Raw genomic sequence first — 54,888 nt, forward strand, 5'->3', positions numbered from 1 at the left:
AGGCGCACGCGCTCGTCGAGACGCACCGGCTGCGGATCGCCGCGAAGCCGCTCGGCATCGTGAAGATCGACGCGAGCGAGGTCGCGATCGGGCTGCAGTTCGAGCCGAATCCGCCGATCGATCCGATGCGGATCATCGAGATGGTGCAGAAGCATCGGCACATCAAGCTCGCGGGCCAGGACAAGCTGCGCATCGAGACGCGCTCGCCCGATCTCGCGATCCGCGTGTCGACGATCAAGGAAACGCTGCGCGCACTCGGACCCAAGCAGGGAGCGGCTGCCGCGGTGCGCTGACGCGCTAGCGACAGGTGCGGCGTTGCTGCACCGCACTGCGCCCGGCGCGGGCGGGCCGACGCGTTTTTGAGTATGATTTTCCCATTCATCAGACGGAGTTTTGCCATGTCCACTCTCGACGCGACAGCGCCGTCCGCCGCACCCCAAGGCGAAGCGTCGCTCGTCAGCCTGCCCTGGATCAAGCAACTGGTGTCGATGGACACGACGAGCCGCGTGCCGAACCTCGGCCTGATCGAAACGGTGCGTGACGCGCTCGCCGCGAAAGGCATCGCATCGACGATCACGCACGATCCGCGTGAAGGCTGGGCGAACCTGTTCGCCACCGTGCCCGCGCACGACGGCTCGACGAACGGCGGCATCGTGCTGTCCGGGCATACCGACGTCGTGCCGGTCGACGGCCAGCAATGGGACAGCAACCCGTTCGCGCCGGAGATCCGCGACGGCCGCCTGTACGGCCGCGGCACCTGCGACATGAAGGGCTTCATCGGCGCCGCGCTCGCGCTGCTGCCCGAGATGCAGGCGACGAAGCTCGCGAAGCCGATCCATTTCGCGCTGTCCTATGACGAGGAAATCGGCTGCGCGGGCGCGCCGCTGATGATTGCGGATCTGGTCAAGCGCGGCGTGCAGCCGTCCGGCTGCATCGTCGGCGAGCCGACCAGCATGCGGCCGATCATCGCGCACAAGGGCATCAATGCCTACCGCTGCTGCGTGCGCGGCCACGCGGCGCATTCGTCGCTGACGCCGAAGGGGCTGAACGCGATCGAGTATGCGGCGCGCCTCATCTGCCACATCCGCGACATCGCCGACCGCTTTCGCGCCGAAGGCCCGTTCGACGAACTGTACGACGTGCCGTTCACGACCGCGCAGACGAGCACGATCCAGGGCGGCAACGCGATCAACACGGTGCCGGCCGAGTGCCGCTTCGACTTCGAGTTCCGCAACCTGCCGACGCTCGATCCCGAGCAGATCTTCACGCGCATCGAAGCGTATGCACGGGACACGCTGCTGCCGCAGATGCTGCGCGAGCATCCGAATGCCGCGATCGAATTCTCGAAGATCGCCGCGGCGCCCGGCCTCGACGCCACCGAACAGGCCGCGATCACGCAGCTCGTGCGCGCGCTGACGGCCGACCAGGACAAGCGCAAGGTCGCGTACGGCACCGAGGCCGGCTTGTTCGAACGCGCGGGCATCCCGAGCGTCGTGTGCGGGCCCGGCAACATCGAGCAAGCGCACAAGCCGAACGAATATGTCGAGCTCGCGCAGCTCGCCGGCTGCGAACAGTTCCTGCGCAAGTTCATCCGCAGCATGTCGGTCGACGCACACTGACTGCCTCCCGCCACGCCGGCTCGCGTGTGCGGGCCGGCCCACTCCGCCACCCGCCACGTCATGTCGACTGAACAACAGGGCGCCGCCCATACGACGATCGACGGCGAGCCGATCCCGACGCTCGACGAAATCGCCGCGCAGCATTTCGCGCTGTCGCCGTGGGTCGCGCGCACGCCCGTGTTCGAACGCGCCGACCTGCCATCGCTTGAAGGCACGCACGTCAACTTCAAGTTCGAGCTGCTGCAGGTCAGCGGCAGCTTCAAGGCGCGCGGCGCATTCACGCACCTGCTCGCGCTCGACGAGGCGCGCAGGAACGCCGGCGTCACCTGCGTATCGGCCGGCAATCACGCGCCGGCCGTCGCGTACGCGGCGATGCGGCTCGGCAGCAGCGCCAAGGTCGTGATGTTCCATACCGCAAGCCCGTCGCGCATCGCGCAGTGCAAGCAGTACCGCGCGGAAGTCGTGCTGGCCGGCAGCGCATCGCAGGCATTCGATCTGGTCCGGCGGATCGAGGCCGAGGAAGGCCGCTTCTTCATCCATCCGTTCAACGGCTATCACACGATCCTCGGCACCGCGACGCTCGGCTACGAATGGGCGACCCAGACGCCTGACCTCGACGCGGTGATCGTGCCGATCGGCGGCGGCGGGCTCGCGGCCGGCATGGCGACCGCGCTGCGGCTCGCGAATCCGCGTGTGCACGTGTACGGCGTCGAGCCGGAAGGCGCCGATGCGATGAGCCGCAGCTTCGCGGCGAATCACACGATCAAGATGAGCGCGATGCAGACGATCGCCGATTCGCTGATGGCGCCGCATACCGAGGAATACAGCTACCAGCTGTGCCGGCGCCACGTCTACCGCATCGTCACCGTGTCCGACGACGCGCTGCGGGCCGCGATGCTGTTCCTGTTCTCGCAGCTGAAACTGTCGGTCGAACCGGCTTGCGCGGCTGCGCTGGCCGCCCTGCTCGGCCCGCTGCGCGAAACGCTGCAGGGCAAGCGCGTCGGCGTGCTGCTGTCGGGCACCAGTACCGACCCGGCCACACTCGGCATGCATCTCGCGCACGCGACACTGCAGCACTGACCCCACATCGGGCACGCGCGGACGAACCTAGGGTTATCCCCAGATTATGTTGACAGCCCTGTTGATAACCCGCCGGACAAGCACGCAAGTGGTTGAGCGCGCAGCGTTTTGCACGCGCGGAGGTCGATCGTCACGAAATGGGCAGATGCGGCCGCTGGCCGCCTGCGCCATGGCGATCGCCCTGCTCGCCGGTTGCGCGGCACCGCCGTCGCCCGTCGTCGACGCCCCCCCGGCCTGCACGCAGCCCGGCGAAAACCGCATGCTGCAGGCCGACCTGCTGTTCGGGCGCGACATCACGGGGCGCGGCCCCGTCACCGATGCGGAGCGCGCGGCATTCCTCGCCGACACGGTCACACCACGGTTCCCCGACGGCCTCACCTACTGGGACACACACGGCCAGTGGCGCGACCAGACAAGCGGCGGGATCACGCGCGAAGACAGCTTCGTGATCCGTATCATCGCCGACGATACGCCCGATACGCGCACGCGGCTCGCCGCGATCCGGCAAGCGTATATGCAGCGCTTTCACCAGCAATCGGTCGGCATGACGGTCGTGCCGGCCTGCGCATCGTTCTGATTCCCCCTTCTCCGTCCGCCGGCCATTCGCGCAAAAAAAACGGGCGCCCGAAGGCGCCCGTCGCATGCCGGAACCGCGGCGTGCCGCTTACTTGCTCTCGAACATGTCCATGATCTGCTGCTTCTCCTGCGGCGTGACGGGCGGCGGCGCAAGCCCCGCCGCGCCAGCCGAGCCGAGCGCATCGTTCGCGCTGATCGAATTCTCGGCCGGGTTGATGTCGACGTTCGCGACGAAGCCATTGCCCGGCGTGCGATCGGCGTAGTACAGCTCGCCGTCGATCGACGTCAGGCCGTCCGGCATCGGCATCTGCTGCTCGGGCACGCCGTTCAGCGCGGTGCGCATGTAGTTCACCCAGATCGGCAATGCGAGCTGTGCGCCGAATTCGCGGCTGCCGAGGCTCTTCGGCTGGTCGAAGCCCATCCACGCGACCGCGACGAGCGACTGCTGGTAGCCGGCGAACCAGCCGTCCTTCGCGTCGTTCGTCGTACCCGTCTTGCCCTGCAGGTCGCTGCGGCCCAGTGCGTTGGTGCCCGCGCCCGTGCCGGCCGTCGCGACCGAATGCAGCAGGCTGTTCATCACGTACGCATTGCGGCCTTCGATCGTGCGCGGCGCCGTGCTGCCCGCGAGCACCGGCTGCGACTTCTGCAGCGCCTGGCCGCGTGCGTCGTCGACCTCGGCGATCAGGTACGGATCGACCTTGTAGCCGCCGTTCGCGAACACCGCATAGCCGGTCGCGAGCTGCAGCGGCGTCACGAGGCCCGCGCCGAGGGCCATCGGCAGGTAAGGCGGCGTCTTCGCGGGATCGAAGCCGAAGCGCTGCGTCACGTACTGCTGCGCGTACTGCGTACCGATCGACGCGAGGATCCGGATCGACACGAGGTTCTTCGAACGCTGCAGGCCGGTGCGCATCGTCATCGGGCCGTCCGGCTGGTCGTCGTCCTTCGGCTCCCAGGCGGTGCCGCCCGGCACGCTCGGCGGGAAGTACAGCGGCGCGTCGTTGATCATCGTCGCCGGCCCGAGCCCCTTGTCGAGCGACGCCGAGTAGATGAACGGCTTGAACGACGAGCCCGGCTGCCGCCAGGCCTGCGTCACGTGGTTGAACTTGCTCTTGTTGAAGTCGAAGCCGCCGACGAGCGAGCGGATCGCGCCATCCTGCGGCGCGATCGCGACGAGCGCGCCTTCGACCTGCGGCAGCTGCACGACCTGCCAGCCCGTCTTGCCGTCCTTCAGCACGCGCACGACCGAGCCCGGCTTGATGCGCAGCGTGTCGTTCGCGCGGGGGCTGAGCGCGCCCGCCACGAAGCGCAGCCCGGCCGGGCCGATCGTCGTGGTCGCGCCGCCGACGAACTGCACCTCGACCGCATTCGGCGATGCCGACAGCACGACCGCCGATTGCAGGTCGCCGTTGTCCGGGTGATCGGCGAGCGCGTCGTCGATCGCCTCGTCGCGGTCGTCGCCGGCCGCCGGCAGCTTGATCGACGCTTCCGGCCCGCGATAGCCGTGGCGGCGCTCGTAGTCGAGAATGCCGCGACGCACGGCCTGGTACGCGGCTTCCTGGTCGGACGAGTTGATCGTCGTCGTGACGGTCAGCCCGCGCGTATAGGTTTCGTCCTTGTACTGCTGGTACATCATCTGCCGCACCATCTCGGCGACGTACTCGCCGTGCACCGCGTACTGGTTGCCCGGCGTGCGCACGTGGATCTCCTCCTTCACGGCCTCGTCGTACTGCGGCTGCGTGATGTAGCCAACCTCGAGCATGCGCTTCAGGATGTATTCCTGGCGCACCTTCGCGCGCTTCGGATTGACGACCGGGTTATACGCGGACGGCGCCTTCGGCAGCCCCGCGAGCATCGCCGCTTCCGCGAGCGTGATGTCCTTCAGGTCCTTGCCGAAATACACGCGCGCGGCGGCCGCGAAGCCGTACGAGCGCTGGCCGAGATAGATCTGGTTCATGTACAGCTCGAGAATCTGGTCCTTCGTCAGGGCCTTCTCGATCTTGTACGCGAGCAGCATTTCGTAAATCTTGCGCGTGTAGGTCTTCTCGCTCGACAGGAAGAAGTTGCGCGCGACCTGCATCGTGATCGTGCTCGCGCCCTGGCGCGCGCCGCCGTGCATCAGGTCGGCGACACCCGCGCGCAGGATGCCGACGAAGTCGACGCCGCCGTGTTCGTAGAAGCGGTAGTCCTCGATCGCGAGCACCGCCTTCTTCATCACGTCCGGAATGTCCTGGAAGCGCACGAGGCTGCGGCGCTCTTCGCCGAATTCGCCGATCAGCACATGATCGGCCGTGAACACGCGCAGCGGCACCTTCGGCTGGTAGTTGGTCAGCGCGTCGAGCGACGGCAGTTGCGGCGCCATCACGACCAGCGCGTAGCCGACGATCAGCGCGCCGACGATCGCCAGCGTCGCGATGAGGCCGGCGAACCACAGCATGACGCGCGAGCCGAACGAGCGACCGCGCCCTCCGCCGCCGCTGCGCTGGGTGCGGCGGTCGTCGTCGCGATCGTCGTCATCGGGGTAATAGGCTCCGGACGGCGAACGGCGCAGCGTGTAGTGGGGTTCGTTCCTGTCGGAAGAAGAAGGCGGTCGTTTGATAATTGGCATGTCGGAATGGCGGGCGGTCGTGGCGCCCTCGGACGCATGCGGAAATGCAGGCGAATGAATCAGAGCGGATACAGCGTGATGCGGCTGTCACGTCGACAGACCCCGCCGCGCGGCGATCCGTTCCCGCGACGTGACAGCGCATTTTAATGAAATCGACCGGGTGCCTTCGCGATTTTTTGTAAAAATTCCCGCAATGCCGTGATTTAAGGAACGTATTGTCGGCATCCTCTGCCTATCATGGACACGCAATATCGCGCGCACGCGCCGGCTTTCTTTCAGTCGCGAAAGGTTCGACATCGTGATGCGCAAGCCGCTTGAACTCGCGCGTTTAAGCCGTATTTAAGTGAACCGGTGGTGTAATATCCGCCGGCTCATGCGGGTCGGAACCGGCTCGCAACGGGCACTGCCGCTCTCACGCGGCGCCTTTCAACCACGGAGGATTTCATGTCGCTTTTCGACTCTGTTTCGCGCACGATCAAAGGCCTGCTGAACGATGCGGCCGATTCGGTACAGGATCCGTCGCGCGACGCACGGCAGATCGTGCGGGAGCTCGACGACAGCATCGGCCGTGCCGAGAATTCGCTGATCGAGATCGAGGCACAGGTCGCGACCCAGCGCAGCAAGCGCGATGCGGCCGACGACAAGGTGAAGAAGTACGAGGACGGCGCGAAGCGCGCGCTGCAGTCCGGTGACGAAGCGCTCGCCCGCGAGGCCCTCGCCGCGCAGTCGAACGCGGAAGCCGAGCGTGACGCGCTCGCAGCCGAATTGACGACGCTCGAGCCGTCGGTCGACAAGCTGAAGGGGCAGATCGCCGACATGCGTCAGCGCCGCAACGACCTGAATGCACGCTCGAACATCCTGCAGGCCAAGCAGGAAATCGCGCAGGCGAAGGACGTCGCGGCCAGCGCCCTGGGCGGCATCGGCGGCAAGAACCTGTCCGAGGACTTCCAGAAGCTCGAGGACAAGGTCGCGCTGCAGAACGCCCGCTCGGACGCGCGCCTGAATTCGGCCGACACGTCGAGCGGCAAGGCGCTCGACGACAAGCTCGCCGCGCTGAACAAGGGCCCGTCGGTCGAGGATCGCCTCGCCGCGCTGAAGAAGCAGCTCGATACGCCCGCGCAGTAACGGCCACTGCGGGCAACCGCGCCGCCGCCCGCCCCGGGCGCGGCGCGAACCGATCGTCAGGAGACGGGCGCCTGCGCCCGGTTCGACCATGAAGAAATCTCTCGCCGCACTCGGCCTCTCGCTGATGGTGCTGTCGTCCGCCGCGTTTGCGGTCCCGTCGCTGCAGCAGGTCGAGCAATCGATCGCGCAACGCAACTGGCAGCAAGCCGACACGCAGCTGTCGCAAGTCATCGACGCCCATCCGAACAATGCGCATGCGCGCTACCTGTACGCACAGGTGCTGGACCGCGAGGGCCGCGCGTCCGACGCACTCGAGCAGCTGCAGCGCGCGAAGACGCTCGATCCGCAACTCAAGTTCACCGACGCATCGCGCTTCGCGCAGACCGAGTCGCGCATCCGCGCCGACGCCGCGCGCGTGAGCGGCAACGTGCCGTCGGCCACGCAGGCAGGGACGCTGCAGCCGGGGCTCGCGCCCGCTGTCGCGCCGGCCGAAAAACACGGCCCGTCGACCGGCATGTGGATCGGCTTCGGGTTGATTGCCGCGGTGATCGCGCTGGTGCTGCGCTGGACGCTGCGGCGCGCACGCACGGCCGACGACAGCCGCGCCGACGACGAACGCCGCACGCAGCTCAAGCGCGCCACCGACGTGCTGAACGACATCCGCCCGCTGAAGCTCGACGCGAAGCTGTCGACGGCGCCCGGCGCCGCGGCGCTCACGGGCGAACTCGAAGCGATAGAGACCGATGCGCGCACGCTCGTCGAAACGCTGTCGAACGGCAAGAACCCGGTGCCGCCGTATCGCGTCGATGAACTCGAACAGCGTCATGCAAGCGTGAAGGCACGCGTCGAAGGCCGTCCCGACCCGGCCGCGCAACCCGCGGCACCGGCGAACGGCAGCGGCTCCGTGTATGCGCAGGAAGCCGATCGCATGACGGGCGCGCAAGGCCAGCCGTATCCTCAGCAGCCCTACCCGCAACAGCAACCGCCGGTGGTGATCCAGCAAGGCGGCGGCGGGTTCGGCGGCGGCATGGGCGGGTTGCTGACCGGTGTGTTGCTCGGCGAGGCGATGTCCGGTGGCCGCGAGCGCGTGGTCGAACGCGACGTGATCGTCGACGGCGAGCGCCGCCGGCAGGAGAACGACCCGGGCTTCGACCTCGGCCGCGGCGACAGTTCGAACTGGAGCGACGGCAACGGCGGCGGCGGCGGCATGGATCTCGGCAGCAACGACGACGGCTGGACCGACGACAACACCTGACGCTACGCAGCGCGTCGACGCCCCCGCGACGCGCTGCATTGCACGCCACGCTCCCCTGCAGGGCCGGCCGCGCCGACGCGCGGATTTGTCAATCATTTCAAGATGGACTACCGGCAATGGGGAGCGTTCGCTATCATGCGGCCATCGGCGTGCCACCGACCCTCATTCGACGCTCTGCATCCCTGCGCGTCGCGGCACGCCTCCTCTCGCCCCAAACAGGAGAAAGCCGCTCATGAGCATCATCAAGGAATTCAAGGAGTTCGCCGTCAAGGGCAACGTCATGGATCTCGCCGTCGGCGTGATCATCGGCGGCGCGTTCTCGAAGATCGTCGACTCGGTCGTGAAAGACCTCATCATGCCGGTCATCGGCGTGCTGACCGGCGGCCTGGATTTCTCGAACAAGTTCGTTCTGCTCGGCACCATCCCCCCGACGTTCAAGGGTAATCCCGATTCGTTCAAGGACCTGCAGGCCGCGGGTGTCGCCGCATTCGGCTACGGCTCGTTCATCACGGTGGCAATCAATTTCGTCATCCTCGCGTTCATCATTTTCCTGATGGTGAAATTCATCAACAAGCTGCGCAAGCCGGAAGAAGCCGCACCGGCCGCGACGCCGGAAGACACGGTGCTGCTGCGCGAGATCCGCGATTCGCTGAAGCAGCGCTGATCGCCCAGCGCCCCGCCAGCCAGGCCCGCCTCGTGCGGGCCTTTTTATTGCGCGTGCGATGCACCGCCGCATGCGGCCTATCTCACTTTTTTGTGACGGGCGAATGCACGCGCGGGGAAAGCAGGTCTATGATGGAGACTAAACGACAGTACGGGCGCCAAGACGCTGGCTGTGTCGATCATGGCGAGCAGGTCGACGGGAGACATTGATCGTCGTACTGCACGAAGGCAGCATTTTCGTGTGCTATAAAGGATCGACATGCGGCGTACATAGCCGGGAGTGGGTCGCATGAAAGTGCCGCATTTCTTGCAATTGTTTTTGAGGCGAGTGTTTATGTCCTTCCCGAAAAAACGTCGGCGTGCCCAGCAGGATGGCCAGGAGTCATTCCTCGCGGTATTGCGCCACTCGAAACCGTTTGCCCAGCTCGACACCAAGATTGCCCGCGCCCGTGCGCAGGACGAACCCGTCCTGTACGCACATGTGCTGCCCGGTCTCGACGTGCTCCTGTGCAGCGTACGCGGCGCCCAGCCGCCTTATCCCGCCATCGCCGAGTTGCGCAAGCGCTGCATCGAATCGATCGCCAACGCGCTCGAGCAACCGCTGGACGGCCTCGAGAACGGCGGATACTGGTATGAAGCAAACGGCTTCGGCTTCCTCGTGTTTGCCAGCCGTGCGCGTGCGCGCATCCTGCCCGAGTTTGGTGCAGGCACGAAAGCGAGCCTGCGCGGCGGGCTCGGTCGCCAGAACGCCGGCGACACGACACCACGCTCCCTCGGCTGATCACCCTGCCGATCGATGGGCCGCCTCCGGGTGGCCCATCTGTCATTCACGCGCCTCGCTTACCCGTCACGACACCTGCTGACGCTCGTTGCCGGGTCGCACGATGTCGATGAATGCGGCGAAATCGGCACCGGCGAGCCCTTGCGCGGCGCCGAGCCGCAACACCTGCTGCACGGTGGCCGATACGGGCATCACGGCGCCCGTATCGCGCGCCGCGTCGGCGATCGCATCGACGTCCTTCTGGAACGTGCTGAGCGCGCCGATCGGAGCATGGCCGCCCGACGTCATGCGCGGCACGAACGTCTGCAGCAGCACCGAATCGGCCCAGCCGCCGGCCAGCGCTTCGGCGAGCCGCGCGGCATCGATGCCGCTCGCCTGCGCCAGACCGACAGCCTCGGCGATCGCGGTCACCGTCGCGGTGACGATCGCCTGGTTGCACAGCTTCGCCGTCTGCCCCGCCCCCGCGTCGCCCATGTGCGTGATCCGCGACGCATACGCGTCGATCAGCGGCCGCACCGCGTCGAGATCGGCCGCGCGGCCGCCGGCCATCACCGCGAGCGTGCCGGCCTGCGCGCCGGGCACGCCGCCCGACACCGGCGCATCGACCCAGCCGACGCCGAGCGCGGCTGCACGCGCCGCGTAATCGCGCGTGGCGGCGGGCGCAATGCTCGAATGATCGACGATGCGCTGCAGGCGACGCGCACGCGCATCGCCGGAGAGCAGGCCGTGCTCGCCGAACACGACATCGCCCACCGCGCGGCCGTCGAGCACGCACACGAATACCGTCTCGACGCGCTCCGCCAGTTCGCGCGGCGTGCCGAGCACCTGCGCGCCGTCCTTCACGAGCGCCTCGGCCTTGTCGCGCGAGCGATTCCACACGCTGACCCGATGCCCTGCCGCCAGCAAATGCCGAATCATCGGCGCGCCCATCAATCCCGGTCCGCAAAATCCGACTTCCACGATGCTCCTCGTCTCCGATATGGGTTGAACTTGCCGCCCATCATACCTATCACTCAAGAAGCCGGGCACGCGCGGCGCCGCTTCGGGACCACGGCTTGCGCCGGCCATCCATACCGACATCCCAGGGAGCGCATCATGAGCGACCACGTGTACAAGATGATCGAGCTGACCGGTTCGTCGAAGCAATCGAGCGACGACGCCATCCGCAACGCGATCTCGAAAGCCGGCAAGACGCTGCACAACCTGCACTGGTTCCAGGTGACCGAAACGCGCGGCCACATCGAAGGCGACCAGGTCGTGCACTGGCAGGTCACGCTGAAGGTCGGCATGCGCATCGACGACTGACGCGCCCCCCTGCATCACACGCCGCGCCGCTGACCGGATCCGTGCAACGCGCTTCCGCGCGGCGCCGCGCGCTTCACTTCGCCCCCGTTCAGGCCCCTTGTCGCGGCCCGGCCGGCGGGTACCTGCGGGTATCCATCTCTTGACGCTGATTTTCGTTCATATTAAAAACAATATACCCACCCCACCCCTCGATCAGCCCAGCCATATAAACCGGAGATAACATGAGTCAGCAACGCGAGGCGATCGACACGTACCTCTTGCGCGTCTTGCACACCTTGTTGATGGAGCGCAGCGTCACGCGCGCGGCCGTCAAACTGAACCAGTCGCAACCGGCGATCAGCGCCGCGCTGCGGCGCCTGCGCGACATCACCGGCGATCCGCTGCTGGTGCGCGGCAAATCCGGCATGGTGCCGACCGAATACGGGCTGCGCCTGCTCGAGCCCGTGCAGAACGCGCTGCGTGAAATCGAGCGCATCAAGTTCCAGCAGCACAATTTCGACCCGGCCACGTCGATCCGCTGCTACCGGATCGGCTGCCCCGACTACCTGAACGTGCTGTTCGTGCCGACCGTGGTCGAGCGCTTCCGCCAGGCCGCGCCGAACGCGACGCTCGAGTTCCATTCGCTCGGCCCCGCGTTCGACTACGAGCTCGCGCTGGAAGACGGCAAGCTCGACATCGTCGTCGGCAACTGGCCCGAGCCGCCCGAGCAGCTGCACCTGTCGAACCTGTTCGTCGATGAAATCGTCTGCCTGATGAGCAACACGCACCCGTTCGCGAAGCGCGGCGGGCTCACGCTCGATCAGTACCTGAACGCCCCGCATCTCGCGCCGACGCCGTACTCGGTCGGCCAGCGCGGCGCGATCGACGTGCATCTCGCGCGCGAACGGCTCAAGCGCCACGTGGTCGTCACGCTGCCGTACTTCAACCTCGCACCGTACGTGCTCGTGAAGTCCGACCTGATCTTCACGACGACGCGCCTGTTCGCCGATCACTACGCGAAGTTCCTGCCGCTGTCGGTCGTGCCGGCGCCGCTCGACTTCCCCCCGATGCAGTACTACCAGCTGTGGCACGAGCGTTGCCACTACTCCGATGAAGTGCGCTGGCTGCGCAGCCTCGTCGCCGAAGCCACCCGCACGCTGATCGAAGCGTAACGGCGCGGGCCGCACGCGCCGTTTCGGCGCGGCGTGGCGACAGCCGGCGGCCTGCCCGGCGGCAACGCGGCCGTCGGATGGCGCCAGCCTTCCTTCAGCGCGATGCCTCGACCAGTGCCTGCGCGAGCGCGTTGTGACGCGCGATGACAGGCGGCAGGTCGAGCGTCGCCAGACGTCCCTCCCTTACCACCACCTTCCCGTTCACGACCGTGTACGCCGTCTGCGACGGCGCGCAGAACACGAGCGCCGCGACCGGATCGTGCAGCGCGCCCGCGAACAGCGGCTGGCGCAGGTCGAATGCGGCGAAGTCCGCGGCCATGCCGGGCTTCAGCGCGCCGATGTCGTCGCGATTCAGCACCTTCGCACCGCCGAGCGTCGCGATCTCGAGCGCTTCGCGCGCGGTCATCGCATCGGGCCCGAAACCGACCCGCTGCAACAGCAGCGCCTGCCGCACTTCCGCGACCATCTGCGCGCCGTCGTTCGATGCGGAGCCGTCGACGCCGAGGCCGACCGGCACGCCCGCGAGACGCATCTTCTTCACCGGCGCGATACCCGACGCGAGCCGCATGTTGGAGCATGGACAGTGCGCGACGCCCGTGCCGGTGCGCGCGAACAGGCTGATACCCGCATCGTCGAGCTGCACGCAGTGCGCATGCCACACGTCGTGGCCGACCCAGCCGAGATCTTCCGCATATTCCGCCGGCGTCATCCCGAACTTCTCGCGGCTGTACGCGATGTCGTTGACGTTCTCCGCGAGGTGCGTGTGCAGCGACACCCCGTATTCGCGCGCGAGCACGGCCGCGTCGCGCATCAGGTCGCGGCTCACCGAGAACGGCGAGCACGGCGCGACGACCACGCGCAGCATCGCGTAACGGCCTTCGTCGTGATAGGTCTCGATCAGGCGCTGCGTGTCGCGCAGGATGTCGGGCTCGCGCTCGACGACCGAATCGGGCGGCAGCCCACCGTCGCGCTGGCCGACGCTCATCGCACCGCGGCTCGCGTGAAAACGCATGCCGATCCGCTGTGCGGCGCCGATGCTGTCGTCGAGGCGGCTGCCGTTCGGGTAGATGTACAGATGATCGCTCGACGTCGTGCAGCCCGACTGCAGCAGCTCGGCCATCGCGGTGAGCGTCGACACTTCGATCATCTCGGGCGTCAGGTGCGCCCAGATCCGGTACAGGTTCGTGAGCCAGCCGAACAGCTCGGCGTTCTGCGCCGCCGGCACCGCGCGCGTCAGGCTCTGGTACATGTGGTGGTGCGTGTTCACGAGCCCCGGGATCACGAGGTGGCCGCGCAGGTCGAGCACTTCGTCGGCCGTCTCGGGCAGCTCGGCGGTCGGACCAACCGCGACGATCCGGTTGTCTTCGATGTAGAGCCCCGCATCGCGCAGCTCGCGACGCGTGTCGTCCATGGTCACGAGCACGTCGGCGTGCTTGACCAGCAGGGTTGTCGGGCGGGATGAGGAGGGGTTCGGCGCGCGTGCGCCAGCGTGCTGCTCGAGGTTCATGCGTTCTCCGCGTCGGTCTGCCCCCAGGGGCGGATCCTGGGAGCGGTCACACAGCCGTTCGAACGCTGAATCGCGGCACGCTCCGGTGCCTGCGTCCGTTCGAACGCCCTGGCCCGGTTACCCGGCGTGCTCGCCGTCTTCGGGGTACGCGCGGGCCACGAGCCGACGCGCACGGCGGGAGGATCGCCCAAGCGCGCGCCGCACACAATGCGCGATCCGGAATACCGCGTTTCACGGTTTCGATATGGTACGCCGCGCAACGCCCCGCCGCCGACCCGAAATGCCCGCCGGAAGCCCACCGGAAACCGTCTCCGGCGTGCCGTCGACAGCCGCTCATGCGCGGCGCATTATCTTTGATATCGCGCCCGTATTTGCGCGGGGAACCTTTTTACAATGCCTGCACGGCGCTCGCTTCAATCTCGCCGACGGGTATGTAGCCACGTGACGTGGAGCCTCGATCCGCCGCACAGTCAATGGATCGAGTCGCCGCCGAACCTCGCATTCACACAAGGACACAACGAATGGGAAAGCTCACTACCCACGTACTCGATACGGCGCACGGCCGTCCCGGCGCTGCAATCAAGGTGGACCTCTACGCGCTGGACGGCGAATCGCGCCGCGCGATCAAGACCGTGCTGACCAATAGCGACGGCCGCTGCGACGAACCCCTGCTCGAAGGCGCCGCGCTCGCCGCCGGCGAATACGAACTCGTGTTCCATGCCGGCGACTACTTCGCGTCGCTCGGCGTGAAGGTGCCCGAACCCCGTTTCGTCGATCGCGTCGTGCTCCGCTTCGGCATCGCCGACACCGGCTCGCACTACCACGTGCCGCTGCTCGTGTCGCCGTGGTCGTACAGCACCTATCGCGGCAGCTGACATTCGAATCAGCGCCCGCATCAAACAAACGATTTGAGTCTGGAGGAGTTTCATGGAAGGCTTCATCACCGACTGGCTGAACCTCGCGCTGCGATGGCTGCACGTCATCGTCGCCATCGCGTGGATCGGCGAGTCGTTCTACTTCGTCGCGCTCGACAACAGCCTGAAACCGCCGACCGACCCGAACCAGCGCAAGCGCGGCGTGTTCGGCGAGCTGTGGCACGTCCACGGTGGCGGTTTCTACAACATGCAGAAGTACACGGTCGCCCCGCCGGAAATGCCGGATGACCTGCACTGGTCGAAGTGGCCGTCGTACACGACCTGGCTGTCGGGCTTCTCGCTGTTCTTCGTGCTGTACCTGCTCGCGCCGAACACGTACCTGATCGACAAGAGCGTGCTCGACATGGGCCCGGTGGTCGCCGTCGCATCCGCACTCGGCTTCCTCGCCGCCGGCTGGATCGTCTACGACTCGCTGTGCCGCATCCTCGGCACCAACGACCGCGTGCTCGGCATCTGCGTCGGCATCTACGTGGTCGCCGCCGCCTATCTCGCGTGCCACATCTTCGCGGGCCGTGCCGCGTACCTGATCGTCGGTGCGATGCTCGCGACGATCATGTCGGCGAACGTGTTCTTCGTGATCATTCCCGGCCAGCGCAAGATGGTCGACAAGATGCTCAAGGGCGAAGAGCCGAACCCGATCTACGGCAAGCGCGGCAAGCAGCGCTCGGTGCACAACACGTACTTCACGCTGCCGGTCGTGTTCGCGATGCTGTCGAACCACTATGCGATGACCTACACGAACAAGTTCAACTGGGTCGTGCTCGTGATGATCATGCTGGCCGGCGCGCTGATCCGCCAGTTCTTCGTGATGCGCCACCGCGGCAAGCAGCTGTGGTACCTGCCGATCGGCGGCGTCGCGCTGCTGGCCGGCGCACTGGTCTGGACGACGCCGAAGCCGGTCGCACCGGAAGCGCAGGCCGCGAACGCGCCGAAGGTCGTGATCAACGACATCATGCCGATCCTGCAGCAGCGCTGCGTCGAGTGCCACTCGGCGAAGCCGACGCTGATGGGCAGCGCGCCCGCGGGCGTGATGTTCGACACGCCGGACGAAGTGTCGAAGAACGCGCAGCGTATCTATGAACAGGCCGTGCGCCTGAAGGCGATGCCGATCGGCAACGTCACGCACATGACCGACGACGAGCGCACGAAGCTCGCCGCGTGGTTCGAGGGTGGCGCGAACAAGTAAGCCGCCGTGCGCCGGGGTCGTGTTCCGGCGCAATCCTTTCCGTTCGCGGGCCCGTTACGGGCCCGTTTTTTTGCGTGCTGCAGAGGCGTTGCCAGCGCTCACCGCTCACCGCGCATCGCGTCGCGCTGGAGCGCGACGAGCGCATCGAGCGCGCGCGGGCCGTCGTCGAACGGCACGAAGATGTGATCGTGGCAGGCAGCCGCCATCACGTTGCAACTGATGCCGGCCGCGCCGAGCGCGCGTGCGAACGCCGCCGTGAGGCCGACAGCCGCAAGGTCGGAATGCACGGTCAACGTGATCCAGGCCGCACGGAACAGCACGGACCAGCCATGACGCCCCGCCGTCTCCTCTTCGACCACGACGGTCAGCCCCTCCGCTTCGCGAAACGTTGCGATCACTTCGGATAACGATACGTCTGCGCCGGTCGGCAGCGATACGAAGGCGAACGCGCCCGGATGCAGTTCGGGCTGCATCGTGCTCAGCAGGATCGCCAGGTCGTTTTCAGGTTGGCTCATCGGAGGAACATGCCCGGAATCGGGCATCGCGCGGTGGAGATGCGGGCACGATAGCACGCGCCCCCGTCACCGCTACGCGTGCATCGTCGCGACTTCATCCGCGAGCCAGTCGCGCAATGCGACGATGCGCGGATCGTCCTGCGTGTGCTCCGGATACACGACGTGATAGGCGAGCCCCGGCGCCACGTCGACATTCACGTCGAACAGTTGCACGACGCGCCCTTCGGCGAGATCGCGCGCGATCATGTGCGGCTCCGCCAGCCCGACCGCCGTGCCATCCGTCACGGCCTGCACGACGTGGCTCGAATCCGGAAACGCGACGCACCGCCTGTCGTCGAAACCGTCGATGCCGGCAGCGGCCATCCATGCGGACCAGCGCGGCCAGGTCACGCCATCGACTTCGCAGTCCACGTGGCACAGCGTGTGGCGCAGCAGGTCGCGCGGCTTGCGCAACGGCGGCCCGGCCGACAACAGCGCGGGGCTGCAGATCGCAACGACCGACGTATCGAACAGGCGCTGCGCGCACGCATCGCGATAACGCCCGGTGCCGAAGCGGATCGCGGCATCGACGTCGTCGTCATCGAAATCGCGCAACCGGTCGGTGATATCGAACGACAGCTCGAACGCTGGATGTTCGACCCTGAAACGCGGCAGGCGCGGCAGCAGCCAGTGCGTCGCGAAGCGCGCGCCGACCGACACGCGCAACTCCGTCTGCTCTCGTGCGACGCGCCGTGCCCGGGCAGTCGCGCGCTGCAGGCCCGCCAGCGCATCAGCGGCCGCGGCAGCCAGCACGACACCGGCCGGCGTCAGCCGGATGCTGCGGCTCGTGCGGACGAACAGCACCATGTCGAGCTGCGCCTCGATTTCCTTGATCTGGTGACTGACGGCCGCCGGCGTCAGCCCGACCTCGTCGGCCGCTCGCGAGAAATTCAGGTGCCGCGCCGCTGCATCGAACGTCCTCAGCGCGCGCGTACCGGGCCACATGCGTTCCATCGATCTTCAAACCGGATTTGATGACCGTTCCAAAACTACTCGTTTTTCAAGACAGCATCAATCGGTAAACAATAGGCTTTCTTGAAGATGTCGCGCGCCGCCCCGTGCCCGCGGCCAACCTGGAGAGTCGCCGATGACCGCTGCATCATTCCCGTCCGTCGCCCAGATCAACGGCGTCGCCGCCACGCCCGACGCGCTCGCCGCGCTCGCGTTCGCGGGCCATGCGCATTTCACCGCCATGCAGGTACGCGACGGTCACGTGCGCGGCCTCGACCTGCATCTCGCGCGGCTGCGCGATGCGTCGAACACGCTGTTCGGCCAGGCCCTGCCCGACGACCGGATTCGCACGCTCCTGCGCGCCGCGCTCGAGCGCGCGCCGTCGGCGCTGTCGCTGACGGCGACCGTGCATGCGACGACGGGCGAATTCGTCGCGCCGCGCGACGACGAAACGCTCGACGTGCTGGTCCGCACCGCCGCGCCGTCGTCGGGGCCCACGGGCCCGCTCGATCTCGCGCTGTTCGAATACGAGCGCGTGCTGCCGGACATCAAGCACGTCGGCGAAGTCGCGAAGACGCACTTCCTGCGCCGCGCGATCGCGCAGGGTTTCGACGACGCGGCGTTCGTCGATCGCCACGGGCGCATCAGTGAAGGCTCGATCTGGAATCTCGCGTTCTGGACCGGCGACGCGGTCGTGTGGCCGGTGGCCGACATGCTCGGCGGCGTCACGATGCGCATCGTGCGCCGGCAACTGGCGCGCCTGGGGGTCGCGCAGCACGATCGCGAACTGACGCCGGCCGACCTGCCGTCGATGGCCGGCGCCGTCGTGATGAATTCGTGGACGCCCGGGATCGCCGTGCGCCGGTTGGGCGCGACGACACTGCCCGACGCATCGTCGTTCGTCGCGCTGCTGCATCGCGCATACGAACAGGAGCCGCCCGTCGCGCCGTGACGCGCGCCGCCACGCGCCGCGCGCCCTGCTCACCCGTCGACCGTCTCCGGCAGCCGCGCGATCGCCTTGATCTCGAACTGGAACCCATACAGCCAGGTCACGCCGACCGCGGTCAGCGTCGGATGCGGCGCGTCGCCCCAGTATTCGGGAACGATCTCCCAGATCCGCTCGAACGTCGCTTCAGGGTCGACGAGGAACACCGTCACGTCGACGACGTCGTCGAACGTGCAACCGGCCGCGCGCAACACCGCATTCAGGTTGTCGAACGCGCGGCGGACCTGCGCACCCAGTTCCGGCTCCGGCGAACCGTCCTCACGGCTGCCGACCTGCCCGGACACGAACAGGAAGCCGTTCGAGCGCACTGCCGGCGAATAGCGGTTGCGGTCGTACAGTGCCCGGCGACCGAGCGGGAAAACCACGCTACGCTTTACCATCCCCTACCTCCTTCGGTTGGTGGGGCGAAGCCGCCCCGGCATCAACGATGAAGGCACTTTAGGGATCGTTGCACGGCGAATAAACCGGCAACCCTGTCCAACACTGTTTGCACGCACCAAACAATTCCGACCGACGCGGAGCCCTGACCCGATGGATCGATTCGACGCAATGCAGGCGTTCGCCCGCGTGGTGGAAGCCGGCAGTTTCACGAAGGCGGCCGAGACGCTGCACATGAGCCGCACCACCGTCACGCAACTCGTGCAGCAGCTCGAAGCACGGCTGCGCGTGAAGCTGTTCAACCGCACGACGCGCAAGGTCGTCGTCACCGCGGACGGCGCCGCGTACTACGATCGCGTCGTGCGCTTGCTGGCCGACATGGACGATGCCGAAACGAGCCTGTCCGCGGCTTCCGCGTCGCCCCGCGGGCGGCTGCGCGTGGACGTGCCGAGCCCGTTCGCGCGTCTGATCCTGATCCCCGCACTGCCCACGTTCCATGCGCGCTATCCGGACATCCAGCTCGACATGGGCGTGAGCGACCGCGTGGTGGACGTGATCGGCGAGAACGTCGACTGCGTCGTGCGCGGCGGCGAACCGACCGACCGCTCGCTGGTCGCGCGGCGCGTCGGCGACCTGCGGCTCGGCGTGTATGCGTCGCCGGCTTACCTCGCACGCGCCGGCACGCCGACGCATCCGGACGAGCTGGAGGATACGCATCACCGAATCGTCGGTTTTCTGTGGGCGCGCACCGGCAAGGCGCTGCCGTTTTCGATGGCATGCGACGGCGAGCAGGTCACCGTGCGCGGACGCTACGTGCTCGCGGTCGACGACGGCAATGCGTACCTTGAGGCCGGCCTCGCCGGGTTGGGCATTCTGTGGCTGCCCGACTACATGGCCGGCGCGCATCGCGCCCGCGGCGAACTGGTGCCGCTGTTCGAGCAATGGCAACTCGAACCGATGCCGATGTACGTCGCGTTCCCGCCGAACCGGCACGTCAGCGCGAAGCTGCGTGTATTCATCGAGTGGGTCGCCGAACTGATGGCGCAGCATGCACCGGTTGCGAACCGGCGTCGCGGCGCCGGCCGCTCGCGCGACACGCGCAAAAACGCGGCGACCTGAATCTCGCCGAACTGGCCGCACATAAAAAAACCCGCGCATGATGCGCGGGTTTCGTCAGACGCCGGCAGAAACGCCGGCGACTCAGGCCGTCAGCGCGTGCAGCGCCTCGTCGGTGAGCCACAGCGATTCCTGCAGGTCCTGCTCGTTCAGGTTCAGGCCGTCGCCGCCGCGATCGACGACGATGAAGTCGCTGACGCCGCCGAGCGCGATCAGCGGGTGATGCCACACGCCCTTCGCATAGTTGACGCCCTGCCAGCCGCTCGTCACGAACGCGCGGATCTTCGCCGGATCGAGATCGCCCGCGGGCGCGACGACGACGAGATACGGCTGGTCGTTCAGCGGCACGAACGCCTGGCTGCCGATCGGGTGCCGCTCGAGCATCTTCACTTCGAACGGCAGCGTGCGCGGCTGGCCGCGGAACAGGTTGACGAGCGTGCGGCCGCCTTCATCGGTCACGTCGACTTTCGCGAGATCGTGAAAGCGGATCGTCGTGCCGAGGTTGATCGGGATCTGCTTCGCCCCTTCCGTTTCGATCACGTCGCCGAACGGCGCGAATGCTTCCTTGGTCAGCGGTTCGATGGCAAGCGTCTTCATTTGTCGAGCGTCCCCCACAGACGCAGGCGCGACACGCCGCCGTCCGGAATGATGTTCAGTCGCACGTGCGTGACGGGGCCGAGCGACGCGATGTCCTGTTCGAAGTAGTGCTGCTTGTCCATCTGCAGCTTCTGCTCGCCGAGCAGCACCGGCCAGAACATCGATTGCGTGATCAGCGAGCTGTCCGTGCCGCCCGACACGTACGCGGCCTGGATCGAGCAGCGGTCCGGGTAGTTGCCCTTGAAGAACGCGGTATCGACTTCGATCTTGCGGATCACACCCGGCTGCGCGAGCGCGATGATCGCCCAGTCGTTGCCGGGTTCGCGGCGGCGGCGGGTTTCCCAGCCGTCGCCCATGTTCACGCCGCGGCCCGGCAGCAGCAGGTTCGACGCGACGCCGAAGTGCTGGTTGTTCGCGGCCACCACGTACCCGCCGTTTTCCATCGCCGCGAGATCGAACTGCTCGGTCGCGCTCGCGCCGGCCCAGTCGAGCTGCGGCTGGCCGTACACGCGCAGGCGTGCAATGCCGCCATCCGGATAGATGTTCACGCGCAGGTGCGTGAAGGCGCGCGCATCGCTCGCTTCGACGTAGTGATGGCTGTTGCCCTGCAGCGTCGTCGACGGCACGATCTCGATCCACTCGGTCGCATGCGTCGGCGCGCCGTCGGCCACGAACGCGGCCTCGATCGACGCGGCCGGCGGGAAGTTGCCGGTGAAGTGGCTCGTGTCGATGTCGAAGCCCTTGATCACGCCCGGGCGCGCGAGCTTGACGATGCACCAGTCGTAGCCCGTCGTGCGCTTGCGGCGCGTTTCCCAGCCGTCCATCCACTTGCCGTGGTCGTCGTACTTGCCGGGGATGAACACGGCCGGCTCGGGGTTCAGCATCCGGTCCTTCGGCGCGAAGAAATCGTCGCTGGCTTCGAGCGCCTGCGCACCGAGACGCGGGTCGGCCAGGTTCACGTAGCGCCGCGTGAAGTCGGGTGCGTTGGGATCGAGAAGCGGAACAGCCATGATGTTTCCTTGTTTCAGTGAGACGATCAGGCCGCTGCGACGCAGCAGGCCGTATGCGATGTCAGGCGTCGATCAGGTCGTCGAGGCGGAAGCGCGCGATCCGGTAGATCTGGTCGAGGCTCGCCCGCAGTTCCTCGGTGCGCGAGTGATTCACGCGCGACTCGAAGTTCGCGATGATGCCGTGCCGGTCATAGCCGCGCACCGCGAGGATGAACGGGAAGCCGAATTTCTCGCGATACGTGCGGTTCAGCGTCAGCAGCTTGTCGAACTCTTCCTGCGTGCACTGGTCGAGGCCCGCGCCGCTCTGCTCGCGCGTCGACTCGGCGGTCAGCTCGCCGCGCACGGCAGCCTTGCCGGCCAGCTCCGGGTGAGCGTTGATCAGCGCGAGCTGGCGCACTTCGCCGCTCGTTTCCACCGCACCCGACATCGTCTTGTGCAGCGCGTCGATGCTCGCGAACGGCCGCTCGCCCGCGGCGACTTCGGCCACCCACGGCGAATGTTCGAAGATCCCCGACAGTGCCGCGACAAATGCGCTCGGCGCCATCGTATTCAGTTGTTCCAACGTGTAGCGCATCGCCTTCATGCTTTCCCTTCGTTTCGATGATTGGGCTGATACGGATGATGTTCACGCCAGTGACGCGCGATATCGACACGGCGCGTCACCCATACGCGATCGTGCTTCTCGATGTGATCGAGGAAACGCTGCAGCCCGCGGAACCGGCCCGGCCGGCCGAGCAACCGGCAGTGCATGCCGATCGACAGCATCTTCGGCGCTTCGTCGCCTTCCGCGTACAGCACGTCGAATGCATCGCGCAGGTAGTCGAAGAAGTGATCGCCGGTGTTGAAGCCCTGCGGCGTCGCGAAGCGCATGTCGTTCGTGTCGAGCGTGTACGGCACGATCAGCTGCGGCGATGTCTTGCCGCCCGACACTTCGACGTCCATCCAGAACGGCAGGTCGTCGCCATAGTTGTCGGAGTCGTACAGGAAGCCGCCGTATTCCGCGACCAGGCGGTGCGTATTGGGGCTGTCGCGGCCGGTGTACCAGCCGAGCGGGCGCTCGCCCGTCACGCGCTCGATCGCTTCCATCCCGAGGCGCATGTGTTCGGCCTCGAGTTCCGGCGTCATGCTCTGGTAGTGGATCCAGCGCCAGCCGTGGCACGCGATTTCATGGCCCAGCTCGACGAAGGCGCGCGCGAGCTCCGGATGGCGTTCGATCGCCATGCCGACGCCGAATACCGTCAGCGGCATCCCGCGCTTCTCGAATTCGCGCAGGATGCGCCACACGCCGGCCCGCGAACCGTACTCGTAGATCGACTCCATGCTCATGTGGCGGTCGGGATACGCGGCCGCGCCGACGATTTCCGACAGGAACTGCTCGGAGCCCGGATCGCCGTGCAGCACGCAGTTCTCGCCGCCCTCCTCGTAGTTCAGCACGAATTGCACGGCGACGCGGGCGCGCCCCGGCCAGTTCGCCTGAACGGGATGGCGGCCGTAGCCGATCAGGTCGCGAGGATAGTTGGGATCGAGTGACATGGTTCGATGTGCGGCGAAAGCTCGCTGAAATAATGGGTTCGCATCGACTGCGCGGGTGCCGGAGGCCGGCTGCGCAAGCCGATGCGATGACGGCCCAGTTTAGCGAAAACGCCCATACGCGCCCATACAGCGGCGCAGATAGTGCGTGTCAGACGGTGTGTATGTGCGGTTGCGGCAAATTCGGCACCGGTTCCGCCTGATCCCCGTCCGGCGGGCTGAAGCGGGCGAACGCGCCGTCGTAGCGCTTCGGCAGCGGGCGCGCGTAGTCGCCGCGCTTCGCGGTCGCGAGGCGCAACGCGACGAGCGCCTCGGCCCACTTGACGGCCGCCGTGACGCCCTCGACCACCGGCGCGCCGATCTGCTGCTCGATCTCGTGCGCGAACTCGGCCATCCCCGCGCAACCGAGCACGATCGCGTCGGCGCCGTCCTCGTCGAGCGCGCGCCGGCACTCGTCGACAATGATCCGGCGCGCGGCCGAGCCCGGCCGGTCGAGCTCGAGCACAGCGACGTCGGTCGCGCGCACGTTGCGGCAGAACCGTTTCATCCCGTAGCGCTCGGCGAGATGCCACGCCATCCCGCAGGTGCGCGCGAGCGTCGTGACGACCGAGAAGCCCGGCGCGAGCACGCTCGCCGCATGCATCGCGGCCTCGGCAATGCCGATCACCGGCCCGCGCGCGAGCTCGCGCGCCGCGTACAGGCCCGGATCGCCGAAGCACGCGATCACGTACGCATCGCAGCCGTCGCGCTCGCCCTGCACGATCTCGGCGAGCAGCCCCGGCGTCGCCAGTGCCTCGTCGTAATACCCTTCGATCGACGGCGGCCCCATCGGCGGGCTCACCGCGACGATCTCCGTGCCGGCGGCCGCGACCTCACGCGCGCAGCGGCCCATCGCGTCGGTCATCCGCTGGGTCGTATTCGGATTGATCAGTCGGATCTTCATCGCATGCTCCTCAGGCCTTCGCGCTCACGAGCAGCCGGTAGAACACGAAGCCGAGCCCGGCGCCGATGAACCACGAGAAGTTCGCGACGCCCTGCCAGCCCGGCACCATCACGCAGACGATCGCGATCACCGCGGCCGGCAACAGCGCGGCCAGCGCGCGACGGTTCACGCCGCCCGTGTACCAGTACGTGCCGCTTTCCGACATCGTGTACAGGTCGTCGCGCACGAGCCGGCCGCGCTTGACGAGGTAGAAGTCGGCGATCAGCACGCCGTACAGCGGGCCGATGAACGCGCCGAGCACGTCGAGCGTGTAGTGGATCACGGCCGGGTTGTTGAACAGGTTCCACGGCGTGATGAAGATCGACGCGACGGCGGCGAGCATCCCGCCCGCGCGCCAGCTGATCAGGCGCGGCGCGACGTTCGAGAAGTCGAACGCAGGTGACACGAAGTTCGCGACGATGTTGATGCCGATCGTCGCGATCGTGAAGGTCAGCGCACCGAGGATCACCGCGGTCGGATGGTCGATGCGCCCGACCGTCTCGACGGGGTCGGTGATGAGTTCGCCGAACACCGGCAGCGTCGCGGCCGTCGTGATCACCGTGACGAGCGAGAACGCGAGGAAGTTGACCGGCAGCCCCCAGAAATTGCCGCGCCTCACTTCGCCGAACGAGCGGCAGTAGCGCGAGAAATCGCCGAAGTTCAGCATCGGCCCGGAGAAGTACGACACCACCAGCGACACCGCCGTGATCATCACCGGAATCACTTCCGCGCCGTGGTACTTCACGCCGCCGAGGTTGAGGCCGATGTTGCGCCAGCCCGCGCGCCACACCATGTAGCCGGCGAGGATGAACATCACGACGTAGACGGCCGGCCCCGCGAAGTCGATGAACTTCTTGATCGTCTCCATCCCGTTCCAGAACACCAACGCCTGGAGCACCCACAGCAGCATGAAGCCGGCCCAGCCGACTGCCGACAGCCCGAGGAAGCCGTGGCGATGCACGTCCGCGTATGGCAGCCATTGCGGGAAGAATTTCAGCACGACGATCACCAGCGCGCTCGATGCGAGATAGGTCTGGATCCCGTACCACGCGATCGCGATCAGCCCGCGAATCACGGCCGGCACGTTCGCGCCGAGCACGCCAAACGTCGCACGGCATGCGACCGGGTACGGCACGCCGATCTGCTGGCTCGGCCGCGCGATCAGGTTGCACAGCAGGTTCACGAAGCCGATCCCGACGATCAGCGCGATCAGCACCTGCCAGCTCGTCAGCCCGAGCGCGAACAGGCTGCCCGCGAACACGTAGCCGCCGACGCTGTGCACGTCCGACATCCAGAACGCGAAGATGTTGTATGAGCCCCATGTCTGATTTTTCAGGGGTGCCAAATCTTCGTTGTACAAACGTTCGCTGTAACCATTCGGCAGTGTCGGGTCGCCGCCCTCGCCGCCTTCGTCCGCCGGATAGGCGCTGTCGTGCGCCACACTGAACTGAGCCATGACTTCTCCTTGACGCGGCCGAAAGGCCGCTCCACCGTCATCGATATCGCTCCGGATCGACGCCCGGAGTCGGACCAGCGGCCCGCGGCACACGCCGCGGGCCTGCATTTCGCTCGTTCTTGTGGCGCGCGGCCGGGTTCGCGTCGCCGCTCAGGCGCCGCCGAACACTTCGCGCAAATCGACCTGCCCTTGTGCGGGCCGGTCCAGCATCTTCAGTTCGACATGCTGCAGGTGGTGCGCCATCAGCGTCACCGCCCGCTTCGGATCGCCGGCCTCCAGCGCACCGAGGATCTCGTCGTGGTCGTCGCACGAGCACGGGCTGCGCCCGTGCGACTCGTACAGCGCCGACATCAGCGTCGAGCGTGCGACGAGCCCTTCGAGGCACGCGCTGAGCGTCGCATTGCCCATCAGCGTGGCGAGCGCCGTATGGAATTCGCCCGACAGGCGGATCCAGGCTGCGAAGTCCTGCCGCTGGAACGCCTTGCGTTCCTTCTCGATCAGCGAGGCGACGCCCTTCAGCCGCTTCGCGCCGGGCCCGGTCGCGAGCCGCTCGACCACGGCGAGCTCGATGATCCGGCGCATCTCGAACACCTCGTGCACGTCCTGCAGCGTCGGGCTCGCGACGAACGCGCCGCGGTTCGGCTCGAGATCGACCAGCTTGTCGGTCGCGAGCTGCGCGAGCGCCTGGCGGATCGCCCCGCGCTTCACGTTGAACACGTCGCAGAGCTGCGCCTCCGTCAGCTTCGCGCCCGGCGCGAGCCGATGCTCGAGGATCGCCGTGCGGATCCGCTCGGCGATCGCTTCGGGACTGGCTGCACCGGACGGGTGGGATTCGGGCTCGTTCATGATCGGCATCGTGTGATGATCCTCATCCTAGGGTGGACATAAAGATTGTCAACAATTCTTTTCTAGCATTGCGCACAATCGGCGTGCATCGACGCGACCTCGTTCGGTGCATGATGCGTCAAATCCATGCATGACAAGGCCAAGACGTATGACAGACGTGCTTTTCGTCGTATACCCTCCCCGCCATTTTGTTGACAAAACTGGTGCAGAATCCGGCGGCGAGCTTGCAGATGTCGACGAAAATACTTGACCGTTAGTTGCGCGCTTACATAAAGAAAAAGGCGGGGAATGAACCGCCCCCGCCTTTCGACCGACTGCGCCCGCCTCAACCGAGGTGCGGATAGTCCGACAAAGTGAGCCGGAAACCGTGCGCATTCGCGACCAGTTGCGCCTGTGCGCCGAACGGCAACGTCAGCAGGTCGGGCACGTGGCCGAACTGAAGCCCCGTCACGACCGGAATCCCGATCACCGCGCGCACCTGGTCGATCATCGCCTGCATGTCGTAGCCGTTGTCGTACTCGAACGGCCGCGCACCGGTGAACTGGCCGAGCACGAGCGCCTGCTGGCGCGCGAGCAGCCCCGACAGATGCAGTTGATAGATCATCCGTTCGATCCGGAACGGCTGCTCGTTGACGTCCTCGATGAACAGGATGCCGCCTTCGATGTCGGGCATGTACGGCGTGCCGACGAGCGACGTGAGGATCGCGAGGTTGCCGCCCCACAGCGTGCCCGTCACGTTCACGCTCTGCACCTGCGGCGCTTCGGCGATGATCGTCGTGCTCGGCTGCGTCAGTGTCTGCCAGAAGTGCTGCATCGTGAAGTCGCTCGGCGTTTCCGCGCCGAAATCGGCGGACAGCATCGGGCCGCCGAACGTCTTGATGCGCGCCTTCGCGTACAGCGCGAGCTGGAGCGCCGTGAAGTCGCTGTGGCCGACGAGCGCGACCGGCTGGTCACGCAGCCGGCGCTCGAGCCCGCGATAGTCGAGCCCGTGCAGGATGCGCGCGGCGCCATAGCCGCCGCGCACCGCGAGCGCGATGTCCGGCAGCGGCCGCTCGGGATCGGCAAGACGGTTCAGGTCGCCTGCCCGTTCGCCGTCGGTACCGCCGAACCGCTGGAAGCGCCGCTGCGTCGCTTCGATGTTCTCGATGCGGTGCTGCGCGGTGCTGAGGCGCTCGAGCGCGCGATTGATCGCGTCCGGATCGTGCGGATAGCCGGACGGCGCAAGCAGGCGGATGGTGTAGGACGCGGCGGGCTGGAAGGACATGGCAAAGAGAGGTGTCGGGTCGTCAAACCTGCTTAGAGGGTCCGAACCGTCTCCGGTTCACGGAACCGTGCCTGCCCGGCTCGCGTCGAGCGGCGGGCGCGGCGGGCGCGCCTATGACGCGCCGGAGTCGGCGTCGCGGGCGAGCCGTGCTTCGCGCAGCGCGCGACGGCGGTCGGCAAAGAACGACTTCAGCGCGGCGCCGCACTCGTCGGCGAGCACGCCGCCGGTCACTTCGGTATGGTGGTTCAGTTGCGGATTCGCGAATGCGTCGATCACGCTGCCGCACGCGCCCGTCTTCGGATCGGCGGCACCGTAGACGACCCGTGCGATGCGCGCATGCATGATCGCGCCCGCGCACATCAGGCACGGCTCGAGCGTGACGTACAACTCGCAGCCGGGCATCCGGTAATTCTGCAGATGCTGCGCGGCCATGCGCAGCGCGGCCATTTCCGCATGGGCCGACGGGTCGTGCCCGCCGATCGGATGGTTGAAGCCGCGTGCGATCACTTCGTCGCCACGCACGAGCACCGCGCCAACCGGCACTTCGCCGGCCGCGCGCGCCTCTTCGGCGGCAGCCTGCGCAAGACGCATGTAATGCAGGTCGCGTGCCGATACGGGCGCGGCTTCGGGAACGGGGGAATCGGCGGCGGGTTCGGCCGCCGGGGCGGATGCCGACCGGGCTGCGTCGTGCAGCGCGTCGGACGTCACATCGGCCCCGCTTCGGCGGACGCTTCGTCGAGCCCGCGCTCGCACAGGCGCTCGGCGATGCGCCGGCAGTAGTCGCGCGGCATCACCATCGGGCCGCCGCGCAGCGATTCGAGCGCCATGTCGAGTGCGAGGATCTTCGCCTGCAGCCGGCACCGCGCGGCGCGGTCGCTGACCGCCTGCACTTCGTCATGCAGGTTGCGCAGCGCGCGCAATTGCTCGACGGCCGGCGGCACGAAGCCCGCATTCTTCAGGATACGGTTGGCCACCCGCACCTCCTCGGGCACGAGCAGGTCGTCATCCAGCGCCTGTGGCGCGCCGGTACCCGGCAAATCGTCGAACTCGCCCCGCGCGGCGGCGGCGGCAATACGTTGTTCGACCAGGGCGTCAAGCAATCTCATCAGTCAATCGGAACAATGCGGCAGGCCGAATTCTAGCAGGGTGACGCGGGTATGACAGGCCCTTCGAATATATGCTCGATATTGTGTTTTTTAGGGGCCGAATCGCAGGGCATGCGCGCCGATCGGTCTCATTTGCCGCTCTGCTGCGCTGCAGCGGGCTGCGGACCATCCGGACACCGGCAAATGCGACCGGTGCCAGGCCCTGTTTTTATTTGCGACGATGCCAACCGAACCGCGCCGCCCCAGAAAAACGGACACGGCCCTGCTTCCAATTTTCCTGGTTCAGGCAGCCGCCGCTTCCCGCCGCGCATTCGCGAAGGGGCGGAACATCATCGCGATCAGGAATGCGCCGAGACCGATCGCAAACGAGCCGAGATACAGCCAGCCGTAGCTGCCGAGCGTATCGACGATCAAGCCGCCGGCGACGGGCCCCGCTGCCATCCCCAGACTGCCGGCCATCGCGCAGCCGCCGATCACGGTGCCCATCATCCGCAGCGGGAAGTTCTCGCGCGCCAGCACCGAATACAGCGGCATCACGCCCGCGTAGATGAAGCCGAACACGACCGCGACCGCGTAGAACCCGTCGAGCGTGCGCACGAAGTAGTACCCGAGCGCACCCAGCGCCTGCGCAAGCAGTCCGGCTACCAGCATGCGCTTCGCGCCGATACGGTCGCCCAGGATCCCGAACGCGATCCGGCCGCCCATGCCGGCGAGCCCTTCGACGCTGTAGATCGACACCGCGACGATCAGCGGGATCCCGCACGTCACCGCGTAGCTGACCGTATGGAAGATCGGGCCCGAATGTGTCGCGCAGCAGAAGAAGTTGGTCAGCAGCAGCACGATGAACTGCGGCGAACGCAGCGCTTCCGCGACCGACATCGCCGCAGGCCCGCCGGCGGGCGCCGGCACCGCTGGAGCCGCCTGCGCGCCGTCGAGCGCGGGCGCCCGGCGCACCAGCAGCGACACCGGAATCATCACGACGGCCGCCAGCGCCGCCATCAGCAGCATCGACGTGCGCCAGTCGCGCACCGACACGAGCCACGCGGCCAGCGGGGCCATCGTCATCGGCGCCATCCCCATGCCGGCCGACACGAGCGACACCGCGAGGCTGCGGTGCGTGTCGAACCAGCCGGTTACGCACGCCATCATCGGCGCGAATATCGCGGCCGTCGCGCCGCCGACGGCGAGGCCGAACGTGAGCTGGAACGCGAGCAGCGACGGCGCGCGGCTCGCCAGCGCCAGGCTTGCCGACAACAGGACGGCGCCCGTGATGACGACCGGGCGCGTGCCGATGCGGTCCGACAGGCTGCCCCATGCCATGCTCGCGAAGGCCATCGCGATGAAGCCGAGCGTCATCGCGCCGGAAATGCCGGTCATCGACCAGCCCGTGTCGCGCGCGATCGCGCGCAGGAACACCGGCAGCGAAAACATCGCGCCGATCGCGATGCAGCCCATCAGGCCGCCCGCGGCGACGATGACCCAGCGGTAGCGGGAATCGGGCATGGGGTGCCTCCTTGTCGTGATGGCGATCCTCGGGAGCCGGGCGCCACCTGCTTCGCGCAATGCCCGGTCGACATGGATACGACGGGCGACGCATCGGGAAATCGACATGTGCGGCACACACGCCGGCGAATTTTTTCATTGTCGGCCGATCCGCTCGGCCCGCAACGGGCGGAGCGAGCCGACGCTACATGCCGAATGGTCCGTTCGGTCTGCCCCTTGCCGCCGCGCTTTTCCAGAATCGGAAAGTCGAAATCAGAAATAGTTGGTTGGGCCGCGCGACCCGGCTGACTACACTCGAGCAATCTTGTCATAACAAGTTGACCGATGACCTCCCCCAACGTCGTGCCGCTGTCAGCGGCCCCGCTCTACGTGCAGATCAAGGACACGCTGCGCGCACGCATTCTCGACGGCACCTATGCGCCGCACAGCCGGATGCCTTCCGAGCACGAACTCTGCGCGATGTTCGACGTCAGCCGCATCACGGTGCGCCAGGCGCTCGGCGATCTGCAAAAGGAAGGACTGCTGTTCAAGCTGCACGGCAAGGGCACCTTCGTGTCGAAGCCGAAGGCATTCCAGAACGTGACGTCGCTGCAGGGCTTCGCCGAGGCGATGTCGTCGATGGGCTACGAGATCGTCAACCAGGTGCGCAGCTTCCGCACCATCAAGGCCGACCGCCATCTCGCGACGAAGCTGAACGTGCCCGAGGGTGCACCGCTCGTCGAGATCCATCGCGTGCGGCTGCTCAATCGCGAGCCCGTGTCGCTCGAACAGACCTGGGTGCCCGAAGCACTCGGCAAGCGCCTCGCGGGCGCCGATCTCGCGACCCGCGACATTTTCCTGGTCCTGGAAAACGACTGCGGCATCCCGCTCGGCCATGCCGACGTATCGATCGACGCGATCCTCGCCGACGACGAGATCGTCGATGCGCTGCACGTCGAGGAAAGCAGCCCCGTGCTGCGCATCGAGCGCCTCACGCATGACGCGTCGGGCGCACCGATCGACTTCGAATACCTCTACTTCCGCGGCGACGCCTTCCAGTACCGGCTGCGCATCGACCGGCAGAAACCGCGCCAACCTGCAAGGAAACAGCGATGACTACCCATGTGCTCGAATACGACATCGTCGTGGTCGGCGGCGGCACGGCCGGCCCGATGGCGGCGATCAAGGCGAAGGAGCGCGACCCGTCCCTGCGCGTGCTGCTGCTCGAAAAGGCCAACGTGAAGCGCAGCGGCGCGATCTCGATGGGAATGGACGGCCTGAACAACGCGGTGATCCCCGGGCATGCGACGCCCGAGCAGTACACGCGCGAGATCACGATCGCCAACGACGGCATCGTCGACCAGGAAGCCGTGTATGCGTATGCGACGCACAGCTTCGAAACGATCGAGCAGCTCGACCGCTGGGGCGTGAAGTTCGAGAAGGACGGCACCGGCGACTACGCGGTGAAGAAGGTCCATCACATGGGCTCGTACGTGCTGCCGATGCCGGAAGGACATGACATCAAGAAGGTGCTGTACCGGCAACTGAAGCGCGCGCGCATCGCGATCACGAACCGGATCGTCGCAACGCGCGTGCTGACCGACGCGCAGGGCCGCGCGAGCGGCGTACTCGGCTTCGACTGCCGCACCGCCGAGTTCCACGTGATCCGCGCGAAGGCCGTGATTCTCTGCTGCGGCGCGGCCGGTCGCCTCGGCCTGCCGGCCTCGGGCTACCTGATGGGCACCTACGAGAATCCGACCAACGCGGGCGACGGCTACGCGATGGCGTATCACGCCGGTGCCGCGCTCGCGAATCTCGAATGCTTCCAGATCAATCCGCTGATCAAGGACTACAACGGCCCCGCGTGCGCGTACGTGACCGGCCCGCTCGGCGGCTTCACCGCGAACGGCAAGGGCGAACGCTTCATCGAATGCGATTACTGGAGCGGCCAGATGATGTGGGAGTTCTACCAGGAACTGCAAAGCGGCAACGGCCCCGTGTTCCTGAAGCTCGACCATCTCGCGGAAGAAACGATCCAGACCATCGAGCAGATCCTGCACACGAACGAGCGGCCGAGCCGCGGCCGCTTTCATGCCGGGCGCGGCACCGATTACCGCAGCCAGATGGTCGAGATGCACATCTCCGAGATCGGCTTCTGCAGCGGCCACAGCGCATCCGGCGTGTACGTGAACGCCCGCGCGGAGACGACCGTGCCCGGGCTCTACGCGGCCGGCGACATGGCGGCCGTCCCGCACAACTACATGCTCGGCGCATTCACGTACGGCTGGTTTGCCGGGCAGAACGCGGCCGACTACGTGGCCGGCCGCGAGCATGCGCCGGTGGACGACGAACAGGTCGCCGCCGAACGCACCCGTGTGCTTGCGCCGCTGCTGCGCGAGCGCGGCCTGGCGCCGGCGCAGGTCGAATACAAGCTGCGCCGCATGGTGAACGACTATCTGCAACCGCCGAAGGTGACACGCAAGATGGAAATCGGGCTGCAACGCTTTGATGAAATTGCTGAGGATATCGAAGAGATAAAAGCAAACCATCCGCACGAACTGATGCGCGCCGCCGAGGTGCGCGCGATCCGCGACTGCGCGGAAATGGCCGCGCGCGCGTCGCTGTTCCGCACCGAGAGCCGCTGGGGGTTGTACCACCACCGCGTCGACTTTCCGCATCGCAACGACGCCGAATGGTTCTGCCACACCTGGCTGCGCAAGGACGCCAACGGCGCGATGCACAGCGAGAAGCGTCCGGTCGAACCATACGTCGTGCCGCTTGCCGACGACGAGCGCGGCGCCTACACGAATCTGCGCATCCGCGAACCGGCCGCGCTCGCGGCCGCTCTTTGAGGAACCTGCCATGCCCCATACCCCGCACGACATCTTCCAGCGCAGCAGCGCACCCGTGACGATCGACGAGAACCTCTGCATCGCCGACAAGGGCTGCACCGTCTGCGTCGACGTATGCCCGCTCGACCTGCTCGCGATCGACGTGACCAAGGGCAAGGCCTATATGCAGTTCGACGAATGCTGGTACTGCATGCCGTGCGAACGCGACTGCCCGACCGGCGCGGTCAAGGTCGACATCCCTTACCTGCTGCGCTGACCGTGTCCCTCAACGCTCATTTGAGTCGCCGATGACCACCCCCTCCTTCGCTCCCGTATTGCCGCGCGCAGACGCCCCCGACGAAGCCGCACTCGTCGCCCGCCTCGCCGCGCCCGATGCCGCCGTGCGTCGCGTCGCACTGTTCGAACTCGCCGACCTCGAGGACCCCGGGTTCGTACCCGCGTTCGTCGCCGCGCTGCGCGACGATCCGTCGGCCGACGTGCGCGGCGAAGCCGCCCGTGTGCTTGGCGCATGGGAGCAGTCCGACGTCGTCGACGCGCTGTGCGGCGCATTGCTCGATCCGGACGCCGACGTGCGCGACGCCGCCGCGCAGAGCCTGTCCGAACTGAAGGACGCTACATCCGGCGCCGTACTGTGCCGATGGGCCGACCGGCCCGAGCCGTTCGTGCGCCGTGCCGTGCTGCGCGGATTGCGCGAGTTGCGTGACCCCGGCGCGTTCGCGCCCGCGCTGCACGCGCTCGACGCTGAATACGCCGAGGTGCGCGCCGAAGCCGTGGCGGTGCTCGGCTGGCTCAAGGATCCGCGTGCGCTGCCGCCGCTCGCGCGCACCGCGACAACCGATGCCGCAGCGGACGTGCGACGTATTGCCGTTGGCGCGCTCGGGTTCGCGACGCCCGACGATGCGACGGTCATCCACGCCCTGTTTGCCGCGTTGCGCGACCGCGAATGGCAGGTGCGCGAGGGAGCGGCCACGACGCTCGGCAAGCTGCGCGTCGCGACCGCGCGCGAACCGCTCGTCGCCGCGCTCGATGACGACTACTGGCAGGTGCGCCTGCGTGCCGCGCGCGCGCTCGGGCAACTGCGCGATGCGGCCGCGGCGCCGGCCGTCGTCGTGCTGCTCTCTCACGCGATCAGCAACCTGCGCAAGGAAGCCGCGCTTGCGCTCGGTGAATTGCGCGACCGCGCGACGATACCCGCGCTGACCCGCGCGCTGGAGGATCACGATCCGGAAGTCCGCAAGGCCGTGCGGATCGCGATCCGGCAGATCGACGAGGCGTCGCGATGATCTCCCCAACCGAAATCGTGCTCGATCATCCGGCGCGCACGTTGACACTCCGCTGGCCGGACGGTCACACGCAACGCGTCAGCTACGCACGGTTGCGCGGCGATTGCCCGTGTGCGGAATGCCGAAGGATCCGGATCGACGGCGGTCGTGTCGATGCGCGGCCCGACCTGACGCTGGACAGCCTGGAAACGGCCGGCTACGGCATCCGCGTGGTGTTCGGCGACGGTCATGCGCGCGGCATCTATCCGTGGCCGTATCTGGCGGGCATGACGGCGCGGCCGTGACGTAGCGCCCGCGGCTGCGCGGACGAAATAGCAGGCGTGCGGAAACGCTGCGATACTGACGCCCACGATCGTCTCCACCCACCGTGGGAGCCAGAACATGCAAACCGCAGTCGGATTCATCGGCCTCGGCGTGATGGGCACGCCGATGGCGCTCAATCTTGCGCGGGCCGGCACGCCGCTCGTCGTATGGAGCCGGTCGCACGGCAGCGACGATGCGCTGCGCGACGCCGGAGCGCGCGTGGCCGAGCATGTAGACGACGTGTTCGCGACCTGCCGCACCGTGATCCTGATGCTCGCGAACGACGCGGCGATCGACGGTGTCCTCGCGCGCGGCACGCCCGGTTTCGCCGCCCGTGTCGGCGGCCACACCATCATGAACATGGGCACGAACGCACCCGAGTATTCGCGCGCACTGGCCGATGACATCGCCGCCGCGTCGGGCCGTTATGTCGAAGCGCCCGTGTCGGGGTCGCGCAAGCCGGCCGAAGCCGGTCAACTCGTCGTGATGCTCGCCGGCGCACCGGACGACGTCGACGCCGTCCGCGCACTCGTGAAGCCGCTGTGCCGCGACAGCTTCGTGTGCGGCGACGTGCCGTCGGCGCTGACGATGAAGCTCGCCGTGAACCTGTTCCTGATCACGATGGTCACCGGCCTGACCGAAGCCACGCATTTTGCGCAACGACACGGCATCGATCTCGCCCGCTTCGCCGACGTGCTGAACGCGGGCCCGATGGCGAGCGACGTGTCGCGCGTGAAGCTCGGCAAACTCGTCGCGGCCGATTTCTCGGTGCAGGCCGCGATCACCGATGTGCTGAAGAATGCGCGCCTCGTCGCCGAATCCGCGCGCGGCATCGGCATCGCGTCGCCACTGCTCGACATCTGCCATGCGCTGTACGGCGAGACCGAGCGGGCCGGACATGGCGCGGACGACATGGTCGCCGTGATCCGCGCGATCGAGCAGCGCACCGACGGCGCGCAATGAATCGTCGCCGGCCACCCCATACACTCGAACGCACCCGCGAGTAGCACCCCATGTCCGACTCACCCCGCTCCCCGACCAGCGTCCCCGCTTCCGTCCGTCCGGTTCCTGCCGTGATCGGCATCGTCCTGCGAGAGCGCGACGTGCTGCTGGTGCGTCGCGCCAATCCGCCCGATGCGGGCTGCTGGGGCTTTCCCGGCGGCAAGATCGAAGCGGGGGAATCGATTGCGAACGCGGTCGTGCGCGAGATCGCGGAAGAGACGACCCTGGACGTCGAGGCGCTCGACACCTTTACCGCGCTGGATGCGTTCGATTACGATGCCGGCGGCGACGTGCGTCAGCATTTCGTGATGGTCGCGGTGCTGTGCCGATGGTTGCGCGGCACGCCTGCCGCCGGTGACGATGCGCTCGACGCACGCTGGTTCGATCTCGCCGAACTCGACCGCGATGACTTGCCGATGAGCGCGGGTGTTCGTGATGTCGCGCGACGCGCGATCGAGCGTGCGGCGGCACTTGGTCACGTGCAGCGTCCTGCCAATACTTGAATGCGTGAAGCACCGCTGTCTTTCTCGCAGCGCTTGCGAGCGACCCTAGCGGGACCATGACAGTGCCGGCTACGCGCCGACGAACCTCCAATTACAAATCAAAGATGGGCCAAACCATGCTCAGAATTCGCAAGTCCACTCCGGCCGACGGCGCACGCGTGCTGGATATCTGGCGCAACGCGGTCGACGCCACGCACCGCTTCCTCAGCAACGACGACCGTCGCGCGATCGAATCCGAAGTCGTCGCGTTCCTGCCCGGTGCACCGCTCGATCTCGCCGTCGACGATACCGACCGGGCGATCGGCTTCATATTGCTCGACGGTAGTCACATGGAAGCACTGTTCGTCGATCCCGCTCACCACGGCGCGGGTGTCGGGCGCCTGCTGGTGGAAGACGCGCTCAAGCGTCACCCCGACCTGTCGACCGACGTCAACGAACAGAACGAAGCGGCGGCAGGCTTCTATGAACGGCTCGGCTTCGAGCGCACCGGGCGATCGGCGCTCGATGGGCAGGGGCGCGCCTATCCGCTGATTCACCTGCGCTATCGCGCGAAACCGTCGTCGTCGCCGCAGCCCGCATAACCGTGACCGGCGCGGGATAGCGCGCCGCCCTCCGCGTCATGCGCTCCGAGCACGCGAACGCGGCGACCTGATACCAGGTCCGCTCCACGCATGCCGCATGCGGCCACGTGACGCGTCATGCACGACGCACCGGTACCACGCGCTCGACCCTTGCACGGATGATCGTTTCCCGGACTGAACGAGCCTGTCACGGGCCGGGAGATGCTAACCTCTCGGCCACTCTAACGACACCGCGTGAAGCCACAGGATTCGACCATGCAAACCGTTGCGGTACTGGACTTCGAAACAACCGGACTTTCGCCGAATATGGGCGATCGAGCGACCGAAATCGCCGTCATCCTGCTCCGGGACGGGGAAGTCGTCGACCGTTTCCAGAGCCTGATGAATGCAGGCAGACGCATACCGTCCGATGTCGTCGCGCTGACCGGCATCACGAACGAGATGATCGCAGCGGCGCCGCCGGCGTCGACCGTCATGAAGGAAGCCGCGGCGTTCGTCGGCAAGCATGCTGTCGTCGCTCACAACGCCGGTTTCGACAAACGGTTCTGGCAGTCGGAACTCGGGCTGCTTGGCGTGTCGGCCGAGCATGCGTTTGCGTGCACGATGCTCGTGGCGAGACGTATCTATCCGGATGCCCGGAGTCACCGCCTGTCGAGCCTGGTGGATATGCTGCGGTTGCCCAAATCGGGCCGTGCGCACCGGGCGATGGTCGATGCCGAGATGGCCGGACACCTGTGGTGTCGGCTGCAGCACGACATTGCGCGGACGTACGGACTGAATCGTATCGATCACGCGCTCATGACGCGTGTGCAGGCCACGGCCAAGGCGAAAGTGCCGACGTACCTGCGTTCGCTCGTGGGCGCACACGTGTGATGCAGGCACGCAGCGCGTCAACGTAAAACGGCTTGGCAATCGCCAAGCCGTTTCTAGTCCGGGCCTGAGCCCGGGCAGCATGCAAACCGAATCGGCCGTCCGCTTCCGAACGCCGATTCAGCAACCAGTACTCACTCCCACTCGATCGTCGCCGGCGGCTTGCCCGAGATGTCGTACACCACACGGTTGATCCCGCGCACCTCGTTGATGATCCGGTTCGACGCGCGGCCGAGCAGCGCGTACGGCAGGTGCGCCCAGTGCGCGGTCATGAAGTCGGTCGTCTGCACCGCGCGCAGCGACGTCACGTAGTCGTACGTGCGGCCATCGCCCATCACGCCCACCGACTTCACCGGCAGGAACACCGCGAACGCCTGGCTCGTCAGGTCGTACCAGCTCTTGCCGACATCGGCTTCGCCGCACAGGCCGGCAGCCGCATCCTGCGCGGTCGCGGTCGTGTTGCGCAGTTCCTCGATGAAGATCGCGTCCGCGCGGCGCAGCAGGTCCGCGAACTCGCGCTTCACTTCGCCGAGAATCCGCACGCCGAGGCCCGGGCCCGGGAACGGATGGCGGTACACCATCTCCGGCGGCAAGCCGAGCGCGACGCCCAGCTCGCGCACTTCGTCCTTGAACAGGTCGCGCAGCGGCTCGAGCAGCTTGAGACCGAGCGTTTCCGGCAGGCCGCCGACGTTGTGGTGGCTCTTGATCGTCGTCGCCTTCTTCGTCTTCGTGCCGCCCGATTCCACCACGTCCGGGTAGATCGTGCCCTGCGCGAGCCACTTCGCCTTCGACAGCTTCTGCGCCTCGGCCTGGAACACCTCGACGAACTCGCGGCCGATGATCTTGCGCTTCGCCTCCGGATCGGTCACGCCGGCCAGGTGGCCGAGGAACTGTTCGGACGCATCGACGTGCACGACCTTCGCATGCAGGCGGCCCTCGAACATGTCGAGCACCATCTTGCCTTCGTTCAGGCGCAGCAGGCCGTGGTCGACGAACACGCAGGTCAGCTGGTCGCCGATCGCGCGATGGATCAGCGCAGCGGCGACGCTCGAATCGACACCGCCCGACAGGCCGAGAATCACTTCCTCGTCACCGACCTGCTCGCGGATCTTCGCGACGGCTTCCTCGATATGGTTGCTCATGATCCAGTCGGGCTTCGCACCGGCGATCTGCAGCACGAAGCGTTCGATGATCTGGCGCCCCTTCACCGTGTGCGTGACTTCCGGATGGAACTGCACCGCGTAGTAGCCGCGCGCCTCGTCGGCCATGCCGGCGATCGGGCAGCTCGGCGTCGACGCCATCAGCGCGAAGCCCGGCGGCAGCTCGGCAACCTTGTCGCCGTGGCTCATCCAGACCTTCAGCATCCCGTGGCCTTCGTCCGTCTTGAAGTCCTCGATGCCGTCGAGCAGGCGCGTGTGTCCGTGTGCGCGCATTTCCGCGTAACCGAATTCGCGATGATCGCTCCACTCGACCTTGCCGCCGAGCTGCACGGCCATCGTCTGCATGCCGTAGCAGATGCCGAGCACCGGCACGCCGAGATCCCACACGGCCTGCGGCGCGCGCAGCTGATGGTCTTCGTACGTGCTCGCGTGGCTGCCCGACAGGATCACCGCCTTCGGCGCGAACTCGCGGACGAAGTCGTCGGACACATCGTTCGGATGGATTTCGCAGTAGACGTGCGCTTCGCGCACGCGTCGCGCAATCAGTTGGGTGACTTGCGAACCGAAGTCGAGAATCAGGATTTTGTCGTGCATGGCTGCGGACGGGATGAAGAGAATAAGAAAAGCAGCGCATCATTTTCATCATGCGCTGCGTCAATAGCATGGACAGCGGCGTCGGGCGGAAGGCGGCACGCGCGACGCATGGCCGGTCAATCCTGCATCGGCGGGCGCTCGTCGAGTGCGACGGTGCCGGACGACGATGGGCCGGATGCGGCCGGTGACGACGATGCAGCGGACGCTGCGGGGCGGCTGACGACGGGCTCGACACGCTGCGGTGCAGGTGACGACGCGGGCGCCATCGCCGGCTCGGCCGGACGCTGCGCAGGCGCGCGCGCCTCGAGCGCCTGCTCCCGCGCCTCGAGCGCCTGCTCCTTTTCGCGCCGGCGTACGGCCGATGCGAGTCGCACGCCGCCGAGGCCGAGCACGATCAGCGCGACGCCGGCCACGGCCGACAGCACGCGGCCGGCGGCCGCAAGCGCGGGACCGCTGCCGGTACCGATCGACCAGACGATCGTCAGCGCGCCGGTCAGCCAATACACATGGCCGACCGAACGCGCGACCGGCGCCGTGAGATCCCCGTTGAACGCTGCATGAAACGCGAGCCACGCGAGCCCGAGCAACGCGATGCCGAACGCCTGGCCGAGCATCGCCGGCTGGACGTTCGCCAGCTGCAGCGCGTTGAAGAGCGACTGCCAGGGCGTCAGCACGAACAGCACGCCGAACGCCAGCAGCAGCACGGCATCGATGATCAGCACGGCTCGCAGCAGCGGTTTCATCGGCAATCAGTCCACGTGGTAGTTCGGCGCTTCCTTCGTGATCTGCACGTCGTGCACGTGCGACTCGCGCATGCCCGCCGCGGTGATCTGGACGAATTCGGCCTTGTCGTGCAGCTCGTCGATCGTCTTGCAGCCGCAGTAGCCCATGCTCGCGCGCACGCCGCCGACCAGCTGGAACAGGATCGCGTTGACCGAGCCCTTGTACGCGACACGGCCTTCGATGCCTTCCGGCACGAGCTTGTCGATGTTCGCCGAGTTGTCCTGGAAGTAGCGGTCTGCCGCGCCGTCCTTCATCGCACCGACCGAACCCATGCCGCGATACGACTTGTACTGGCGGCCCTGGTACAGGAACACGTCGCCCGGCGCCTCTTCGGTGCCCGCAAACATGCTGCCCATCATCACCGCGTTCGCGCCGGCCGCGAGGGCCTTCGACACGTCGCCCGAGAAGCGCACGCCGCCGTCGGCGATGCACGGCACGCCCGTGCCCTTCAGCGCTTCCGCGACGTTCGCGATCGCGCTGATCTGCGGCACGCCGACACCGGCAACGATCCGCGTCGTGCAGATCGAGCCCGGGCCGATACCGACCTTGACCGCATCCGCGCCGTATTCGACGAGCGCCTTCGCGGCGGCGGCCGTCGCGATGTTGCCGCCGATCACTTCGACGTGCGGGAAGTTCTGCTTGACCCAGCGAACGCGCTCGAGCACGCCCTTGCTGTGGCCGTGCGCGGTATCGACGACGATCACGTCGACGCCGGCCTGCACCAGCAGCTCGACACGCTCTTCGTTGTCGGGACCGACGCCGACCGCCGCGCCTGCGCGCAGCTTGCCGTGTTCGTCCTTGCACGCGTCCGGGTGCTCGGTCTGCTTCGTGATGTCCTTGACGGTCATCAGGCCGCGCAGTTCGAACGCGTCGTTGACGACCAGCACGCGCTCGAGGCGGTGGCTGTGCATCAGCGCCTTCGCTTCGGCGAGCGGCGTGCCTTCCTTGACCGTGACGAGGCGCTCGCGCGGCGTCATGATCGACTTGACCGGCTCGTCGAGGCGGGTTTCGAAGCGCAGGTCGCGGTTCGTGACGATGCCGACGAGCTGCGGGCCTTCGACGACCGGGAAGCCGGAGATGCCATGCTGGCGCGACAGCGCGATCACGTCGCGCACCTTCATTTGCGGCGGCACCGTGATCGGATCGCGGACGACGCCCGATTCGAAACGCTTGACCTTCGCGACCTCGCGGGCCTGTTCGGCCGGCGTGAGGTTCTTGTGGACGATACCGACGCCACCCTGCTGAGCCATCGCGATCGCAAGGCGACCTTCGGTGACCGTGTCCATCGCGGCGGACACGAGCGGCATGTTCAGGGAGATGTTGCGGGTCAGCTTGGTCTTGAGGCTGGTGTCGCGCGGGAGAACGTCGGAGAAGGCGGGAACGAGGAGCACGTCATCGAAAGTGAGTGCTTTTTGGATCAGACGCATGGCAAATCCTATGGGCGCAAAAGCGAATTATACGCGAAGCGCCGTGAATTTTCACAACACGAACAACGGCTTAGCCGGTTTCGGCCGTTCGGGGGCCGAATCGTTCGGATCGCCGTTCGGTTCGTTTTCGATCGCCTTTCGTTTCACCGCCGCATCGAGCCATTCGCGCAGCCGGCCGCGAAACGGTCCATCCGCCTGTTGCGGACGGGCCACGGAGCGGCGGCGGCGACGATGAAGCCCGGCCCGGCAACGGGCCGAACGGGCCCACCGTCCGGGCTCATAGCAGCCCGGCCGCGCGGACGATCATGACCATGCCGCCGCCGACCACGACGCAGCCGACGATCCGCGCAACCCGCCCGCCGGCCGGCGCCAGGCGCTCGGCGGCGATCGCAACCGTCACGACCGCCATCACGCGCAGATCCATCATGCCGGCCGCCAGCGCGACCGCCATCAGGTTCCCGCAACACGCCCCGCATCGCGTGGCGGCTCGCACGCCGTGCCGCCATGCCGCACCGGCCTCCGCGTGCGGCGGATGCGCGCCGGTCGCCGCGTGCCGGCAGCACGTCAGCCGGCGCGCCTTCCATCCGGAGAATTGCAGGACGCCTGCGGCCAATACGACCGTGCCGGCCACGAACGGCATGGCGCGAGCGAGCGCCGGCAGCCGTGCAGCGGCGCTTGTCAGTGCAGCGCCGGCCGGAAACACGAGCGCGCCGACTGCCATCCACACGGCGAAATACCCGGCGCCCACCACGGCGACGAGCCAGGTCGAACGCACCGCCGCCAACGGACCAACGCTCTGCCGGTATCGCCACAGCACCGGAGCCAGCACGGGCAGCATCATCGTCACCGTCATCGCGCCCCACATGCCGGCGAACGCCGCGAACGTGCGGCCGGCGCCCCATCCGCACGGCCGCTGCCATGCCGCGCCGCCGGACACGGGTGCGCCGCCCATCGCGGCCATCGACGCGTGCTGCGTCACGATCGCAACAACGGCAACGGCGAACACGGCCGCGAGCGCCACCGCGAAGGCTCGCGGATCGGGGCCCGCAACGCCGGCCGCAGGCCGCGTCATCGCCCGCCCCCGCCCGTCGCCGGCGCGCTCAGCCGCGTGCGTACTCGTCATGACGGCGCCACCACGGGCCGGTCTCGTTGCGCCCGCGCGGCGCGCGATCGAGCCACTGGTACATCCCCCACAGCCCGTCGAGGCCGCGCGCATAGGTGGAATACGTGTGATAAACCGCGCCGTCCTCGCGCACGAACGCGCTCATCCCCGGCCGGTCGAGCGAATACGTGACCGCGTCGGTCCCGCAGGTCGCCGCGAACGCCACGACGGGTGGCGGCGGCGGATCCATGTCCATCGCGTGACCGGCCCGCGCGTAGTTGTACTCGACGTCGCCCGCGCGCTGCTGCGTTTCGGTGAACGACACGTTGAAGTCGAAGTTGAAATCGCTGCCGACCGACGACGCCCACGGGAAGTGCCACCCCATCCGCTGGCGGTACGCGAGCAGCTTTGCGAGCGGCGCGCGCGACACGGCGGCGAGCGTCACGTCGTGGTTCGCCAGATGCACGGCGAAGCCGTCGAAACCGTCGGCGATCGACGAACATGACGGGCAGCCGGCCTTGTAGTCGGGGCCGAACATGAAGTGATAGACGAGCAGTTGCGAACGGCCGCGAAACAGGTCGTCGAGCGTTGCCTGCCCGTCCTCGGTGTCGAACCGGTAGGTCTTGTCGACGCGCACCCAGGGCAGTGCCTGGCGCCGCCGCGCGAGTTCGTCGTTTTGCCGCGTCAGCGCCTTTTCCGCGTCGAGCAGCGCGCGGCGTTCGGCCAGCCATTCGTCGCGGGTTCCGGTGAGATGAGTCGTCATGGCGGGTTCCTCCTTCCGATGGGTATCCGGGCACGGCGTCCGGTGCCGTGTGCGTGGTGCTAGATTAGTGGCGGGCATCGGACCGGAGGGAGTGACAAGTGTGTCGGGATTCGGATGGATTCGCTGATCACGGCGGCCGCGCGCGCGCTCGCGGCCGGTGACGCGCTCGGCGCGCTGAACCGCGTCGCGCTGCGCGACGATGCGCCGGCGCTCGCGCTGCGCGGAATCGCGATGGCGCAGCTCGGCGATTTCGAACGCGCTCGCGCACTCGTGCGCGGCGCCGCTCGTGCGTTCGGCGCGAAGGAGGCCGTGGCGCGTGCGCGCTGCGTCGTCGCGGAAGCAGAGATCGCGCTCGCGTCGCGCGACCTGCGCTGGCCGACGCGCGCGCTCGATGCCGCGTGCGCGACGCTCGACGCGCACGGCGACCGCGCGAACGCCGCGCATGCGCGCTATCTCGGCGTGCGCCGGCTGCTGCTGATCGGCCAGCTCGACGATGCCGAGCGGATGCTCGCGAATCTCGATCCCGCGCCGCTGCCGGCTGCATCGCGCGCCGCCCATGAGCTGATCGCGGCCGGCATCGCGATGCGCCGCATCCGCACGCACGTGGCCCGCGCGGCGCTTGCCCGGGCGCGCGCAGCCGCCCGCGACGCCGGCATCGCCGCGCTGACGGCCGAGGTCGAGACCGCGGCGCGCGTGCTCGACGCCCCGGCCGCGCGCCTTATCACACGCGGTACATCGCGGCTCGTGCAACTCGACGAAGTCGAGACGCTATTCGCGTCGAACGCGCTCGTCGTCGATGCGTGCCGCCACACGGTGCGCGACGCGCGCACGACCGTGTCGCTTGCGCGGCGGCCCGTGCTGTTCGTGCTCGCCCGCGCGCTCGGCGAGGCCTGGCCGGCCGACGTGTCGCGCAACGCGCTCGTCGCCGTCGCGTTCCGCGCGAAACACGCGGACGAATCGCATCGCGCACGCCTGCGCGTCGAGATCGGCCGGCTGCGCGCGGTGCTGCGGCCGCTCGCGAACGTCGTCGCCACGCCGCGCGGCTTCGCGCTCGAACCGCTCGGCGTACGCGAGACCGTCGTGCTGGCGCGCCCGGTCGACGATCGCCACGCAGCCGTGCTCGCGCTCCTCGCCGATGGCGAAGCGTGGTCGAGCTCCGCGCTGGCGCTGGCCCTCGGCGCGAGCCAGCGCACCGTGCAGCGTGCGCTCGACGCGCTCGCCGAAGCCGACAAGGTCCAGGCGCTGGGCCGCGGCCGCGCGCGCCGCTGGATGACCCCGCCATTGCCCGGTTTCGCGACGACCTTGTTACTCCCCGCCCCGCTCCCGGGCGATTAGGATGACCTCACCGAACGACCCAGGTGACGAACATGAAACGCTCCCGAGCAGACATCCTTCGCGAATACGGCCCGTTTCCGGGCGTCGACGGCGTACACGGCGTCACGTACGACGGGCAGTACGTGTGGTACGCGTCCGGCGACAAGCTGAATGCGCTCGACCCGGAACGTGGCACGACCGTCCGCTCGCTCGACGTCGCCGCGCATGCGGGCACGGCGTTCGACGGCCGCCACCTGTACCAGATCGTCGAGGACCGCATCGAGAAGATCGATCCCGAATCGGGCCGCGTGCTCGCGACGATCCCCGCTCCCGGCAAAGGCGGCGATTCCGGGCTGGCCTGGGCGGAAGGCGCGCTGTGGGTCGGCCAGTACCGCGAACGCAAGATTCATCAGGTGGACCCGCAAACGGGCGCCGTGCTGCGCACGATCGAATCGAACCGCTTCGTCACCGGCGTGACGTGGGTCGACGGCGAGCTGTGGCACGGCACCTGGGAAGCCGACCAGGCCGACCTGCGGCACATCGATCCGCGCACCGGCCAGGTGCTCGAGCAGATCGACATGCCGGCCGGCGTCGGCGTATCGGGGCTCGAATCCGACGGCCACGACCGCTTCTACTGCGGCGGCGGCAACAGCGGCACGTTGCGCGCCGTACGTCGGCCCGCGCGGGCCGGGGCGTCGGGCCACAACGCGGGCGCACCGCTCGATTCGGCTGACGAATGATCCGCAGCCTGCCGTGATCGCTCCCGGGCGCTGCACGCCTGCGCGCCGCCCTGCGCCGAGTGCAGGAATGAACAAGACGACGTGGCAGCCGCGTCGCTACGATGCGCGCTCGTCAGTCATGTGTTCGGAGCGGTCGATGCGACGCGGTGTGGTCTATGGTGTCCTGGCAGGTGCCCTGTGGGGCATGGTGTTTCTCGTTCCTCGGCTGCTGACCGACTTCTCGCCGCTGCTGCTGAGCGCCGGCCGCTACGCGATGTACGGCCTCGTGTCGCTGGCGGCCGCACTGCCGGCCGCACGCTCGCTGCTCGCGCGGCTGACCCGCGAGGATCTCGTCGCGCTGGTCAGGCTCGCCGTCGTCGGCAACGTCGCGTACTACATGCTGCTGTCCGGCGCCGTGCACCTGATCGGCATCGCGCCCAGTTCGCTGATCGTCGGCGTGCTGCCCGTCACGGTCACGCTCGCGGGCCTCGGCGACCACGGCGCCGTGCCGCTGCGGCGGCTCGCGGCCCCGCTCGCGCTGGTGATCGCGGGCATCGTCTGCATCAACGTCGACCTGTTCACCTCCGAGGCCGCGCATGCGACGACGCTCGGCCAGAAGCTCGCGGGCATCGCCTGCGCGGCCGGCGCGCTCGCGAGTTGGACCTGGTATGCGGTCGCAAACGCACGCTATCTGCAGCGCCATCATCATTTCGGCGGCAACGAGTGGTCGGTGCTGTGGGGTGTCGTGACGGGCCTGATCGGCGGGCTCGTCTGGATCGCGATCGTCGCGCTGCCGGCCGGCACCGTGCAGGCAGCCGTCCCGGCGTCGCGCTGGCAGCTGTTCTGGCTGCTGAACCTCGTGCTCGCGATCGGCGCATCGTGGCTCGGCAACGGGCTGTGGAATGCCGCGTCGAAGCGGCTGCCGCTCACGCTGTCGGGTCAGCTGATCGTGTTCGAAACCGTGTTCGCGATGCTTTACGCGTTCGTCTACGACCAGCGGATGCCGCATGCACTCGAGATCGCCGCGCTGGTGCTGCTGCTCGCGGGCGTCTACGGATCGGTGCGGCAGCACGGCGACACGCCCGCCGGCGGCGATACGTCAGGAAGCGCGCCGGCAAATGCAAACGCCGCGGCCCACTGAGCGCTACACCGTTCGATCAGACGAAATCAGACGATCGGGACGAAAGCCGCAGAAAGGCGCGTCAGCGCGCGTCCTTGTGCATCCACTTGCGGCCCTCGATGGAGCCGGCGCGGCGCGACTTGTCGACGCGCCGCTGGCGCGCGAGCTTCGGATCGACGATCAACGGGCGGTAGATCTCGACGCGGTCGTGGTCGGCGAGCGGTGCGTCGAGCGGCGCAAGCTTGCCGTACACGCCCGTCTTCGCGTTCGCGAGATCGATTTCCGGGTGCAGCGCGAGCACGCCGCTCGCATCGATCGCCGAACGAACGGTCGCCCCTTCGGGCAGCGACAGCGGAATCAGCGTCTGGCGATCCGGCAGCGCGTAGCAGACTTCGATCGACAGCATCGCGTCACCCCTTCCCGTAGCGCTGGTCGGCGCGCTTCACGAACGAATCGACGAACGTGTTCGCGATATGGCTGAACACGGGCCCGATGATCTTCTCGAGCAGGATGCTCGAGAACTCGTAGTGCAGCGCGAATTCGATCTTGCAGGCATCGGCACGCAGTGCCGTGAAGCGCCACGAGCCCGTGAACTTCTTGAACGGGCCGTCCGTGAACTCCATGTCGATCCGCGTCGGGCGCTGCTGCGTGTTGCGCGTCGCGAAATGCTGCTTGATGCCCTTGAAGTTGATGTCGATGCGCGCTTCCATCCCGCTCTCGTCCTGACGGCGAATCTCGACGCCGCCGCACCAGGGCAGGAAATTGGGGTAGTCGGCCACGTCGGTGACGAGGTCGAACATCTGTTCCGCCGAGTGACGGATCAATACGGTTTTCTGGACATCTGCCATAAATCGCGCGGCATCGCTTAAGGTGAGAACGCAAGCCGGGCGATTCCCGCCCCGCTTTGCTAAAATCGTGATTTTAAACGAGTTGGCCCGATCCTTTCATGAGCATCATCGACAACAGGAAAGCGCACTTCGATTATCACATCGAGGAACGCTACGAGGCGGGGCTCGTGCTCGAGGGCTGGGAAGTCAAGGCGCTGCGCGCCGGGCGCGGCCAGATCCGGGAAGGTTACGTCGTGATCAAGCACGCCGAGATCTTCCTGATCGGTACCCATATCAGCCCGCTGCCCGAGGCTTCGACCCACATCACGCCCGACCCGGTTCGCACGCGCAAGCTGCTGCTGCACCGCGAGGAAATCAAGAAACTGATCGGCAAGGTCGAGCAGCGCGGCTACACGCTCGTGCCGCTGAACTTCCACTACAAGGGCGGTCGCGTGAAGTGCGACATCGCGCTCGCGAAGGGCAAGAAGCTGCACGACAAGCGCGAAACCGAGAAGAAGCGCGACTGGGAACGCGAAAAGGCCCGCATCATGCGCGCCGGCACCTGACCTGCGCGACAACACGCATCACACACGACACGGCCCGCTCGAAGCGGGCCGTGTTGCTTTGGTATCAGGTGAATCGGGCGCGGCGGCTACACGGACGATACTCGGCACGCCACGCCGCCGGTTTCGGCCGAACAAAGGCACCGACGACGGCACCGCACGGGCATCATCCGCCTCCGGCTGCGCGACGATTCGCCGCACGCCGATCACACGCGGCGGCCGCCGGCGCCCGGCGGAAATCCGGACTCAGGCCTTCCCGCCCGAAGCCGCCCCCGCGCTCTTGACGATCGTCAGCGCCGACGAGATCGCGGTGCCGAGATCCGACAGGTTCGACGGCACGATCAGCGTGTTGCCCTGCTTCGCGAGATTCGAGAACGCGCTGACATACTGCTCGGCCACCTTCAGGTTCACCGCGTCCATCCCGCCCTGCGATTGCATCGCGTTCGCGATCTTCTGGATCGCCTGCGCGTTTGCCTCGGCCACCGCCAGAATCGCGGCGGCCTCGCCCTGCGCCTGGTTGATCGCAGCCTGCCGCTCGCCTTCGGATTTCTGGATCGCCGCTTCGCGCGCGCCCGACGCGAGGTTGATCTGCTCCTGCTTGCGGCCTTCGGATGCGGCGATCAGCGCACGCTTTTCACGCTCCGCGGTGATCTGCGCCTGCATCGCGTGCAGGATTTCCTTCGGCGGCGTCAGGTCCTTGATCTCGTAGCGCAGGACCTTCACCCCCCAGTTCGCCGCGGCCTGATCGAGCGCCGACACGATGTTGTGGTTGATGAAGTCGCGCTCCTCGAACGTCTTGTCGAGTTCGAGCTTGCCGACCACCGAACGCAACGTCGTTTGCGCAAGCTGCGTGATCGCGAGCACGAAGTTGCTCGACCCGTACGACGCCTTCATCGGATCGGTCACCTGGAAATACAGCACGCCGTCGACCTGCAGCTGCGTGTTGTCGCGCGTGATACAGACCTGGCTCGGCACGTCGAGCGGGATTTCCTTCAGCACGTGCCGGTATGCAATGCGATCGACGAACGGCAGCACGATGTTCAGGCCGGGCGACAGCGTCGCGTGATAGCGCCCGAAGCGTTCGAGCACCCACGCATGCTGCTGCGGCACGATCTTCACCGTCTTCGACACGATCACGATCGCGATGACGAGCAGGACAACCCAGATGATCAGCGAATCCATGAAGTATTCCCTCCTTGTTGTATCGGCGGACGTTCAGCCCGCGGGTTTCGCCACGACCACGAGACAATTGCCGCGCACGGCACTCACCTGATACACGTGCGCGTCGTCGCGCTCGCCGTTCTCGAGCTCGACGTCCCAGTCGGCGCCGCGATACTGCACGCGCGCGCGGCCGTCACGCCACGCGTCGACCGTGACGGTCGCGCCGATATCGAGATTGACATCGGGATTGGTCGACGTGTCGCGCTTCTGCTTGCGGCCGAGCCCCGAGCGCCGCAACACGACCATCGCGACGATCGCGACCACGGCCGCCGCACCGAACTGCACGTGCGGCGCGAAACCGGCCAGCTGCAACAGCCCGCCCGCGAGAAAGCCGAGCGCGATCATCAGCAGGTAGAACGTGCCCGTCAGCAACTCGGCCACGACCAGCACGCCCACCGCGACCCACCAGAACAGATGCCCCGACATCATTGTGGTCTCCAGAAAAACATCCCCCGCGCTCACTCGCGTTGCAGGAAACCAGAATACGCGTTGACGCGCGACTCCGGTTCAACATGCTCGCCGCCCCTGCGGAGACGGCCAGTGCGCACGGGCCGGCCCGGTACGTACCCACAAACAAAAACACCCCGGTGCCTACCGGGGTGTTTATAGCATGAACCTTGCATTTTGCCTTCAACGGAAGCACGGTGCCACCGCGCTTCCGTCAAGGATGCGTGACCGACCGTTACTTCCGGTTGGCGAGCGCCTGCCACGTATCGATGATCGTGTCGGGGTTCAGCGAGATCGACACGATGCCTTCGTCCGTCAGCCATTGCGCGAAGTCCGGGTGATCGGACGGGCCCTGGCCGCAGATGCCGACGTACTTGCCCATCTTGCGGCAGGTATCGATCGCGCGCTTCAGCAGGAACTTGACGGCCGGGTCGCGTTCGTCGAAGTCGACAGCCAGCAGTTCCATGCCCGAGTCGCGGTCGAGGCCGAGCGTGAGCTGCGTGAGGTCGTTCGAGCCGATCGAGAAACCGTCGAAGAACTGCAGGAAGTCTTCGGCGAGGATCGCGTTGGTCGGGACTTCGCACATCATCACGAGGCGCAGGCCGTTTTCGCCGCGCTTCAGGCCGAACTTCTCGAGCAGGCCGACGACGCGCTCCGCCTGCTTCACGGTACGCACGAACGGCACCATGATCTCGACGTTGGTCAGGCCCATCTCGTCACGCACGCGCTTCAGTGCACGGCACTCCATCTCGAACGCCTGCGCGAAGTCTTCAGCGATGTAACGCGACGCGCCGCGGAAGCCCAGCATCGGGTTTTCCTCGTCCGGCTCGTAACGCGAACCGCCGATCAGCTTCTTGTACTCGTTCGACTTGAAGTCGGACAGACGCACGATCACGGGCTTCGGATAGAACGCCGCCGCGATCGTCGCGACACCTTCCGTCAGCTTGTCGACGTAGAACTGACGCGGCGATGCGTGACCGCGCGCGACGCTCTCGACGGCCTTCTTCAGGTCCTGGTCGATGTTCGGGTACTCGAGGATCGCCTTCGGGTGAACGCCGATGTTGTTGTTGATGATGAACTCGAGACGCGCGAGACCCACGCCGCCGTTCGGCAGTTGCGAGAAGTCGAACGCGAGCTGCGGGTTGCCGACGTTCATCATGATCTTGACCGGGATTTCCGGCAGTTCGCCGCGCTGCACTTCCGTGACTTCCGTCTCGAGCAGGCCGTCGTAGATCTTGCCTTCGTCGCCTTCCGCGCACGACACGGTGACGAGTGCGCCGTCCTTCAGGATGTCGGTCGCGTCGCCGCAACCGACGACTGCCGGCACGCCGAGTTCACGCGCGATGATCGCCGCGTGGCAGGTCCGGCCGCCACGGTTCGTGACGATCGCGGCTGCACGCTTCATCACCGGCTCCCAGTTCGGGTCGGTCATGTCGGCCACCAGCACGTCGCCCGGCTGCACGCGTTCCATTTCCGACGGATCCTGGATCACGCGCACGGGGCCCGCACCGATCTTCTGGCCGATCGCACGGCCCGTCGCCAGCACCTGCGACTGGCCCTTCAGCTTGAAGCGCTGCTCGGCCTTGCCGGTCGCCTGGCTCTTCACGGTTTCCGGGCGTGCCTGCAGGATGAAGATCTTGCCGTCGCGGCCGTCCTTGCCCCACTCGATGTCCATCGGACGCTGGTAGTGCTTCTCGATGATGACCGCGTACTTCGCCAGCTCGATCACGTCTTCGTCGGTGATCGAGTAGCGGTTGCGCTGCTCGTGCGGCACGTCGACCGTCTTCACGCGGCCCGGCTCGCCCGGCTGCGTGAATTCCATCTTGATCAGCTTCGAGCCGATCGAGCGGCGGATGATCGGGTACTTGTCCTGTGCGAGCGTCGTCTTGAACACATAGAACTCGTCCGGGTTCACTGCGCCCTGCACGACGGTTTCGCCCAGGCCGTAGCTCGACGTGATGAACACGGCGTCCTTGAAGCCCGATTCGGTGTCGATCGTGAACATCACGCCGGCCGCGCCGACGTCCGAGCGGACCATGCGCTGGACGCCTGCCGACAGGGCGACTTCCGCGTGCGTGAAGCCCTTGTGCACGCGGTACGAGATCGCGCGGTCGTTGTACAGCGACGCGAACACGTGCTTCATGCGGTCGAGCACGTCCTCGATGCCGACGACGTTCAGGTACGACTCCTGCTGGCCGGCGAACGATGCGTCGGGCAGGTCTTCCGCGGTAGCGGACGAACGCACGGCGAACGACAGCTCGCCCGGCGAGCTGTTCTTCAGGGTTTCGAACTGCTCACGGATTTCCTGCTCGAGACGTGCCTGCAGCGGCGCATCGACGATCCACTTGCGGATTTCGGCGCCGGCTTCGGCGAGCGCCTTCACGTCGTCGATGTCGAGCGACTCGAGACGCTTGGCGATGCGGTCGGTAAGGTCGTTGTGCTTGAGGAAATCGCGGAACGCGAGCGCGGTCGTGGCGAAACCGGTGGGTACGCGAACGCCTGCTTCGGAAAGCTGGCTGATCATTTCGCCCAGCGACGCATTCTTGCCGCCGACGATCTCCACATCGGTCATCCGCAACTGCTCGAACGGAATTACATACGCCTGGTCCTTTGCGACGTTTGCTGCGTTAGTCATACAAGCCCCTAAGTGTGAAAAAAATGCTCGATTGCGCAAGTGGGCTTGGACGCGGGCGCTTGCAAAAAGGCGCGGCGCGTCTTGCGCAACCTGTTGGAGAAACAATCGCAGCGGCGGATAATCTTCCGACCCGATTTACAAAAATCCCGGCAGAAGGGCGATATTTGCAGACAAATCGCCAAACTTGCCGGGAATTTTGGAATCGAGCGGCGAAGCCTGGAGCGCTGTTCGCGCCCTGCCCCCGCAATTGCTTATCCAACAGGTTGCCGCTATTCTACCGTGCCGGCTGCCGGATGTGGCGCGACCTTGTCACTGCGTCTGGAGGCGAACCTCCAGCCGCCCGCGCAACCGCCCTTCACGTTCGACGCCCAGATTCATGCTGCCTACCGTATTCATCGTCTCCGACGGCACCGGGATCACTGCCGAAACCTTCGCGCATTCGATCCTCTCCCAGTTCGACCAGAAATTCCGTCTCGTGCGCGTGCCGTTCGTCGACTCGCTCGACAAGGCCTATGCGACCGTCGAGAAGATCAACGAGGCCGCCGTGCACGACGGCCGCCGCGCGATCGTGTTCACGACGCTCGTCGACAGCGAGTCGAACGACATCGTCAAGCGCTCGAACGCACTCGTGCTCGACATGTTCCAGCGCTTCGTCGAACCGCTCGAGCAGGAACTGGAGCTCAAGTCGAGCCACGCGATGGGCCGCGGCCACCAGAACGCGGACACCGAGGAATACAAGACCCGGATCGAGGCGATCAACTTCTCGCTCGCGCACGACGACGGCCAGTCGAACCGCAACTTGTCGGAAGCCGACGTGATCCTCGTCGGCGTGTCGCGCAGCGGCAAGACGCCGACGAGCCTGTATCTCGCGATGCAGTACGGCGTGAAGGCGGCCAACTATCCGCTGATTCCGGAAGATTTCGAGCGCGGCAAGCTGCCGTCGGCGCTCGCCGCGTACAGCGAGAAGCTGTTCGGGCTGTCGATCGACCCGCAGCGCCTGTCCGAGATCCGCAACGAACGCCGGCCGGGCAGCAAATACGCGGCGCCCGAGAACTGCCGCTACGAGATCAACGAAGCCGAAGCGATGATGCGCCGCGAGGGGATCAAGTGGCTGTCGTCGACGCACAAGTCGATCGAGGAAATCGCGACGACGATCCTGCAGGAAATCCGTCTCGACCGGCAGTCGTACTAAGCCTGAGCGCTGGCGGCCGCGTGGCCGCCGCCAGAAACGAAAAGGCCGCGTCGAACGCGGCCTTTTTCTTGATGCGGAACGAGCGCGCGTGTGGCGTCACGCACGCCGCTGCTGGCGCACCTGCTCGAACAGGCAGACCGCAGCCGCGGCCGCGACGTTCAGCGACTCCATCCCGCCCGGTTGCGGGATCGTCACGCGATGCGTGGCCGCGTCGCGCCAGAACGCCGACACGCCCGCACCCTCGTTGCCGAACACCCAGGCAACCGGCCCCGACAGGTCGCAGTCGTAAACCGCCTGCGCGCCGTGCGAGTCGGTCAGCGCGACCGGCACAGCGAGGCGCTCGACGAGCGCGCCGGCGTCGACGTCCTCGTGGATCGACAGCAGGAAATGCGCGCCCATGCCCGAGCGCAGCACCTTCGACGACCATGCGTATGCGGTGCCCGGCGCACAGAACACGTGACGCACGCCTGCGGCCGCCGCGCTGCGCAGGATCGAGCCGACGTTGCCGGCGTCCTGCACGCCGTCGAGCACGACCGACGACTGCGTCACGCGCGCCGGCAGCGGCTGCGCCGGCCGGTCGACGAGCAGCAGGAAGCCGACACCGTTGACGACGTTCGACAACTGTCCGAACAGCGCGTCGGGCAGCGTGACGATCCGCTGCGCATCGATGCGCGCGACGATCGCCTGCGCTTCGGCATGGCCGAGTGCGCCTTCGGTCGTGACGCACAGCTCGGGCGTCGCGCCCGTGTCGAGGTACGCGCTCGCGAGATGGAATCCTTCGAGCAGTGCCTGGCCGCCGCGGCGCTGATGGGACGTCGAACCCGCGAGCGCCTTCAGGCGCTTGTACAGCGGGTTGTCGCGGGAAGTAATGCTTTTCATCGAATCAGGTCGAGTGCCGCACGGACCGGCGCGAACGAGCGCCGATGGGCTTCGCACGGACCGTGCTCGCGCAGTGCGGCAAGGTGTTTCACGGTGCCGTAGCCCGCATGCACGTTGAAGCCGTACACCGGGAAGCGTTCGTGCAGGTCGACGAGCATGCGGTCACGGGTGACCTTCGCGAGGATCGACGCGGCCGAGATGCTCGGCACGAGCGCGTCGCCGCTGACGATCGCCTCGGCGCGCACGGTCAGCGTCGGGCAGCGGTTGCCGTCGATCTGCGCGAGCGTCGGCAGGACCGACAGCCCTTCGACCGCCCGCTTCATCGCGAGCATCGTCGCGTGCAGGATGTTCAGCGTGTCGATCTCGTCGACACTCGCCGACGCGACGCAATACGACAGCGAGCGCGCGACGATCAGCTCGTACAGCGCGTCGCGCTTCTTCGCGGACAACGCCTTCGAATCGTCGAGCCCGTCGATCGGCTGCGCCGGATCGAGGATCACCGCGGCGGCCACCACCGGCCCCGCGAGCGGGCCGCGGCCCGCTTCGTCGACGCCGCAGACGATCTCGTCGGGACGGCTGAAATCGAAACCGCCCTGCACGTCGCTCGACGCGCGGCGGCGTGGTGCACGGACTGCGGTCATGCGCGCCCCTTGCGTTGTTCGAGCACGCGCACGACCGCTTC

The 54,888-nt window shown here is 67.1% G+C and carries 59 protein-coding genes (2 of these 59 only partly in view); 28 read left to right on the forward strand and 31 right to left on the reverse strand.

Features of this window, described 5'->3' with window-relative positions; all coding sequences use genetic code 11:
* From mfd to CFB40_RS10765, 4 genes are all read left to right on the forward strand, one after another.
* On the forward strand, nt 1-293 hold the final stretch of the coding sequence (mfd, locus tag CFB40_RS10750) for a transcription-repair coupling factor (RefSeq protein WP_089431209.1). The gene continues 3,178 nt to the left of window position 1, outside the view; only the last 293 of its 3,471 coding nucleotides appear in the window; its start codon lies beyond the left edge, outside the window; its stop codon occupies nt 291-293.
* A 105-nt stretch (nt 294-398) separates the two neighbouring features.
* Nucleotides 399-1,619, forward strand: a complete 1,221-nt coding sequence (gene argE, locus CFB40_RS10755; protein ID WP_089425644.1) for an acetylornithine deacetylase — start codon at nt 399-401, stop codon at nt 1,617-1,619.
* Between the two features lie 60 nt (nt 1,620-1,679).
* A complete protein-coding gene (locus CFB40_RS10760) occupies nt 1,680-2,699 on the forward strand; it encodes a threonine/serine dehydratase (protein ID WP_089431210.1) in 1,020 nt (339 codons plus the stop codon).
* 145 nt (nt 2,700-2,844) lie between these two features.
* Nucleotides 2,845-3,276: a DUF3574 domain-containing protein gene (locus CFB40_RS10765; RefSeq protein ID WP_089425646.1), complete on the forward strand. Its 432-nt coding sequence runs from the start codon at nt 2,845-2,847 to the stop codon at nt 3,274-3,276.
* An 87-nt stretch (nt 3,277-3,363) separates the two neighbouring features.
* Here the strand turns inward: CFB40_RS10765 and CFB40_RS10770 are convergent, their stop codons facing one another.
* Nucleotides 3,364-5,880, reverse strand: a complete 2,517-nt coding sequence (locus tag CFB40_RS10770; RefSeq protein ID WP_089425647.1) for a penicillin-binding protein 1A — start codon at nt 5,878-5,880, stop codon at nt 3,364-3,366.
* Nucleotides 5,881-6,324: 444 nt separating this feature from the next.
* On the opposite strand from CFB40_RS10770, the gene CFB40_RS10775 reads away from it, so the two are divergent.
* The 4 genes from CFB40_RS10775 (at nt 6,325) to CFB40_RS10790 (ending at nt 9,704) form a co-directional block, all read left to right on the forward strand.
* A complete protein-coding gene (locus CFB40_RS10775; protein WP_059233905.1) occupies nt 6,325-7,005 on the forward strand; it encodes a PspA/IM30 family protein in 681 nt (226 codons plus the stop codon).
* Between the two features lie 88 nt (nt 7,006-7,093).
* The gene (locus CFB40_RS10780; RefSeq protein WP_089431211.1) at nt 7,094-8,260 is read left to right on the forward strand and encodes a tetratricopeptide repeat protein; all 1,167 of its coding nucleotides are present in this window, start codon (nt 7,094-7,096) and stop codon (nt 8,258-8,260) included.
* Nucleotides 8,261-8,492: 232 nt separating this feature from the next.
* Nucleotides 8,493-8,924, forward strand: a complete 432-nt coding sequence (gene mscL / locus CFB40_RS10785) for a large conductance mechanosensitive channel protein MscL (protein WP_006487991.1) — start codon at nt 8,493-8,495, stop codon at nt 8,922-8,924.
* A 333-nt stretch (nt 8,925-9,257) separates the two neighbouring features.
* On the forward strand, nt 9,258-9,704 hold the full coding sequence (locus CFB40_RS10790; RefSeq protein WP_027784713.1) for a hypothetical protein: 447 nt from the start codon (nt 9,258-9,260) through the stop codon (nt 9,702-9,704).
* A gap of 66 nt (nt 9,705-9,770) precedes the next feature.
* Here CFB40_RS10790 and CFB40_RS10795 read toward each other — a convergent pair whose 3' ends face one another.
* Nucleotides 9,771-10,664 (reverse strand): NAD(P)-dependent oxidoreductase, encoded by an 894-nt coding sequence (locus tag CFB40_RS10795; RefSeq protein WP_089425649.1) that lies wholly within the window; start codon nt 10,662-10,664, stop codon nt 9,771-9,773.
* 135 nt (nt 10,665-10,799) lie between these two features.
* Here CFB40_RS10795 and CFB40_RS10800 point away from each other — a divergent pair, with 135 nt between their 5' ends.
* Together CFB40_RS10800 and CFB40_RS10805 are read left to right on the forward strand one after the other, a co-directional pair.
* Complete coding sequence (locus CFB40_RS10800) at nt 10,800-11,009, forward strand: dodecin (protein ID WP_011352399.1); 210 nt, start codon at nt 10,800-10,802, stop codon at nt 11,007-11,009.
* 221 nt (nt 11,010-11,230) lie between these two features.
* Nucleotides 11,231-12,160 carry a LysR substrate-binding domain-containing protein gene (locus tag CFB40_RS10805; RefSeq protein WP_006762467.1) on the forward strand — a complete coding sequence of 310 codons (930 nt, stop codon included), beginning with the start codon at nt 11,231-11,233 and terminating at the stop codon, nt 12,158-12,160.
* Nucleotides 12,161-12,254: 94 nt separating this feature from the next.
* Here the strand turns inward: CFB40_RS10805 and CFB40_RS10810 are convergent, their stop codons facing one another.
* Nucleotides 12,255-13,667 (reverse strand): 8-oxoguanine deaminase, encoded by a 1,413-nt coding sequence (locus CFB40_RS10810; protein ID WP_089425650.1) that lies wholly within the window; start codon nt 13,665-13,667, stop codon nt 12,255-12,257.
* 521 nt (nt 13,668-14,188) lie between these two features.
* Between CFB40_RS10810 and uraH the strand changes: the two genes are divergently transcribed.
* Nucleotides 14,189-14,542, forward strand: a complete 354-nt coding sequence (gene uraH / locus CFB40_RS10820; protein ID WP_011352401.1) for a hydroxyisourate hydrolase — start codon at nt 14,189-14,191, stop codon at nt 14,540-14,542.
* 52 nt (nt 14,543-14,594) lie between these two features.
* Nucleotides 14,595-15,788: a urate hydroxylase PuuD gene (locus CFB40_RS10825; RefSeq protein ID WP_089431213.1), complete on the forward strand. Its 1,194-nt coding sequence runs from the start codon at nt 14,595-14,597 to the stop codon at nt 15,786-15,788.
* 98 nt (nt 15,789-15,886) lie between these two features.
* Here the strand turns inward: CFB40_RS10825 and CFB40_RS10830 are convergent, their stop codons facing one another.
* Both CFB40_RS10830 and CFB40_RS10835 read right to left on the reverse strand, forming a co-directional pair.
* A complete protein-coding gene (locus tag CFB40_RS10830; RefSeq protein ID WP_089425652.1) occupies nt 15,887-16,303 on the reverse strand; it encodes an ACT domain-containing protein in 417 nt (138 codons plus the stop codon).
* 72 nt (nt 16,304-16,375) lie between these two features.
* Entirely contained in the window at nt 16,376-17,296 is a 921-nt protein-coding gene (locus tag CFB40_RS10835) for a LysR substrate-binding domain-containing protein (protein ID WP_089431214.1), read from the reverse strand.
* 133 nt (nt 17,297-17,429) lie between these two features.
* Here CFB40_RS10835 and CFB40_RS10840 point away from each other — a divergent pair, with 133 nt between their 5' ends.
* On the forward strand, nt 17,430-18,245 hold the full coding sequence (locus CFB40_RS10840) for an aminotransferase class IV family protein (RefSeq protein WP_089425654.1): 816 nt from the start codon (nt 17,430-17,432) through the stop codon (nt 18,243-18,245).
* A 29-nt stretch (nt 18,246-18,274) separates the two neighbouring features.
* Here CFB40_RS10840 and CFB40_RS10845 read toward each other — a convergent pair whose 3' ends face one another.
* Complete coding sequence (locus tag CFB40_RS10845) at nt 18,275-18,679, reverse strand: RidA family protein (RefSeq protein ID WP_089431215.1); 405 nt, start codon at nt 18,677-18,679, stop codon at nt 18,275-18,277.
* Nucleotides 18,680-18,830: 151 nt separating this feature from the next.
* Between CFB40_RS10845 and CFB40_RS10850 the strand changes: the two genes are divergently transcribed.
* Nucleotides 18,831-19,796 carry a LysR family transcriptional regulator gene (locus CFB40_RS10850; RefSeq protein WP_089431216.1) on the forward strand — a complete coding sequence of 322 codons (966 nt, stop codon included), beginning with the start codon at nt 18,831-18,833 and terminating at the stop codon, nt 19,794-19,796.
* A gap of 81 nt (nt 19,797-19,877) precedes the next feature.
* Here the strand turns inward: CFB40_RS10850 and CFB40_RS10855 are convergent, their stop codons facing one another.
* The 11 genes from CFB40_RS10855 to CFB40_RS10905 form a co-directional block, all read right to left on the reverse strand.
* Nucleotides 19,878-20,390: an ureidoglycolate lyase gene (locus tag CFB40_RS10855; protein WP_089431217.1), complete on the reverse strand. Its 513-nt coding sequence runs from the start codon at nt 20,388-20,390 to the stop codon at nt 19,878-19,880.
* Entirely contained in the window at nt 20,387-21,400 is a 1,014-nt protein-coding gene (alc, locus tag CFB40_RS10860) for an allantoicase (protein ID WP_089431218.1), read from the reverse strand. Before alc ends, CFB40_RS10855 begins: the two co-directional genes overlap by 4 nt.
* Nucleotides 21,401-21,461: 61 nt before the next feature.
* Nucleotides 21,462-21,983: a 2-oxo-4-hydroxy-4-carboxy-5-ureidoimidazoline decarboxylase gene (gene uraD / locus CFB40_RS10865; RefSeq protein ID WP_089425659.1), complete on the reverse strand. Its 522-nt coding sequence runs from the start codon at nt 21,981-21,983 to the stop codon at nt 21,462-21,464.
* A complete protein-coding gene (gene puuE / locus CFB40_RS10870) occupies nt 21,980-22,933 on the reverse strand; it encodes an allantoinase PuuE (RefSeq protein ID WP_027787128.1) in 954 nt (317 codons plus the stop codon). Before puuE ends, uraD begins: the two co-directional genes overlap by 4 nt.
* Nucleotides 22,934-23,081: 148 nt before the next feature.
* Complete coding sequence (locus tag CFB40_RS10875) at nt 23,082-23,873, reverse strand: aspartate/glutamate racemase family protein (RefSeq protein WP_089425660.1); 792 nt, start codon at nt 23,871-23,873, stop codon at nt 23,082-23,084.
* A 10-nt stretch (nt 23,874-23,883) separates the two neighbouring features.
* Nucleotides 23,884-25,368, reverse strand: a complete 1,485-nt coding sequence (locus CFB40_RS10880) for an NCS1 family nucleobase:cation symporter-1 (RefSeq protein ID WP_089431219.1) — start codon at nt 25,366-25,368, stop codon at nt 23,884-23,886.
* A gap of 150 nt (nt 25,369-25,518) precedes the next feature.
* Complete coding sequence (locus CFB40_RS10885; RefSeq protein ID WP_089425662.1) at nt 25,519-26,223, reverse strand: GntR family transcriptional regulator; 705 nt, start codon at nt 26,221-26,223, stop codon at nt 25,519-25,521.
* Between the two features lie 316 nt (nt 26,224-26,539).
* The gene (gene ldcA, locus CFB40_RS10890) at nt 26,540-27,478 is read right to left on the reverse strand and encodes a muramoyltetrapeptide carboxypeptidase (protein WP_039342808.1); all 939 of its coding nucleotides are present in this window, start codon (nt 27,476-27,478) and stop codon (nt 26,540-26,542) included.
* A 111-nt stretch (nt 27,479-27,589) separates the two neighbouring features.
* Nucleotides 27,590-28,186 carry a tRNA adenosine(34) deaminase TadA gene (gene tadA, locus CFB40_RS10895; RefSeq protein ID WP_089431220.1) on the reverse strand — a complete coding sequence of 199 codons (597 nt, stop codon included), beginning with the start codon at nt 28,184-28,186 and terminating at the stop codon, nt 27,590-27,592.
* A complete protein-coding gene (locus CFB40_RS10900; protein WP_006478536.1) occupies nt 28,183-28,584 on the reverse strand; it encodes a DnaJ family domain-containing protein in 402 nt (133 codons plus the stop codon). The genes tadA and CFB40_RS10900 overlap by 4 nt, the downstream gene beginning before the upstream one ends.
* Before the next feature lie 282 nt (nt 28,585-28,866).
* On the reverse strand, nt 28,867-30,087 hold the full coding sequence (locus CFB40_RS10905) for an MFS transporter (RefSeq protein WP_089431221.1): 1,221 nt from the start codon (nt 30,085-30,087) through the stop codon (nt 28,867-28,869).
* Nucleotides 30,088-30,411: 324 nt separating this feature from the next.
* Here CFB40_RS10905 and CFB40_RS10910 point away from each other — a divergent pair, with 324 nt between their 5' ends.
* The 9 genes from CFB40_RS10910 (at nt 30,412) to CFB40_RS10950 (ending at nt 37,463) form a co-directional block, all read left to right on the forward strand.
* Nucleotides 30,412-31,182: a GntR family transcriptional regulator gene (locus CFB40_RS10910; protein WP_089425665.1), complete on the forward strand. Its 771-nt coding sequence runs from the start codon at nt 30,412-30,414 to the stop codon at nt 31,180-31,182.
* On the forward strand, nt 31,179-32,918 hold the full coding sequence (locus tag CFB40_RS10915) for a fumarate reductase/succinate dehydrogenase flavoprotein subunit (RefSeq protein WP_089431222.1): 1,740 nt from the start codon (nt 31,179-31,181) through the stop codon (nt 32,916-32,918). Before CFB40_RS10910 ends, CFB40_RS10915 begins: the two co-directional genes overlap by 4 nt.
* 10 nt (nt 32,919-32,928) lie before the next feature.
* Nucleotides 32,929-33,174 carry a 4Fe-4S dicluster domain-containing protein gene (locus CFB40_RS10920; RefSeq protein ID WP_039342800.1) on the forward strand — a complete coding sequence of 82 codons (246 nt, stop codon included), beginning with the start codon at nt 32,929-32,931 and terminating at the stop codon, nt 33,172-33,174.
* A 31-nt stretch (nt 33,175-33,205) separates the two neighbouring features.
* A complete protein-coding gene (locus CFB40_RS10925; RefSeq protein WP_089431223.1) occupies nt 33,206-34,201 on the forward strand; it encodes a HEAT repeat domain-containing protein in 996 nt (331 codons plus the stop codon).
* A complete protein-coding gene (locus CFB40_RS10930) occupies nt 34,198-34,485 on the forward strand; it encodes a gamma-butyrobetaine hydroxylase-like domain-containing protein (RefSeq protein WP_089425668.1) in 288 nt (95 codons plus the stop codon). The genes CFB40_RS10925 and CFB40_RS10930 overlap by 4 nt, the downstream gene beginning before the upstream one ends.
* 97 nt (nt 34,486-34,582) lie before the next feature.
* A complete protein-coding gene (locus CFB40_RS10935; RefSeq protein WP_089431224.1) occupies nt 34,583-35,467 on the forward strand; it encodes an NAD(P)-dependent oxidoreductase in 885 nt (294 codons plus the stop codon).
* Between the two features lie 50 nt (nt 35,468-35,517).
* Nucleotides 35,518-36,009, forward strand: coding sequence for an NUDIX hydrolase (locus CFB40_RS10940; protein ID WP_089431225.1), 492 nt, complete (start codon nt 35,518-35,520; stop codon nt 36,007-36,009).
* A gap of 116 nt (nt 36,010-36,125) precedes the next feature.
* Entirely contained in the window at nt 36,126-36,590 is a 465-nt protein-coding gene (locus CFB40_RS10945; protein ID WP_089431226.1) for an acetyltransferase, read from the forward strand.
* A gap of 255 nt (nt 36,591-36,845) precedes the next feature.
* A complete protein-coding gene (locus CFB40_RS10950) occupies nt 36,846-37,463 on the forward strand; it encodes a 3'-5' exonuclease (RefSeq protein WP_089431227.1) in 618 nt (205 codons plus the stop codon).
* Between the two features lie 131 nt (nt 37,464-37,594).
* Here the strand turns inward: CFB40_RS10950 and guaA are convergent, their stop codons facing one another.
* From guaA to CFB40_RS10975, 6 genes are all read right to left on the reverse strand, one after another.
* Complete coding sequence (gene guaA / locus CFB40_RS10955) at nt 37,595-39,214, reverse strand: glutamine-hydrolyzing GMP synthase (RefSeq protein WP_089431228.1); 1,620 nt, start codon at nt 39,212-39,214, stop codon at nt 37,595-37,597.
* 116 nt (nt 39,215-39,330) lie between these two features.
* Nucleotides 39,331-39,957, reverse strand: a complete 627-nt coding sequence (locus CFB40_RS10960) for a hypothetical protein (protein WP_089431441.1) — start codon at nt 39,955-39,957, stop codon at nt 39,331-39,333.
* Between the two features lie 6 nt (nt 39,958-39,963).
* Nucleotides 39,964-41,424, reverse strand: a complete 1,461-nt coding sequence (gene guaB / locus CFB40_RS10965; RefSeq protein WP_011352433.1) for an IMP dehydrogenase — start codon at nt 41,422-41,424, stop codon at nt 39,964-39,966.
* A 51-nt stretch (nt 41,425-41,475) separates the two neighbouring features.
* Entirely contained in the window at nt 41,476-41,637 is a 162-nt protein-coding gene (locus CFB40_RS38610; RefSeq protein ID WP_179254145.1) for a hypothetical protein, read from the reverse strand.
* Nucleotides 41,638-41,701: 64 nt separating this feature from the next.
* Nucleotides 41,702-42,547 carry a DUF2182 domain-containing protein gene (locus CFB40_RS10970; protein WP_373452673.1) on the reverse strand — a complete coding sequence of 282 codons (846 nt, stop codon included), beginning with the start codon at nt 42,545-42,547 and terminating at the stop codon, nt 41,702-41,704.
* A complete protein-coding gene (locus CFB40_RS10975; RefSeq protein ID WP_089425675.1) occupies nt 42,525-43,289 on the reverse strand; it encodes a DUF899 domain-containing protein in 765 nt (254 codons plus the stop codon). Before CFB40_RS10975 ends, CFB40_RS10970 begins: the two co-directional genes overlap by 23 nt.
* Before the next feature lie 114 nt (nt 43,290-43,403).
* On the opposite strand from CFB40_RS10975, the gene CFB40_RS10980 reads away from it, so the two are divergent.
* The 3 genes from CFB40_RS10980 to CFB40_RS10990 all read left to right on the forward strand — a co-directional run bounded on the left by CFB40_RS10980 (nt 43,404) and on the right by CFB40_RS10990 (nt 46,463).
* A complete protein-coding gene (locus tag CFB40_RS10980) occupies nt 43,404-44,624 on the forward strand; it encodes a helix-turn-helix domain-containing protein (protein ID WP_089431230.1) in 1,221 nt (406 codons plus the stop codon).
* A gap of 32 nt (nt 44,625-44,656) precedes the next feature.
* Nucleotides 44,657-45,343, forward strand: a complete 687-nt coding sequence (locus CFB40_RS10985) for a Vgb family protein (RefSeq protein WP_089431443.1) — start codon at nt 44,657-44,659, stop codon at nt 45,341-45,343.
* 136 nt (nt 45,344-45,479) lie between these two features.
* Nucleotides 45,480-46,463, forward strand: coding sequence for a DMT family transporter (locus CFB40_RS10990; protein ID WP_089431445.1), 984 nt, complete (start codon nt 45,480-45,482; stop codon nt 46,461-46,463).
* Between the two features lie 61 nt (nt 46,464-46,524).
* On the opposite strand, the gene CFB40_RS10995 is transcribed toward CFB40_RS10990, so the two are convergent.
* Both CFB40_RS10995 and CFB40_RS11000 read right to left on the reverse strand, forming a co-directional pair.
* The gene (locus tag CFB40_RS10995) at nt 46,525-46,848 is read right to left on the reverse strand and encodes an RnfH family protein (protein ID WP_043190875.1); all 324 of its coding nucleotides are present in this window, start codon (nt 46,846-46,848) and stop codon (nt 46,525-46,527) included.
* Nucleotides 46,849-46,852: 4 nt separating this feature from the next.
* Complete coding sequence (locus tag CFB40_RS11000) at nt 46,853-47,290, reverse strand: type II toxin-antitoxin system RatA family toxin (RefSeq protein WP_034188832.1); 438 nt, start codon at nt 47,288-47,290, stop codon at nt 46,853-46,855.
* 98 nt (nt 47,291-47,388) lie between these two features.
* Here CFB40_RS11000 and smpB point away from each other — a divergent pair, with 98 nt between their 5' ends.
* Nucleotides 47,389-47,835: an SsrA-binding protein SmpB gene (smpB, locus tag CFB40_RS11005; protein WP_039342760.1), complete on the forward strand. Its 447-nt coding sequence runs from the start codon at nt 47,389-47,391 to the stop codon at nt 47,833-47,835.
* Nucleotides 47,836-48,078: 243 nt separating this feature from the next.
* On the opposite strand, the gene CFB40_RS11010 is transcribed toward smpB, so the two are convergent.
* The 3 genes from CFB40_RS11010 to ppsA all read right to left on the reverse strand — a co-directional run bounded on the left by CFB40_RS11010 (nt 48,079) and on the right by ppsA (nt 52,135).
* Nucleotides 48,079-49,014, reverse strand: a complete 936-nt coding sequence (locus CFB40_RS11010) for an SPFH domain-containing protein (protein WP_069248266.1) — start codon at nt 49,012-49,014, stop codon at nt 48,079-48,081.
* A gap of 33 nt (nt 49,015-49,047) precedes the next feature.
* Nucleotides 49,048-49,482, reverse strand: a complete 435-nt coding sequence (locus CFB40_RS11015; RefSeq protein ID WP_046545972.1) for an NfeD family protein — start codon at nt 49,480-49,482, stop codon at nt 49,048-49,050.
* A 253-nt stretch (nt 49,483-49,735) separates the two neighbouring features.
* A complete protein-coding gene (gene ppsA / locus CFB40_RS11025; protein ID WP_089425678.1) occupies nt 49,736-52,135 on the reverse strand; it encodes a phosphoenolpyruvate synthase in 2,400 nt (799 codons plus the stop codon).
* Between the two features lie 376 nt (nt 52,136-52,511).
* On the opposite strand from ppsA, the gene ppsR reads away from it, so the two are divergent.
* Nucleotides 52,512-53,327 carry a posphoenolpyruvate synthetase regulatory kinase/phosphorylase PpsR gene (gene ppsR / locus CFB40_RS11030; protein WP_011352445.1) on the forward strand — a complete coding sequence of 272 codons (816 nt, stop codon included), beginning with the start codon at nt 52,512-52,514 and terminating at the stop codon, nt 53,325-53,327.
* A 96-nt stretch (nt 53,328-53,423) separates the two neighbouring features.
* On the opposite strand, the gene CFB40_RS11035 is transcribed toward ppsR, so the two are convergent.
* The 3 genes in view from CFB40_RS11035 to lpxB are tightly spaced (each overlapping or abutting the next) and all read right to left on the reverse strand, a layout consistent with a single transcriptional unit that may run on beyond the window.
* Complete coding sequence (locus CFB40_RS11035) at nt 53,424-54,206, reverse strand: TrmH family RNA methyltransferase (RefSeq protein WP_089425679.1); 783 nt, start codon at nt 54,204-54,206, stop codon at nt 53,424-53,426.
* Nucleotides 54,203-54,847 (reverse strand): ribonuclease HII, encoded by a 645-nt coding sequence (gene rnhB, locus CFB40_RS11040; RefSeq protein WP_089425680.1) that lies wholly within the window; start codon nt 54,845-54,847, stop codon nt 54,203-54,205. Before rnhB ends, CFB40_RS11035 begins: the two co-directional genes overlap by 4 nt.
* A protein-coding gene (gene lpxB, locus CFB40_RS11045) for a lipid-A-disaccharide synthase (RefSeq protein ID WP_089425681.1) crosses the window boundary here: on the reverse strand, nt 54,844-54,888 show its final stretch. It continues 1,125 nt past the right edge of the window; 45 of the gene's 1,170 nt are visible here — the last part of the coding sequence; its start codon lies beyond the right edge, outside the window; its stop codon occupies nt 54,844-54,846. The genes rnhB and lpxB overlap by 4 nt, the downstream gene beginning before the upstream one ends.

The sequence above is a fragment of the Burkholderia sp. AU31652 genome (assembly GCF_002223155.1).
Lineage (GTDB): Bacteria > Pseudomonadota > Gammaproteobacteria > Burkholderiales > Burkholderiaceae > Burkholderia.

Bases quoted from the DNA above. Each gene is read 5' to 3' on its own strand.
- argE (WP_089425644.1), top strand. From the start codon at position 399: ATGTCCACTCTCGACGCGACAGCGCCGTCCGCCGCACCCCAAGGCGAA.
- CFB40_RS10760 (WP_089431210.1), top strand. From the start codon at position 1,680: ATGTCGACTGAACAACAGGGCGCCGCCCATACGACGATCGACGGCGAG.
- CFB40_RS10765 (WP_089425646.1), top strand. From the start codon at position 2,845: ATGCGGCCGCTGGCCGCCTGCGCCATGGCGATCGCCCTGCTCGCCGGT.
- CFB40_RS10770 (WP_089425647.1), bottom strand. From the start codon at position 5,880: ATGCCAATTATCAAACGACCGCCTTCTTCTTCCGACAGGAACGAACCC.
- CFB40_RS10775 (WP_059233905.1), top strand. From the start codon at position 6,325: ATGTCGCTTTTCGACTCTGTTTCGCGCACGATCAAAGGCCTGCTGAAC.
- CFB40_RS10780 (WP_089431211.1), top strand. From the start codon at position 7,094: ATGAAGAAATCTCTCGCCGCACTCGGCCTCTCGCTGATGGTGCTGTCG.
- mscL (WP_006487991.1), top strand. From the start codon at position 8,493: ATGAGCATCATCAAGGAATTCAAGGAGTTCGCCGTCAAGGGCAACGTC.
- CFB40_RS10790 (WP_027784713.1), top strand. From the start codon at position 9,258: ATGTCCTTCCCGAAAAAACGTCGGCGTGCCCAGCAGGATGGCCAGGAG.
- CFB40_RS10800 (WP_011352399.1), top strand. From the start codon at position 10,800: ATGAGCGACCACGTGTACAAGATGATCGAGCTGACCGGTTCGTCGAAG.
- CFB40_RS10805 (WP_006762467.1), top strand. From the start codon at position 11,231: ATGAGTCAGCAACGCGAGGCGATCGACACGTACCTCTTGCGCGTCTTG.
- CFB40_RS10810 (WP_089425650.1), bottom strand. From the start codon at position 13,667: ATGAACCTCGAGCAGCACGCTGGCGCACGCGCGCCGAACCCCTCCTCA.
- uraH (WP_011352401.1), top strand. From the start codon at position 14,189: ATGGGAAAGCTCACTACCCACGTACTCGATACGGCGCACGGCCGTCCC.
- CFB40_RS10825 (WP_089431213.1), top strand. From the start codon at position 14,595: ATGGAAGGCTTCATCACCGACTGGCTGAACCTCGCGCTGCGATGGCTG.
- CFB40_RS10830 (WP_089425652.1), bottom strand. From the start codon at position 16,303: ATGAGCCAACCTGAAAACGACCTGGCGATCCTGCTGAGCACGATGCAG.
- CFB40_RS10835 (WP_089431214.1), bottom strand. From the start codon at position 17,296: ATGGAACGCATGTGGCCCGGTACGCGCGCGCTGAGGACGTTCGATGCA.
- CFB40_RS10840 (WP_089425654.1), top strand. From the start codon at position 17,430: ATGACCGCTGCATCATTCCCGTCCGTCGCCCAGATCAACGGCGTCGCC.
- CFB40_RS10845 (WP_089431215.1), bottom strand. From the start codon at position 18,679: ATGGTAAAGCGTAGCGTGGTTTTCCCGCTCGGTCGCCGGGCACTGTAC.
- CFB40_RS10850 (WP_089431216.1), top strand. From the start codon at position 18,831: ATGGATCGATTCGACGCAATGCAGGCGTTCGCCCGCGTGGTGGAAGCC.
- CFB40_RS10855 (WP_089431217.1), bottom strand. From the start codon at position 20,390: ATGAAGACGCTTGCCATCGAACCGCTGACCAAGGAAGCATTCGCGCCG.
- alc (WP_089431218.1), bottom strand. From the start codon at position 21,400: ATGGCTGTTCCGCTTCTCGATCCCAACGCACCCGACTTCACGCGGCGC.
- uraD (WP_089425659.1), bottom strand. From the start codon at position 21,983: ATGAAGGCGATGCGCTACACGTTGGAACAACTGAATACGATGGCGCCG.
- puuE (WP_027787128.1), bottom strand. From the start codon at position 22,933: ATGTCACTCGATCCCAACTATCCTCGCGACCTGATCGGCTACGGCCGC.
- CFB40_RS10875 (WP_089425660.1), bottom strand. From the start codon at position 23,873: ATGAAGATCCGACTGATCAATCCGAATACGACCCAGCGGATGACCGAC.
- CFB40_RS10880 (WP_089431219.1), bottom strand. From the start codon at position 25,368: ATGGCTCAGTTCAGTGTGGCGCACGACAGCGCCTATCCGGCGGACGAA.
- CFB40_RS10885 (WP_089425662.1), bottom strand. From the start codon at position 26,223: ATGCCGATCATGAACGAGCCCGAATCCCACCCGTCCGGTGCAGCCAGT.
- ldcA (WP_039342808.1), bottom strand. From the start codon at position 27,478: ATGTCCTTCCAGCCCGCCGCGTCCTACACCATCCGCCTGCTTGCGCCG.
- CFB40_RS10900 (WP_006478536.1), bottom strand. From the start codon at position 28,584: ATGAGATTGCTTGACGCCCTGGTCGAACAACGTATTGCCGCCGCCGCC.
- CFB40_RS10905 (WP_089431221.1), bottom strand. From the start codon at position 30,087: ATGCCCGATTCCCGCTACCGCTGGGTCATCGTCGCCGCGGGCGGCCTG.
- CFB40_RS10910 (WP_089425665.1), top strand. From the start codon at position 30,412: ATGACCTCCCCCAACGTCGTGCCGCTGTCAGCGGCCCCGCTCTACGTG.
- CFB40_RS10915 (WP_089431222.1), top strand. From the start codon at position 31,179: ATGACTACCCATGTGCTCGAATACGACATCGTCGTGGTCGGCGGCGGC.
- CFB40_RS10920 (WP_039342800.1), top strand. From the start codon at position 32,929: ATGCCCCATACCCCGCACGACATCTTCCAGCGCAGCAGCGCACCCGTG.
- CFB40_RS10925 (WP_089431223.1), top strand. From the start codon at position 33,206: ATGACCACCCCCTCCTTCGCTCCCGTATTGCCGCGCGCAGACGCCCCC.
- CFB40_RS10930 (WP_089425668.1), top strand. From the start codon at position 34,198: ATGATCTCCCCAACCGAAATCGTGCTCGATCATCCGGCGCGCACGTTG.
- CFB40_RS10935 (WP_089431224.1), top strand. From the start codon at position 34,583: ATGCAAACCGCAGTCGGATTCATCGGCCTCGGCGTGATGGGCACGCCG.
- CFB40_RS10940 (WP_089431225.1), top strand. From the start codon at position 35,518: ATGTCCGACTCACCCCGCTCCCCGACCAGCGTCCCCGCTTCCGTCCGT.
- CFB40_RS10945 (WP_089431226.1), top strand. From the start codon at position 36,126: ATGCTCAGAATTCGCAAGTCCACTCCGGCCGACGGCGCACGCGTGCTG.
- CFB40_RS10950 (WP_089431227.1), top strand. From the start codon at position 36,846: ATGCAAACCGTTGCGGTACTGGACTTCGAAACAACCGGACTTTCGCCG.
- guaA (WP_089431228.1), bottom strand. From the start codon at position 39,214: ATGCACGACAAAATCCTGATTCTCGACTTCGGTTCGCAAGTCACCCAA.
- CFB40_RS10960 (WP_089431441.1), bottom strand. From the start codon at position 39,957: ATGAAACCGCTGCTGCGAGCCGTGCTGATCATCGATGCCGTGCTGCTG.
- guaB (WP_011352433.1), bottom strand. From the start codon at position 41,424: ATGCGTCTGATCCAAAAAGCACTCACTTTCGATGACGTGCTCCTCGTT.
- CFB40_RS10970 (WP_373452673.1), bottom strand. From the start codon at position 42,547: ATGACGAGTACGCACGCGGCTGAGCGCGCCGGCGACGGGCGGGGGCGG.
- CFB40_RS10975 (WP_089425675.1), bottom strand. From the start codon at position 43,289: ATGACGACTCATCTCACCGGAACCCGCGACGAATGGCTGGCCGAACGC.
- CFB40_RS10980 (WP_089431230.1), top strand. From the start codon at position 43,404: ATGGATTCGCTGATCACGGCGGCCGCGCGCGCGCTCGCGGCCGGTGAC.
- CFB40_RS10985 (WP_089431443.1), top strand. From the start codon at position 44,657: ATGAAACGCTCCCGAGCAGACATCCTTCGCGAATACGGCCCGTTTCCG.
- CFB40_RS10990 (WP_089431445.1), top strand. From the start codon at position 45,480: ATGCGACGCGGTGTGGTCTATGGTGTCCTGGCAGGTGCCCTGTGGGGC.
- CFB40_RS10995 (WP_043190875.1), bottom strand. From the start codon at position 46,848: ATGCTGTCGATCGAAGTCTGCTACGCGCTGCCGGATCGCCAGACGCTG.
- CFB40_RS11000 (WP_034188832.1), bottom strand. From the start codon at position 47,290: ATGGCAGATGTCCAGAAAACCGTATTGATCCGTCACTCGGCGGAACAG.
- smpB (WP_039342760.1), top strand. From the start codon at position 47,389: ATGAGCATCATCGACAACAGGAAAGCGCACTTCGATTATCACATCGAG.
- CFB40_RS11010 (WP_069248266.1), bottom strand. From the start codon at position 49,014: ATGGATTCGCTGATCATCTGGGTTGTCCTGCTCGTCATCGCGATCGTG.
- CFB40_RS11015 (WP_046545972.1), bottom strand. From the start codon at position 49,482: ATGATGTCGGGGCATCTGTTCTGGTGGGTCGCGGTGGGCGTGCTGGTC.
- ppsA (WP_089425678.1), bottom strand. From the start codon at position 52,135: ATGACTAACGCAGCAAACGTCGCAAAGGACCAGGCGTATGTAATTCCG.
- ppsR (WP_011352445.1), top strand. From the start codon at position 52,512: ATGCTGCCTACCGTATTCATCGTCTCCGACGGCACCGGGATCACTGCC.
- CFB40_RS11035 (WP_089425679.1), bottom strand. From the start codon at position 54,206: ATGAAAAGCATTACTTCCCGCGACAACCCGCTGTACAAGCGCCTGAAG.
- rnhB (WP_089425680.1), bottom strand. From the start codon at position 54,847: ATGACCGCAGTCCGTGCACCACGCCGCCGCGCGTCGAGCGACGTGCAG.